Source organism: Gilliamella sp. Occ3-1 (genome assembly GCF_001690655.1).
GTDB classification, from domain to species: Bacteria; Pseudomonadota; Gammaproteobacteria; order Enterobacterales; family Orbaceae; genus Gilliamella; species Gilliamella apicola_P.
On record NZ_LZHQ01000028.1, the window covers coordinates 1 to 57,671 of the forward strand.

General features: G+C 34.9%; 52 protein-coding genes, 1 tRNA gene, 2 pseudogenes, 1 CRISPR repeat array and 1 riboswitch (1 of these 57 running past the window's edge). Of the genes and pseudogenes, 31 read left to right on the forward strand and 24 right to left on the reverse strand.

Annotated elements, in window-relative coordinates:
- Both A9G43_RS10765 and A9G43_RS08270 read right to left on the reverse strand, forming a co-directional pair.
- Positions 1-301 (reverse strand): annotated as a pseudogene (locus A9G43_RS10765) (transposase); the annotation flags it as partial.
- A gap of 116 nt (positions 302-417) precedes the next feature.
- Positions 418-627 (reverse strand): helix-turn-helix domain-containing protein, encoded by a 210-nt coding sequence (locus tag A9G43_RS08270; RefSeq protein WP_065608210.1) that lies wholly within the window; start codon positions 625-627, stop codon positions 418-420.
- Between the two features lie 152 nt (positions 628-779).
- Between A9G43_RS08270 and A9G43_RS08275 the strand changes: the two genes are divergently transcribed.
- From A9G43_RS08275 to A9G43_RS08310, 8 genes are all read left to right on the forward strand, one after another.
- Complete coding sequence (locus A9G43_RS08275; RefSeq protein ID WP_065608211.1) at positions 780-1,469, forward strand: LexA family transcriptional regulator; 690 nt, start codon at positions 780-782, stop codon at positions 1,467-1,469.
- Positions 1,470-1,748: 279 nt separating this feature from the next.
- Complete coding sequence (mnmA, locus tag A9G43_RS08280) at positions 1,749-2,867, forward strand: tRNA 2-thiouridine(34) synthase MnmA (RefSeq protein WP_065608409.1); 1,119 nt, start codon at positions 1,749-1,751, stop codon at positions 2,865-2,867.
- 1 nt (position 2,868) lies between these two features.
- Complete coding sequence (locus tag A9G43_RS08285) at positions 2,869-3,516, forward strand: lysogenization protein HflD (protein WP_081298088.1); 648 nt, start codon at positions 2,869-2,871, stop codon at positions 3,514-3,516.
- Between the two features lie 51 nt (positions 3,517-3,567).
- A complete protein-coding gene (gene purB, locus A9G43_RS08290; RefSeq protein ID WP_065608213.1) occupies positions 3,568-4,938 on the forward strand; it encodes an adenylosuccinate lyase in 1,371 nt (456 codons plus the stop codon).
- 135 nt (positions 4,939-5,073) lie between these two features.
- Positions 5,074-5,994: a hydroxymethylbilane synthase gene (gene hemC, locus A9G43_RS08295; RefSeq protein WP_065608215.1), complete on the forward strand. Its 921-nt coding sequence runs from the start codon at positions 5,074-5,076 to the stop codon at positions 5,992-5,994.
- Positions 5,991-6,734, forward strand: coding sequence for a uroporphyrinogen-III synthase (locus A9G43_RS08300; protein ID WP_065608216.1), 744 nt, complete (start codon positions 5,991-5,993; stop codon positions 6,732-6,734). Before hemC ends, A9G43_RS08300 begins: the two co-directional genes overlap by 4 nt.
- 100 nt (positions 6,735-6,834) lie before the next feature.
- Positions 6,835-8,313, forward strand: coding sequence for a uroporphyrinogen-III C-methyltransferase (locus A9G43_RS08305; protein WP_065608218.1), 1,479 nt, complete (start codon positions 6,835-6,837; stop codon positions 8,311-8,313).
- A gap of 10 nt (positions 8,314-8,323) precedes the next feature.
- On the forward strand, positions 8,324-9,223 hold the full coding sequence (locus tag A9G43_RS08310) for a heme biosynthesis HemY N-terminal domain-containing protein (RefSeq protein ID WP_065608220.1): 900 nt from the start codon (positions 8,324-8,326) through the stop codon (positions 9,221-9,223).
- Positions 9,224-9,348: 125 nt separating this feature from the next.
- On the opposite strand, the gene A9G43_RS08315 is transcribed toward A9G43_RS08310, so the two are convergent.
- Positions 9,349-9,672 carry an AzlD domain-containing protein gene (locus A9G43_RS08315; RefSeq protein ID WP_065608222.1) on the reverse strand — a complete coding sequence of 108 codons (324 nt, stop codon included), beginning with the start codon at positions 9,670-9,672 and terminating at the stop codon, positions 9,349-9,351.
- Positions 9,659-10,363: an AzlC family ABC transporter permease gene (locus A9G43_RS08320; protein ID WP_065608224.1), complete on the reverse strand. Its 705-nt coding sequence runs from the start codon at positions 10,361-10,363 to the stop codon at positions 9,659-9,661. The genes A9G43_RS08315 and A9G43_RS08320 overlap by 14 nt, the downstream gene beginning before the upstream one ends.
- Positions 10,364-10,591: 228 nt before the next feature.
- Here A9G43_RS08320 and gmk point away from each other — a divergent pair, with 228 nt between their 5' ends.
- Positions 10,592-11,215 carry a guanylate kinase gene (gene gmk / locus A9G43_RS08325; RefSeq protein WP_065608226.1) on the forward strand — a complete coding sequence of 208 codons (624 nt, stop codon included), beginning with the start codon at positions 10,592-10,594 and terminating at the stop codon, positions 11,213-11,215.
- Between the two features lie 58 nt (positions 11,216-11,273).
- Here gmk and gloA read toward each other — a convergent pair whose 3' ends face one another.
- Both gloA and A9G43_RS08335 read right to left on the reverse strand, forming a co-directional pair.
- The gene (gene gloA, locus A9G43_RS08330; protein ID WP_065608228.1) at positions 11,274-11,681 is read right to left on the reverse strand and encodes a lactoylglutathione lyase; all 408 of its coding nucleotides are present in this window, start codon (positions 11,679-11,681) and stop codon (positions 11,274-11,276) included.
- 209 nt (positions 11,682-11,890) lie between these two features.
- Positions 11,891-12,388, reverse strand: a complete 498-nt coding sequence (locus tag A9G43_RS08335) for a glycine zipper 2TM domain-containing protein (RefSeq protein ID WP_218058648.1) — start codon at positions 12,386-12,388, stop codon at positions 11,891-11,893.
- Between the two features lie 170 nt (positions 12,389-12,558).
- On the opposite strand from A9G43_RS08335, the gene A9G43_RS08340 reads away from it, so the two are divergent.
- From A9G43_RS08340 to yccS, 4 genes are all read left to right on the forward strand, one after another.
- Complete coding sequence (locus A9G43_RS08340; RefSeq protein WP_065608232.1) at positions 12,559-12,744, forward strand: hypothetical protein; 186 nt, start codon at positions 12,559-12,561, stop codon at positions 12,742-12,744.
- A 22-nt stretch (positions 12,745-12,766) separates the two neighbouring features.
- The gene (locus A9G43_RS08345) at positions 12,767-13,270 is read left to right on the forward strand and encodes a hypothetical protein (RefSeq protein WP_065608234.1); all 504 of its coding nucleotides are present in this window, start codon (positions 12,767-12,769) and stop codon (positions 13,268-13,270) included.
- 97 nt (positions 13,271-13,367) lie between these two features.
- On the forward strand, positions 13,368-15,005 hold the full coding sequence (pgm, locus tag A9G43_RS08350; protein ID WP_065608236.1) for a phosphoglucomutase (alpha-D-glucose-1,6-bisphosphate-dependent): 1,638 nt from the start codon (positions 13,368-13,370) through the stop codon (positions 15,003-15,005).
- A 309-nt stretch (positions 15,006-15,314) separates the two neighbouring features.
- On the forward strand, positions 15,315-17,456 hold the full coding sequence (gene yccS, locus A9G43_RS08355; RefSeq protein ID WP_065608238.1) for a YccS family putative transporter: 2,142 nt from the start codon (positions 15,315-15,317) through the stop codon (positions 17,454-17,456).
- A 93-nt stretch (positions 17,457-17,549) separates the two neighbouring features.
- On the opposite strand, the gene nfo is transcribed toward yccS, so the two are convergent.
- Positions 17,550-18,395, reverse strand: a complete 846-nt coding sequence (nfo, locus tag A9G43_RS08360; RefSeq protein WP_065608239.1) for a deoxyribonuclease IV — start codon at positions 18,393-18,395, stop codon at positions 17,550-17,552.
- A 42-nt stretch (positions 18,396-18,437) separates the two neighbouring features.
- Complete coding sequence (gene yejK / locus A9G43_RS08365) at positions 18,438-19,442, reverse strand: nucleoid-associated protein YejK (protein WP_065608241.1); 1,005 nt, start codon at positions 19,440-19,442, stop codon at positions 18,438-18,440.
- Between the two features lie 398 nt (positions 19,443-19,840).
- Here yejK and A9G43_RS08370 point away from each other — a divergent pair, with 398 nt between their 5' ends.
- Positions 19,841-21,220: an MATE family efflux transporter gene (locus tag A9G43_RS08370; protein WP_065608242.1), complete on the forward strand. Its 1,380-nt coding sequence runs from the start codon at positions 19,841-19,843 to the stop codon at positions 21,218-21,220.
- A 118-nt stretch (positions 21,221-21,338) separates the two neighbouring features.
- Here A9G43_RS08370 and A9G43_RS08375 read toward each other — a convergent pair whose 3' ends face one another.
- Positions 21,339-22,205 carry a YicC/YloC family endoribonuclease gene (locus tag A9G43_RS08375; protein WP_065608244.1) on the reverse strand — a complete coding sequence of 289 codons (867 nt, stop codon included), beginning with the start codon at positions 22,203-22,205 and terminating at the stop codon, positions 21,339-21,341.
- 161 nt (positions 22,206-22,366) lie between these two features.
- Here A9G43_RS08375 and rph point away from each other — a divergent pair, with 161 nt between their 5' ends.
- From rph to A9G43_RS08405, 8 genes are all read left to right on the forward strand, one after another.
- Entirely contained in the window at positions 22,367-23,083 is a 717-nt protein-coding gene (gene rph / locus A9G43_RS08380; RefSeq protein ID WP_065608246.1) for a ribonuclease PH, read from the forward strand.
- Positions 23,084-23,096: 13 nt separating this feature from the next.
- Complete coding sequence (gene pyrE, locus A9G43_RS08385) at positions 23,097-23,744, forward strand: orotate phosphoribosyltransferase (protein ID WP_034911631.1); 648 nt, start codon at positions 23,097-23,099, stop codon at positions 23,742-23,744.
- 312 nt (positions 23,745-24,056) lie between these two features.
- The gene (locus tag A9G43_RS08390) at positions 24,057-25,154 is read left to right on the forward strand and encodes a lactate oxidase (RefSeq protein ID WP_065608248.1); all 1,098 of its coding nucleotides are present in this window, start codon (positions 24,057-24,059) and stop codon (positions 25,152-25,154) included.
- An 861-nt stretch (positions 25,155-26,015) separates the two neighbouring features.
- The gene (locus tag A9G43_RS11045) at positions 26,016-26,177 is read left to right on the forward strand and encodes a hypothetical protein (protein ID WP_176701714.1); all 162 of its coding nucleotides are present in this window, start codon (positions 26,016-26,018) and stop codon (positions 26,175-26,177) included.
- A 92-nt stretch (positions 26,178-26,269) separates the two neighbouring features.
- Complete coding sequence (locus tag A9G43_RS11050) at positions 26,270-26,407, forward strand: hypothetical protein (protein WP_176701715.1); 138 nt, start codon at positions 26,270-26,272, stop codon at positions 26,405-26,407.
- A 219-nt stretch (positions 26,408-26,626) separates the two neighbouring features.
- A CRISPR array of direct repeats spans positions 26,627-27,134; the repeat unit is 28 nt; unit sequence TTTCTAAACTGCCTACACGGCAGTGAAC.
- A 384-nt stretch (positions 27,135-27,518) separates the two neighbouring features.
- Positions 27,519-29,060, forward strand: a complete 1,542-nt coding sequence (locus tag A9G43_RS08395) for a type I restriction-modification system subunit M (RefSeq protein ID WP_065608412.1) — start codon at positions 27,519-27,521, stop codon at positions 29,058-29,060.
- A complete protein-coding gene (locus A9G43_RS08400; RefSeq protein WP_065608250.1) occupies positions 29,057-30,196 on the forward strand; it encodes a restriction endonuclease subunit S in 1,140 nt (379 codons plus the stop codon). The genes A9G43_RS08395 and A9G43_RS08400 overlap by 4 nt, the downstream gene beginning before the upstream one ends.
- A gap of 68 nt (positions 30,197-30,264) precedes the next feature.
- A complete protein-coding gene (locus A9G43_RS08405; protein WP_065608252.1) occupies positions 30,265-33,366 on the forward strand; it encodes a type I restriction endonuclease subunit R in 3,102 nt (1,033 codons plus the stop codon).
- 85 nt (positions 33,367-33,451) lie between these two features.
- Here the strand turns inward: A9G43_RS08405 and A9G43_RS08410 are convergent, their stop codons facing one another.
- On the reverse strand, positions 33,452-34,156 hold the full coding sequence (locus tag A9G43_RS08410; protein ID WP_034911654.1) for a GntR family transcriptional regulator: 705 nt from the start codon (positions 34,154-34,156) through the stop codon (positions 33,452-33,454).
- 177 nt (positions 34,157-34,333) lie between these two features.
- Here A9G43_RS08410 and A9G43_RS08415 point away from each other — a divergent pair, with 177 nt between their 5' ends.
- Together A9G43_RS08415 and A9G43_RS08420 are read left to right on the forward strand one after the other, a co-directional pair.
- On the forward strand, positions 34,334-36,223 hold the full coding sequence (locus A9G43_RS08415) for a beta-glucoside-specific PTS transporter subunit IIABC (RefSeq protein ID WP_065608254.1): 1,890 nt from the start codon (positions 34,334-34,336) through the stop codon (positions 36,221-36,223).
- Between the two features lie 13 nt (positions 36,224-36,236).
- A complete protein-coding gene (locus tag A9G43_RS08420; protein ID WP_065608256.1) occupies positions 36,237-37,673 on the forward strand; it encodes a 6-phospho-beta-glucosidase in 1,437 nt (478 codons plus the stop codon).
- A gap of 78 nt (positions 37,674-37,751) precedes the next feature.
- On the opposite strand, the gene dinB is transcribed toward A9G43_RS08420, so the two are convergent.
- The 7 genes from dinB to rluD all read right to left on the reverse strand — a co-directional run bounded on the left by dinB (position 37,752) and on the right by rluD (position 46,394).
- Entirely contained in the window at positions 37,752-38,807 is a 1,056-nt protein-coding gene (gene dinB, locus A9G43_RS08425) for a DNA polymerase IV (RefSeq protein ID WP_065608413.1), read from the reverse strand.
- 83 nt (positions 38,808-38,890) lie between these two features.
- Positions 38,891-40,597: a phosphoethanolamine transferase CptA gene (cptA, locus tag A9G43_RS08430; protein WP_065608258.1), complete on the reverse strand. Its 1,707-nt coding sequence runs from the start codon at positions 40,595-40,597 to the stop codon at positions 38,891-38,893.
- A 117-nt stretch (positions 40,598-40,714) separates the two neighbouring features.
- Positions 40,715-41,425 carry a thiamine ABC transporter ATP-binding protein ThiQ gene (gene thiQ / locus A9G43_RS08435; protein ID WP_065608260.1) on the reverse strand — a complete coding sequence of 237 codons (711 nt, stop codon included), beginning with the start codon at positions 41,423-41,425 and terminating at the stop codon, positions 40,715-40,717.
- Entirely contained in the window at positions 41,403-42,980 is a 1,578-nt protein-coding gene (gene thiP / locus A9G43_RS08440; RefSeq protein WP_065608263.1) for a thiamine/thiamine pyrophosphate ABC transporter permease, read from the reverse strand. The genes thiQ and thiP overlap by 23 nt, the downstream gene beginning before the upstream one ends.
- Positions 42,981-42,994: 14 nt before the next feature.
- A complete protein-coding gene (gene thiB, locus A9G43_RS08445; protein ID WP_065608265.1) occupies positions 42,995-43,990 on the reverse strand; it encodes a thiamine ABC transporter substrate binding subunit in 996 nt (331 codons plus the stop codon).
- A gap of 40 nt (positions 43,991-44,030) precedes the next feature.
- Positions 44,031-44,138, reverse strand: a riboswitch (TPP riboswitch).
- 505 nt (positions 44,139-44,643) lie between these two features.
- On the reverse strand, positions 44,644-45,414 hold the full coding sequence (pgeF, locus tag A9G43_RS08450) for a peptidoglycan editing factor PgeF (protein ID WP_065608267.1): 771 nt from the start codon (positions 45,412-45,414) through the stop codon (positions 44,644-44,646).
- A gap of 5 nt (positions 45,415-45,419) precedes the next feature.
- Positions 45,420-46,394 carry a 23S rRNA pseudouridine(1911/1915/1917) synthase RluD gene (gene rluD, locus A9G43_RS08455; RefSeq protein WP_065608269.1) on the reverse strand — a complete coding sequence of 325 codons (975 nt, stop codon included), beginning with the start codon at positions 46,392-46,394 and terminating at the stop codon, positions 45,420-45,422.
- 92 nt (positions 46,395-46,486) lie between these two features.
- Here rluD and bamD point away from each other — a divergent pair.
- Positions 46,487-47,209, forward strand: a pseudogene (gene bamD, locus A9G43_RS08460) (outer membrane protein assembly factor BamD); the annotation flags it as partial.
- Between the two features lie 353 nt (positions 47,210-47,562).
- On the opposite strand, the gene A9G43_RS08465 reads toward bamD, so the two are convergent.
- From A9G43_RS08465 to dusA, 5 genes are all read right to left on the reverse strand, one after another.
- Positions 47,563-47,850, reverse strand: a complete 288-nt coding sequence (locus A9G43_RS08465) for a DDE-type integrase/transposase/recombinase (RefSeq protein WP_065608272.1) — start codon at positions 47,848-47,850, stop codon at positions 47,563-47,565.
- 693 nt (positions 47,851-48,543) lie between these two features.
- A tRNA-Arg gene (locus A9G43_RS08470) sits at positions 48,544-48,620 on the reverse strand.
- A gap of 157 nt (positions 48,621-48,777) precedes the next feature.
- Positions 48,778-49,011 carry a hypothetical protein gene (locus A9G43_RS08475; protein ID WP_065608274.1) on the reverse strand — a complete coding sequence of 78 codons (234 nt, stop codon included), beginning with the start codon at positions 49,009-49,011 and terminating at the stop codon, positions 48,778-48,780.
- A 38-nt stretch (positions 49,012-49,049) separates the two neighbouring features.
- Entirely contained in the window at positions 49,050-51,065 is a 2,016-nt protein-coding gene (gene rep, locus A9G43_RS08480) for a DNA helicase Rep (protein WP_065608277.1), read from the reverse strand.
- Positions 51,066-51,169: 104 nt separating this feature from the next.
- Complete coding sequence (gene dusA / locus A9G43_RS08485; RefSeq protein ID WP_081298096.1) at positions 51,170-52,096, reverse strand: tRNA dihydrouridine(20/20a) synthase DusA; 927 nt, start codon at positions 52,094-52,096, stop codon at positions 51,170-51,172.
- Between the two features lie 177 nt (positions 52,097-52,273).
- On the opposite strand from dusA, the gene A9G43_RS11400 reads away from it, so the two are divergent.
- Positions 52,274-52,426 (forward strand): DUF5362 family protein, encoded by a 153-nt coding sequence (locus A9G43_RS11400; protein ID WP_176701716.1) that lies wholly within the window; start codon positions 52,274-52,276, stop codon positions 52,424-52,426.
- 250 nt (positions 52,427-52,676) lie between these two features.
- Here A9G43_RS11400 and bamE read toward each other — a convergent pair whose 3' ends face one another.
- The gene (gene bamE / locus A9G43_RS08490) at positions 52,677-53,093 is read right to left on the reverse strand and encodes an outer membrane protein assembly factor BamE (protein WP_065608281.1); all 417 of its coding nucleotides are present in this window, start codon (positions 53,091-53,093) and stop codon (positions 52,677-52,679) included.
- Between the two features lie 208 nt (positions 53,094-53,301).
- Between bamE and A9G43_RS08495 the strand changes: the two genes are divergently transcribed.
- Positions 53,302-53,913 (forward strand): FKBP-type peptidyl-prolyl cis-trans isomerase, encoded by a 612-nt coding sequence (locus A9G43_RS08495; RefSeq protein WP_065608283.1) that lies wholly within the window; start codon positions 53,302-53,304, stop codon positions 53,911-53,913.
- 41 nt (positions 53,914-53,954) lie between these two features.
- Here A9G43_RS08495 and A9G43_RS08500 read toward each other — a convergent pair whose 3' ends face one another.
- Complete coding sequence (locus tag A9G43_RS08500) at positions 53,955-55,151, reverse strand: MFS transporter (protein ID WP_065608285.1); 1,197 nt, start codon at positions 55,149-55,151, stop codon at positions 53,955-53,957.
- A 134-nt stretch (positions 55,152-55,285) separates the two neighbouring features.
- Here A9G43_RS08500 and dapB point away from each other — a divergent pair, with 134 nt between their 5' ends.
- The 4 genes from dapB to tamA form a co-directional block, all read left to right on the forward strand.
- A complete protein-coding gene (gene dapB, locus A9G43_RS08505; RefSeq protein WP_065608287.1) occupies positions 55,286-56,107 on the forward strand; it encodes a 4-hydroxy-tetrahydrodipicolinate reductase in 822 nt (273 codons plus the stop codon).
- Between the two features lie 7 nt (positions 56,108-56,114).
- Positions 56,115-56,612: a tRNA adenosine(34) deaminase TadA gene (tadA, locus tag A9G43_RS08510; RefSeq protein WP_065608289.1), complete on the forward strand. Its 498-nt coding sequence runs from the start codon at positions 56,115-56,117 to the stop codon at positions 56,610-56,612.
- A 130-nt stretch (positions 56,613-56,742) separates the two neighbouring features.
- Positions 56,743-57,282 carry a hypoxanthine phosphoribosyltransferase gene (hpt, locus tag A9G43_RS08515; RefSeq protein ID WP_065608291.1) on the forward strand — a complete coding sequence of 180 codons (540 nt, stop codon included), beginning with the start codon at positions 56,743-56,745 and terminating at the stop codon, positions 57,280-57,282.
- 17 nt (positions 57,283-57,299) lie between these two features.
- Positions 57,300-57,671, forward strand: partial view of an autotransporter assembly complex protein TamA gene (tamA, locus tag A9G43_RS08520; protein ID WP_065608293.1) — the beginning only. 1,344 nt of this gene lie beyond the right edge of the window; the window shows 372 of its 1,716 coding nt (coding positions 1-372); the start codon lies at positions 57,300-57,302; the stop codon falls past the right edge of the window.

Genomic DNA, 57,671 nt, shown 5'->3' on the forward strand with positions numbered 1-57,671 from the left:
TTTCGGTTAATCCCATTCCCAGAAACCAGCGGTAAGCTAAATTGACCTGAATTTCCTGAATCAGACGACGTTCACTGGGGATACCGAAAAGATACCCCAATAACATGATTTTAAACAGTCTGACCGAATCTTCTGCTGGACGACCATTATTAGGGCAATAAAGTGGTGCTACCGCTTCTCGAATAAATTCAAAATCAATGACTTTAGCTATTTTACGAACAAGATGATTTTAAGGGACAAGCGCATCTAGCGAGATTTGTTCTATTTTTTCTGGTGTCGCTGGAGTTGGTTTTTTTAGCATAGAAGAATTCCTATTATAATCGACTCCTCTCTATTAGATCAAAGAACTCGCCAAAAAGCGAGCTCTTTGTCATCAATCTGAGACGCTTATTAGCGTCTTTTTTATTTTAATTTTTCCTAGTAACGAGAAGGCCAAATTTGCTCAACAGGTACCTGTAAATAATCAGAAATAATTCGTTCATACTTAGGACAATGTCGATATAGTGCGTTTCTTAAAGTGTCAGCCTGCAAACCGCTGGCTCTAGACAATGCCCTTAAATTTCCACCTCTAATTTTAATTTCACCTACTACTCTTGACGGTGCCCAGTCTTGATCTTGCTCTCTCATTATGAGATCCTCTATTAGTTAAATTTTTGCTATTGTAAAGATTATCGGTATTACAATATTTTAAAAGATAAGAATTTATATAGCAGAGAATAACACATAAAAAAACGAATTAAAATGATAAAAACAAAAAAACACGTGGAATAGAACAGAAAATGACTGAAAGCATAACAAAAAAACAAGATGAAAAAGAAAAAACACGAACCCTAACTGATACAGGAGTAATTAATTTTAGGAATAGATTAAGCCTAGTGTTAGAAGGTGTTTCGGGTAATGCCTTTGCTAAAAAAGTTGGCATGTCAGAGGCAGTAATACGAGATTACTTATCAGGTAAAACTTACCCATCACTAAATAGGTTAGCCACCATAGCCCAAAAATGTAATGTCCCCATTGAATGGCTAGTAACAGGAAAAGGAGAATGTCGATTGTTGTCAGAAACAGAAGTTCGAGGCTCAGTACATATTCCATTTCACCATTTAAACGATACGGTGAAATCTTACTCAAAAATCGAATCAATCCCCTTTGATATTACCTTAATAAAGCATCAAGGTTGCAACCACGAAGACTTAGTTGCTGTATGGGCTAAAGGTGATAGTATGGAGCCCACTATATCAAATCATGATATTCTTATTATTAATAAAGCGCATTGCAAACCGATCGATGGCTATTTATATGCTGTTGAATATGAAGATCAAATCAGTATTAAGCGCATTCAAAATCAAGGAGCCAATTTAGCATTACTTTGTGATAATCCTAAGTATCCAACCATTATTGGTGATAAACATGAACCCCAAGAATTTAAAATTATTGGGCATGTAGTTTACCTTTTAAAAGATCTTAACTAAACTTTCATTTAATCTTTATATTATTACAGCTTTATCAGTATTGGCTAATAAAGCTGTTTTAATCCTGTGAGTTTGCATTTTTTTCCACGAATGTTGAAACAAAAAAAATGTCAAAAAGTTTCAGTTAAACATGCCTCTTAGTAGAAAATTAATGTAAAGCTATTTTAAAAAATAAATCATTCTAACAATCGTTATCAGCATAACTTTATGCTTTTTTCGCTAGTTATGTTAAAATTAGCACAAAATTTTTTATTAATTTTACCTATTAATATAATCACTATGGCAAATATAAACACTCGAAAAAAAGTCGTTGTCGGTATGTCTGGCGGCGTTGATTCTTCTGTCTCAGCTTATTTATTACAACAACAAGGATACGATGTTGTTGGGTTATTTATGAAAAATTGGGAAGAGGATGACACAGAAAATTATTGCTCAGCCGCCGTTGACTTAGCCGATGCACAAGCAGTTTGTGACAAATTAAATATAAAATTACATACTATTAATTTTGCTGCCGAATATTGGGACAACGTATTTGAACATTTTTTATCTGAATACAAAGCAGGCCGAACGCCAAACCCAGACATTTTATGTAATAAAGAAATTAAATTTAAGGCTTTTTTAGAATATGCGGCCGAAGATCTTGGCGCAGACTTTATTGCCACAGGACATTACGTACGTAAACGTCGAACAGGTGATAAAGTAGAATTATTACGGGGGATCGACAATAACAAAGATCAAAGCTACTTTCTTTACACCCTTAGCGAAGCACAAGTAAGCCAAAGCTTATTTCCGGTTGGTGAACTCGAAAAACCAGAAGTGCGAAAAATTGCACAACAGCTTGGTTTAGCAACCGCAGCTAAAAAAGACTCAACAGGCATCTGCTTTATTGGTGAACGTAAATTTAGTGACTTTTTAGCACGATATTTACCCGCTCAAGCAGGTAACATTCGTACCGTTGATGGTGAAATTATCGGCCAGCATCAAGGTTTAATGTATCACACATTAGGGCAACGTAAAGGGCTTGGGATTGGGGGCTTAAAACAAGCTGATGACGCACCATGGTATGTTGTTGACAAAGATCTTACCAATAACGAATTGATTGTGGCACAAGGCCATGAGCATCCAGCACTCCTTTCTGAAGGATTAATTGCTCAACAACTTCATTGGGTTGATCGTAAAGTGGTAACAAAACCATTTAGCTGTACTGTAAAAACACGTTATCGTCAACAAGATATATCCTGTCGGGTAATACCATTAGCCGATGACAAAATTAAAGTCATATTTGATAATCCTGTTGTAGCTGTTACACCAGGTCAATCTGCTGTCTTTTATAGAGATGAAGTATGTCTTGGTGGTGGTATTATAGAAGAACGAATTACAAGCAGTAAGGAAGACTAACGTGAATAATAAATACTACCATATTGCTATTGCACTTGCTGGCACAGCGCAAAGTGCAATACTGGTGTCGCAGCTTGCTAGCACAGGCATTTGTAATCTTAAGCTTTATGAACAAACAATAAAAAGCTTGTTTAAAACCTCTCCAAAAACGACGAGCGATGTTTATGATGGTATTGAAAATATTAAAATAGGATTACAAACAGTAATACAACTATTATCATCAGGACAAAAAGAACAAGCCCAAATTATTCGTTACCTTTTTGGTACAATTGGCATTACAAGCAAATTATTAAAAAATAATGATGAATTAGATAAAATTGACCAACGATTAAAACGCATTTCAGGACTTTATCTAGACATAAATGATGAAACTATTAGTACTAATATTGATGATCTGTCCTATTCATTAGCCGGAATTTATTCTGATATCATCAGCCCAATATCAACAAAAATAAAAGTTGTTGGGAAAATCGAATTTTTACAAAACACATTGGTACAAGCAAAAGTAAGAACAGCCCTTTTGGGATGTGTTCGATCGGCTATTTTATGGTACCAAGTTGGTGGAAATCGTTTTCAGTTTCTTTTTTGCCGTAAACGCATTTGCAAAGCAGCACAAGAACTATTAGACCAAATTAATCGCGCAAACTAATTTGCACTTTATAATTGATATTTCAAATATTGTAACAACGGAGTAAAATCGATGGTATTATCTGCACTCACTGCTCTTTCACCTATTGACGGGCGTTATAGTGAAAAAACGACAGAGTTACGCACCATTTTTAGCGAATATGGTTTATTAAAATACCGCGTTCAGGTCGAAATTAGTTGGCTACAAAAATTAGCTTCACAAGCAGATATTTTAGAGGTTCCAACATTAAGTCAATCAGCTATTAATCATCTTAATCAAATTGTAGACCAATTTAGTGAGCAAGATGCAAATCGTATTAAAGAAATCGAAAAAACCACTAATCACGATGTTAAAGCTGTAGAATATTTTCTAAAAGAAAAAGTAAGCACTCATGAAGAATTACACGCTATCAATGAGTTTATCCATTTTGCCTGCACATCAGAAGACATTAACAACTTATCTTATGCATTAATGCTAAAAACAGCTCGAGAAACTGTCTTAGTGCCATATTGGAATAAACTCATTGATAAAATCACCTCACAAGCTATCGCTTATCATGATTTACCACTACTATCAAGAACACATGGTCAACCTGCTACTCCATCAACCATAGGTAAAGAGTTTGCTAATGTAGCTTACCGCTTAAAACGCCAATTACAACAACTAAAATCGGTTGAAATACTAGGTAAGATTAATGGCGCAACGGGAAATTATAATGCACATATGGTTGTTTATCCGCAAGTAAATTGGCATAAATTTAGTGAAGATTTTGTTAGCTCGCTAGGACTAAAATGGAATCCTTATACCACCCAAATTGAACCACATGACTATATTGCCGAATTCTTTGATTGTGTAGCACGTTTTAATACTATTATGATAGACTTTGATCGAGATATTTGGGGATATATTTCACTAAATCACTTTAAACAAAAAACTGTTGCTGGCGAGATCGGATCTTCAACTATGCCACACAAAGTTAATCCTATCGACTTCGAAAATTCAGAAGGCAACTTAGGGATTGCCAATGCAATTATGAACCATTTAAGTAGCAAATTACCTATTTCCCGCTGGCAGCGTGATTTAACCGATTCTACAGTGTTGCGTAATCTAGGTGTAGGTATTGGTTATGCCATTATAGCTTATCAATCAACCCTAAAAGGATTAAACAAACTCGAAGTCAACCAAGAGCACTTACTTGAAGAACTTAATCGCAACTGGGAAGTATTAGCCGAGCCAATTCAAACAGTAATGCGCCGTTATGGTATCGAAAAACCTTACGAAAAATTAAAAGAATTAACTCGAGGCAAGCGAGTTGATGCAAAAGGCATGCAAGAATTTATTGACTCATTAGATCTACCCGAAAGTGAAAAAACACGGTTAAAACAGTTAACACCAGCAAACTATATAGGTTATGCCGTTAGTTTTGTTGACAATTTAGAATAAAACTTAAATTCAAATAGCCTGATACAGGTCACACTATATCAGGCAATATTGACTCTATGGTGATCACATTAATCACACCAACGTACAAGTTACGCATTAAATATAAATCACCTAAACCAAAAATAGGGAAATGAATTGAACATTCGCATTGCAACTCGTAAAAGCCCATTAGCGTTATGGCAAGCAAATTTTGTTAAACAACAAATTTTAGCTCATCACCCAAATTTGACAGTGGAATTGATTCCCATGGTAACTAAAGGTGATGTATTGCTTGACAGCCCTTTATCGAAAATTGGCGGTAAAGGTCTTTTTGTAAAACAACTAGAACAAGCAATTTTAAATAACGAAGCAGATATTGCTGTCCATTCAATAAAAGACATCCCTGCTGAGTTTCCTGAAGGATTAACATTAGCCACAATTTGCAAGCGAGATGACATACGCGATAGCTTCATTTCAAATAAATATTCAAATATAGATGAGCTACCCAATGGTGCGATAATTGGTACATCAAGTTTACGACGTCAATGTCAATTACGAGCAAAATATCCCCATTTACAAATTAAAGATCTTCGTGGCAATGTAGGCACTCGTTTAGGTAAACTGGATAATAAACAATACGATGCCATCATACTAGCCTCAGCGGGTTTAAAACGTTTAGCACTACAAGACAGAATCAAACAATATATTGATACTGACTTAATTTTACCTGCTGTCGGACAAGGTGCTATTGGTATTGAAACCAGAGCAGATGACAAAAAAATATTAGAGATTCTTTCAGTGCTTGATGACAAACATAGCCGAGTTTGTATTGAAGCAGAAAGAGCAATGAATAAAGCTTTACAAGGTGGATGCCAAGTACCCATTGCTTGTTATAGCCAATTAAATAACAATATTTTGTCATTACAAGGGCTTGTTGGACGCATTGACGGTTCTAAAATAATCAAAGTGGCATTAGAAGGCAGTATAACTGAAGCCGAAAAGTTAGGACAAGAATTAGCAAAACGCTTATTAGATCAAGGTGCGAAAGCAATATTAAAGGAATTAAATGGCGGATGATTTATGTAACTAGGCCCTCTCTGGAGGGTGAAATCCTTACCCAACTATTTGCTCAAGCAAACTTGCCTGTACAACATCTCCCTTTTTTTACTATCTCACAAGGCAATGACCTACTAAATTTACAAGAACAACTGAATAAACTTTTACCTAACGATATTGTGATCGTTGTTTCACCACAAGTTACACACGTTATTAAAGCATATATTGACAATCTAATATTACCAACTAATGTTCGGTATTACGCAATAGGAAAAAAGTCAGCACAATTATTTAACCAGCTCACCACAACTAAAGTCAATTATCCAGAACAAGAAGACAGTGAAGGATTATTGATAAAACTACAGCAAGAATCTGTACAAAATCATACTGTTTTAATTTTATGCGGTAATTCAGGTCGGCAATTATTAGCTCAAACACTAACAAATCGAAAAGCCAAAGTAAAATCAATAACGTGTTACTGCCGTGAGCCAATCATCTATCCGCCAAAGATATTATCTAGTAATATTGAAAATCAAATCATCATTATTACTAGTCTAGAACACTTAATCCAACTTGAATTATATAGTAATCTTGAACATAAAATGCATGCTAATCTTATAGTAATAAGCCAACGAATTTTTGCAAAAGCGAAACAACTTAATTGGCAAAAAGTTCAACTAGTGAATAGTGCGAATAATCAAAAACTTTTTAACGCTGTAATGATAAATTATGCTATAACCGATAATATAAATAATTTGTGATACTTGCTTATTTAGACAATAATTAAAATTTATTTAAAACAATGTTAACTCTATGTCATAATGCCAACATAAATTTTTAAAAATTTAAATGAGGTTACTTATGCCACCAAGATATTACGGTGCCAATGCAACACTTTCAACAATAAGCACAACTTCATTTAGTCAAACAACGATAGCAACGGTTCAAAATGAAGCGAATAACACTATGAAAGAAGATAAAAAAAATCAAGCAAGTGCCCAATCCAATCCTACTGTAGAAGCTAAAACTCAACCTAAAAATAGCAATAACGGTAATACCAATACTACAAGCAAATCACCTGTTTCAAAACTATCAATAATTGCTATAGTATTGACCGTTTGCTTAGGTGGTTTAGGTTTTTATTATGGTCAACAGGAAATTAAAAACCAAAAAAAAACCATCTCAATATTACAAACACAATTGGCCAATTTAAAACAAACAACCAAGCAGAGTATAACAAACGATTTACAAAATAGTATTACCGATGCGGTTAATAAACAAAACCAGCAATTCAATTCATTAGAACAGCGTATTGATCGTAAACTGAGCGATCAACAACAGCTACAACAGCAATTAACGACTCAAATTAATGACTCACAAAAACTGACTGAACAAAGCTTGCAAAATATCAATGAGCGCTTAGCGGCAATGTCAACAAGCGATCACAATATTTGGTTAATTTCGCAAGCAAATTACTTAGTACATTTAGCTGGTCGCAAAATTTGGAATGACCAAGATTACACATCTGCACGATTACTACTAAAAAGTGCCGACGAAAGCCTAGCCCAAGCTAATGACCCTAGCCTACTACCAGCAAGACAGGCAATTAGTAAGGATATTAATTCACTTGCTCAAGTGAGCTTTACAGATACCGATGGCATTATAATAAATTTAATTGGTTTATCTGAATCGCTTACTGAATTACCTTTAGTGGGTAATTATAAAGACATCGATCTTGGCATGACCCAATATGCCGAAGATGCTACAAATTCAGCAGATACCAATGATGCTCAAATAGAAGACGCTAACGCAACAAACAATCCACAAACAAATATTAGCAATACAACTAATGGCACTAATAGTAATGTATCATCATCGGTTAACAATTGGTCTGCTAATTTATTAAGTAGCGCCAAAGCTTTTATGGATAAATTTATCACCATTGAAAAACTTGATGATAAAGATACCAACTTTAAAGCTTGCTTAGAACAAGCGAGCAAAGACGAAAAACAAATTGTCAAATGCCAAATATTAAAAGCACCACTGAGTTTAGAACAGTCACTTTACTTGCGCGAAAACATCCGATTCCGATTATTGATTGCAGCGCAAGCTGTACCGAGACACCAAGAACTTATTTATCAACGTGCGTTAAACGATACCGCAATTTGGATTAATGCATATTTTGATGGTAATGCACCAAGTGTTAAAGCATTTATTAATGAACTTGAGAATTTACAAAATCAATCAATCAGCAATCAAAATGTGCCTGAAAACCTAACTAGTATTGGCGAACTTGAAAAACTAATGCAAACCCGCGTTCGCTCAATGTTGACAAAATAGGAGAATAATAATGATAAAAATACTAATTATTTTCTTAGTGCTAGTGGGTGGATTCTTTTTAGGACCATTATTACAAGGACACCAAGGTTCAGCAGTATTTGAATTTGCCAAATATCGAGTCAGCATGTCGTTTAATTCATTTATGATCCTTGAATTAATTGGTCTACTGTGCCTTTATTTAATCTATTGTTTATTAAATAAAATTTTCAATTCTAAAACAGCATTAGGCAATTGGCTACGCTTAAAGTCACCAAAAAAATCGATAAAACGTATTGAACAAGCGCAAATGTTATTGCTTGAAGGTGATTATAAGCAAGCTGCTAAACTATTTATAAAAAGTGCCAAAGGTGCAAAAAATACTACTTTATCGTATTTACTTGCGGCACAAGCTCAAATTGATAATGATGAATTACTCCCTGCTAATCAGTCGCTAGAACAAGCTGCTAAAAGTTGCCAACCTAACGAATTATTTGCCTTTCAGCTAGTACAAATTAGATTGCAACTAAAAAACCACGAATACACAACTGCACGCATCACATTAAACCAGCTACTAAACGAAAAGCCTCGCAATGCTGAAGTACTTAGATTAGCAGAGCAACTTCATTATGAAATGGATGATTATCAAGCGATTATTGACCTATTGCCTGCAATGTACAAAGCTAAAGTGTACAGCGAGTCACAACTAGATCAATTTAAACAAGCAGCCTATATTGGTCGAATTAAGCAATTATCGACTAATAGTGATGCACAAACACTAGTAAGATGGTGGAATGAACAACCAAGAGCCATTTTAAATAATATGGCTTATCAAAAAGCGATGGTCAATTATCTAACTCAACTAGGACAAGACAGCGAAGCTGAAAAGATATTAAAATCGATGAGTAAACTTGAACAAAAAGAAAGAACATAAAAAAGAATATAACAAGAAAAACAGGGTAATTGCCCTGTTTTTGTTTGAACTCACAATAATGATTATCAACCAATTAGCCAGCCATTAACAATAATGATTAAAATTCAGTTATTGATTGATACAAATCAAATCATAAAATAGCGAATTAACGCCATAAAGCACATACCAGTAACCACAACACACATCAGATTCTTAGTCAAAAAGGCAACAATTACGGTTGGAATTGTCGCTAAGCAATATTCCATATTAAAATTTGGAAAATGTCCCTCCTTTGCCACAAATAAATTTTGCACAAATAGCGCTGTTAAAATACATAAAGGTACATATGACAAGAATTGAGTCACAACATTAGGTAACTGAAATTTGCGAACTAATATAAATGGAATCACTCTTGGCAACCAAGTTACTAACCCGCAACCTAAAATAATTAATAAACTATAAGTTGTCATGCTTTTTCTCCATTGCTATACCCATAAAACAACCGCCAAACGTACTGATTAAAATAGCCATTTCAGGTGACACAAAACGCATTAAGAAAATTAACAAAACAGTAACGGTTAACATGGCTAAAAGCCGATTTTTAAGACTTTTGCTATTATCGCTAATCAATTGCAAATAGAGCAAACCAATAAACATGGCGACTAGAGCATAATCTAGACCAAATTGTGTAGGATCAGGCAACCACTCTCCGATTAAAGCACCAATAAAACAAGACAGAATCCAAGTAATATAAGCCGTTAAATTAAGGCCATGCATCCAAGCAGCATTAACTGGCACTTTATTTGTAATCGCATTTATTGCCACAGCAAAACTCTCGTCGGTCAATAAGCTACCGATACCAATATTATTTAACAACGAAATTTTTCGAAAAGTGGGTGCGGTTGCCATACTCATCAAAAAATGACGTGAATTAACTAAAAAAACGGTAAAAATAATAGCCGAAATAGGTGTAGCTACTATCATTAATCCAGCAATAATAAACTGCGCAGCGCCTGCATAAACAATAATAGCCAGTAATGTAATTTCGAGTACCGATAAATTTGCCGATTTACCCACAACACCAGCAGCAATACCAATACCGATATACCCCAATAGTGTTGGGATACAAGCATAAACTCCATCTTTAAATGATAATGGCATAGATATTCCTTAATAATAACAATATGCTATAGATTAATATTGCCTATATTGCAAATACATATTAAAACTGACTATTTAAATCTATTTTGACTAAAAACCAAACACCAATTTAAATAACTTAATTTGCAATAAGCCACAATATATTGCCGAATTTTGCTATAATATCGCTTAACTAATATTGATGACAATCAAAATAACTTAATAACAATTAACGTGACAAATATATCTATGTATACGGGAACTCTATTTATCATTTCTGCACCAAGTGGTGCAGGCAAATCAAGCCTGATCCAAGCTTATCTAGCTCAAAAAAACCAACATCAAGCTAAAGTATCAATTTCGCATACTACGCGCGATCCCCGCCCAGGAGAAGAATATGGTGAACATTATTACTTTGTGGATCACAAACACTTTGAATCCTTAATTGATCAGCAAGCATTTGTCGAATATGCCAACGTATTTGACCACTATTACGGCACATCTAAAGCCGAAATAGAACAAAGCCTATCGCAAGGAATTAATGTTTTTCTAGATATTGATTGGCAAGGCGCAAGACAAGTACGCGAAAAAATGCCAAAAGCAAAAAGCATATTTATACTACCACCTTCGCTCAAAGAGCTTGAAAACCGCCTAGTTAAACGTGGGCAAGACGACAACCATGTGATTGCCAAAAGAATGCAAAAAGCCCGAGCTGAAATTTCGCATTATAACGAATATGATTATGTTATTATTAACGATGATTTTGACATCTCATTAAACGCCTTAAGTGCTATTATTACCACTGCCAGCCTTGAGCAATCAAAACAAGCTATTACCAATAAGCAATTATTAGTAGATTTGCTAGAGGAATAGTTCGAAATAAGATACAAAAAATATCGCCTAAAAACGGCGATATTTTTTATGGAATAAATTAATTACCTAACGCTTTATCAGCCTGATCGTTTTGAATCAACTCTAATTTATAGCCATCAGGATCTTCAACAAAAGCAATAATGGTTGAGCCACCTTTTACAGGCCCTGCTTCACGCGTTACCTTGCCTCCAGCTTGTTTGACGTCATTACACATTTTAGCAACATCATCAACACCAATAGCGATATGACCAAACGCCGAACCATGATCGTATTTATCAGTACCCCAATTATAAGTTAACTCAATAACTGAGCTGGTTGTTTCATCACCATAACCAACAAATGCTAGTGAATATTTATATTCAGTGTTTTCACTAGTTCTTAACACTCGCATTCCCATTACACGAGTATAAAAATCGATTGAACGCTGTAAATCGCCAACTCGAATCATAGTATGTAATATACGCATTACTTTGTTGTTCCTTATACGATTAATAATTTGTTTGAGCTTATATGTTAGCATTCAGACAGGCAAACTTCTGTGAAAGATTCATTGATTAGATAAAAAACAATAATTAATTTAATCAAGTTATTTGCTAAAATAATCCGCTCACCATTGAGATGAGCGAAAATTAATAATAAATAGTAACAACAATACACCCAAACTAAAATTAAGTATTATTTTCTAACAGCGTTACTATAACGTGGTGATGCATTAATCTGCTTACCATTAGTGACTAAACGAACAGGTTGACCAACATAGAAATCATTAACCGAACCTTTTTGTACAAGAACAATATTAGAGCCATTTTCTTGCTTAATTTCTAGCTCAACAGCACTGGCCTGACTAGTTTTATCTTGAATAGCATCGCCTAAAATCGCGCCACCAATTGCACCAGTTGCAACGGCTAACACACGACCTGTACCGTTACCAATAGTATTCCCTAAAACCCCACCTATAACAGCACCGCCTAAGCTACCTGCTACATTCTCGCTTTTACCATTTGACGCATTAGCTTGAATTTTAACAGAGCGTACTGAAACAACGGTACCATAACTTACTTGCTGAACTTGTTTTGCTTGATCTGCTGTATAGACATTGCCAGAATAAAGATCACTATTGCTACATCCTGATAGAATGGTAGCTAACACAGTTAATGTGACGATTTTTTTCATAATTTATTCCCCATATAATATATCGCATAAGCTTTTTATACACTATTTAGAATAGTATCATTTAAAAAAAACGACAACACCATTTTCATTATTTTATTAATAGTTGATACAATTTATGCTTAAGTTGAGTTATACTCAGCACAAAAATTTATCAAGCATCCAATAAATATATGAAACGGTTATTTTTTCAATTAATATTACCAGTTATGATAACAGCCTGTCATGATGCAAATCAAGCACCTAAAACAATCGATAATACTGTCTTTGAACAGTCATCGAATGATTGTTTTGATAACAAACCAGCTCATGATTCGCATTTAGGCAAAACTCCTGTTTTAGGATGTCCCGTGAAATAATTTAATAGGCACATGTAACATAATGAAAACTATCGAAATCGACGAAGAATTATACCAATTTCTTGCTGGTCAAACTAAACATATTGGTGAAGATGCATCGAGTATATTACGACGTTTATTGAATATAAGCCAGTCTACGTTGATAAAAAAACAGACTATTACACAAAAAGAGAATCATTATCCTCTTTTTAATGACTTATTAACTAGCGACGCTTTTACCAACGAAAAATCCATTATTAGTCGCTTTATATTACTGCTTAGTGCGCTATATAACTATAATCCAGCACTATTTGCCATTGCCGCAACATCCTTACATGGGAGCAAACGAAAATATTTAGCCAAAGATAAACAATTACTAGAAACATCAGGCAAAAACACTAAACCCCGCGAAATCATTGGCACACCTTATTGGGTTATCAGCAACACTAATACCGCTAGAAAATTATACATTATAGAATCAATAATGAGTGACATGGGCATATCCGAAACCATGATAAACCAAGTTACCAATGCTTTTTTACCTTAATGGGTTAAATAATAATAAAGTTAAAAACGTGATATTAACTTAACTGGCTCACGTTTTTAGTGATATAAAATATTACGTTATGAAAGAGGAGTAAAAAATGGCCAAGCAAACCCGCGCAGGAATGTTAGCTCAATCATCGGATCTTATCAACGTTGAAACACTACGCAATAATTATTACCAAATCCAACCTGATACGGATAATGCTAGCCAATTAGTCATTTTTGGTACATCAGGTCATCGCGGAAACTCAAACAAAGGCACATTTAATGAAGCACATATATTAGCCGTTGCTCAAGCGATTGCCGAATACCGTAAAGCTAATAACATTGCAGGCCCTTGCTTTATTGGTCAAGACACACATGCTTTATCAGAACTTGCCTTAAAATCAGTGCTTGAAGTTTTTGTCGCCAATGAGCAAACTGTGGTTATGGCTCGTGATTGGGGCTATACGCCAACGCCAGTCATTTCGCATGCCATTTTAACTTACAATCAAAATAAACAATCACAGCTATCAGACGGCATTGTTATCACTCCATCGCATAATCCACCAGAAGATGGAGGAATAAAATACAACTCAACCAATGGAGGACCTGCGGATACTGACATCACCAAACAAATTGAAAACCGCGCAAATGAATTACTAAAAAACAAACTCAATGGTGTAAAACGTGTCACCTTAGACAAGGCTCTAAATTCAAATTACATCCACACCAAAGAATACGAAACCGACTATATCAACGATCTTGAAAACATTTTAGATCTCTCCCTTATCAAATCATCATCGCTCAAAATCGGTGTTGACCCATTGGGTGGTGCTGGTATTACCTATTGGTCACGCATTGCCGAAAAGTATGGCATCAACCTTAATATTGTTAATAACAAAGTCGATCCAACTTTCAGCTTTATGCATCTAGATCATGACGAAGTTATTCGTATGGACTGCTCAAGCCGTTGGGCTATGGCTGGGTTATTAAAATTAAAAGACCAATTTGATTTAGCCTTTGGTAATGATACCGACTTTGATCGTCATGGCATTGTGACACCAAAAGGGCTAATGAACCCAAATGCCTACCTTTCAACCTGTGTTAATTACTTGTTCCAAAACCGTCCACAATGGCACAAAGATATTGCTATTGGTAAAACATTAGTCACAAGCTCAATGATCGACCGAGTTGCAAATAGCTTAAACAAACAGTACTTAGAATACCCAGTTGGTTTTAAATGGTATGCCGATGGGCTTTACAATGGTAAACTTGGATTTGCAGGCGAAGAAAGCGCAGGCGCATCGTTTTTAAGAACGAACGGTAAAGTATGGTCTACCGACAAAGATGGTATTATTTTATGTCTGCTTGCTGCCGAAATGACGGCTAAACTAGACAAAAATCCACAAGAACAGTACCAAGAACTTGAAGATAAATTTGGTATTTCTTATTATGGACGAATCCAAGCGCCAGCCTCGTTTAGTGAAAAACAAAAACTAGCCAAACTTGATGCCAGCCAACTAACCACCGACAACTTAGCAGGTGAAAAAATCACTCAATGTTTAACCACTGCACCAGCTAACAATGCTGCAATTGGTGGGCTTAAAGTAATAACCAAAAACGGCTGGTTTGCTGCTCGCCCATCAGGAACAGAAGATGCTTACAAAATTTATGCAGAAAGCTTTATAAGCAACGAACATTTAAATACACTCCAACAAGAAGCCCAAGAAATTGTGGCAAAAGCGATTAAATAAACAAGTAAAAGACCACAAAAACGGCGACCCCATGGTTGCTGTTTTTATACAAAACTTCTCCCTTCACCTCGCCAAGTATCCTTATTTACGTGCTAACTTCACTTAAATATTAGTACATTCTGACACCATAAAAAAGCAAACATATTAACCTTACAGTGTTATCGAAGCTTATTTTCCCATAAAAATTCTTTATATATTACATTGATTTTATTCTTAAAAAATAAACAACATTCTCAATCTCTTCCCCAAATTCATACAATATAGTATTCTAATAACCATCATTTGAACTCACACAAAATCCAATACACCGTGAACGCATTTATTTTGTCTTTACGTAAAGTCTTTTACAGCAGTAATCTTCTTTTTAGTCTTCGGATGTTAATTAGTTTAACTGGTTCGACTTTGGTTCCGTGGTATTTTGGGTATACTTCGCTAGTTATTCCCCTTACGCTTGGTGTAGTGGCAGCAGGTTTAACCGAGATCGATACACGTCTATTAAGCCGTTATATTAATTTAATTCTTACATTGATCTGTTTTGCTATTGCCACTTTTTCAGTTGAGTTGTTATTTGATTATCCTGCATCTTTTATTATTGGTTTGGTTTCTTCAACGTTTATTTTTACCATGCTTGGTTCGCTTGGGCAACGTTACGGTGTAATTGCATTTGGATCACTTTTGATGGCTGCCTATACCATGCTTGGGCATAATTTATTTACCGATAATTACACCTTGCCCTATTTTTTGCTGTTAGGTGCACTTTGGTATAATGTTGTTTCGTTAATTGAATCGATCATTCAACCCATTCGCACAACCCAACAATCGCTTTCGCAGTGTTTTATTGATTTAGCACAGTATCTTGATGCTAAGGCAGCGATGTTTGATCCAGATGAGTCTGACGGTTTTAAAAAACAAACTTTACAATTAAACAATAATAATAATCAACTCATTAATGCTTTTAATAATACAAAACGTTCACTATTTAATCGTTTAAAAAGCTATCGTGGGCAAGCTTATATTAGAAAGTTACTAAGCTATTATTTTGTCGCGCAAGATATTCATGAGCGAGCAAGTTCAGCGCATGGGCATTATCAAGCGCTTAGTGTGCATTTTAAACATAGTGATATTTTATTTAGATTTGCTCGTATTTTAAATTTGCAAGCGAAAGCTTGTGCGCAATTGGCAATGACAATTAAGTTAAATCAAACTTATCAGCATGATCCGCTGTTTTCGCGTTATTTTTCGTATCTTGAAGAAGCTATTAATCAATATAATGCTAGTCATAAAAGCGATATGCTGATGATTAAAGCGCTTAAGAGTTTACATCAAAATTTGCTTTCTATCGATCTGTTACTTGCTAATATTGATACCGAGCAACATTTGCCAAAAGCAGAAGAAGATAATCAGTTAATCGATGAAGAACTAACCAGTTTTTATACTATTTTTGCCAAGATTAGAAACAATTTAACCATAAAATCAGCACTATTTCGTCATGCAATTCGCATGTGTGTGGTATTTTTTGTTGGTTATATGGTGATTCATTTTTCTGATTTGCAACATGGATATTGGATTATTTTAACCAGTTTGTTTGTGTGCCAACCTAACTATTCAACTACAAAATATCGATTAAAATTACGCGTAATAGGTACCATTCTAGGGATTATTGTGGGTGTTCCGTTAACGTTTTTATTTCCAAGTGTTCCTGAGCAGTTGGTGTTGATTATTATCACCGGTTGGCTGTTTTTTCTATTTAAGAATTCACAATATGCTTATGCTACTGCGTTTATTACGTTATTGGTGTTTTTTAGTTTCAGTCTAATTGGCGAAAGTAGTATTGAAGTTGCGGTCGCGCGCATTATTGCGACGTTAATTGGTTGTTTTATTGCATGGTCTGCAGTGAGCTTTATTTGGCCTGACTGGAAGTTTAGAAATCTACCTAAATTAGTGGATCGTGTTTGCCATGACGATAGTCATTACTTAGCTTTAATAGGTCGTCAATATTTAACAGGCAAATCTAATGATGTAATGTATCGTTTAGCAAGGCATGCGGCGCATGATAGTAATGCGGATTTATCGTCATTAATTAGTTTAATGACTAAAGAGCCGCATATGAATCCAGTTGTTATCGATCAGGGATTTCGGTTGTTAACGCTTAATCATACGTTGATTAGTTATCTTTCGACTTTAGGTGCACACCGAGATAAACCTATTTCTAAACAGATGTTTGAATTATTTGATGATTTGTCGGTCTACATTATTAATCTTTTAAACGTTAAAAAGATCGACGGTGAATACCAAGCTATTAAAAAATCCGTTACCGATTATATCGAAACAATTTCGGCTGTTTCAATTGATGATGATAAAACGAATAATGATCTGTTAGTTATACAACAATTGGCTTTGATTTTGGATATTTTGCCGGAAATAATTGAACTTGCAGCGCAATTGGAATAATGAAACATGTTTAAACATTTATGCAATGTTTAACCTAGTTTGTGGGTAAACATTACCCACTTTGTTTATAGCCAAATAAAAAATATAATAATTTTATGCAGTTACCTGTTCATTTAACCAGTTTATTTCTTGCGTCCAGATATCGGGATCAATGGTTTCTAAGATAAGAGGAATTTCGTCCATTCTTGGGTCTTGCATGATATATTTAAATGCTACTTCACCAATATTGCCTTTGCCTAAACTGTGATGGCGATCGACATGGCTAGCAAATTCGCTTTTAGCATCGTTTAAGTGCATGCCTCGTAAGTATTGAAAACCGACTATTTTTTCGAACTCAGCAAAAGTTTCTTGGCAAGCTTGTTCGGTACGTAAATCGTAACCAGCGGCAAAAGCGTGGCAAGTGTCAATGCAAACTCCAACTCGGCTTTTGTCTTCGACTTGGTCAATGATTTGCGCAAGATGTTCAAATTTATAGCCTAAGTTAGAGCCTTGTCCTGCCGTATTTTCGATAACAGCAACCACATTTTGTGTTTTGTCGAGCGTAATGTTAATCGATTCGGCAATGCGTGCTAGGCATTCATCAACCGATATTTGTTTTAGATCGCTTCCGGGGTGAAAATTGAGTAATGTTAATCCTAATTGTTCACAACGTTGCATTTCGTCTAAAAAAGCAGTGCGTGATTTTTCAAGCTGTTCACTATCGGGGTGTCCTAAATTAATAAGGTAACTATCGTGTGGCAAAATTTGTTTGCTGGTAAAACCATATTTTTCGCAGCGTTTTTTAAAGCTGTCGATGGTGGCTGTTTCAATCGGTTTGGCGTACCATTGTCGTTGATTTTTGGTAAATAACGCAAATGCGGTTGCGCCAATTTGATAGGCATTTATCGGGGCGTTATCTACCCCACCTGCTGCACTTACATGTGCACCAATGTATTTCATTTTTTGTCCTAATAACGTTGTTAGTTTATGATTAGCGGATAATTAGTTCGAGCCGCTATTGCGTTGTAGCTGATCACGCAAATTAGGCGGAACACCTTTAATAACCAGTGAGTCAGTCTGTGGATCCCATTTTATACGTTCACCTAACAAATTTGAATCGAAACTTAAGGTTAATCCCCCACCGCTGCCCGAGAATTTTTTAAGTTGGCGCAATGCACTACGATCAACGGGGAATGAGTCTTCTAAATCGTATTCACTATTTTTGACAAATTCAATAAAGTTGTTATCGTCACTTATTGGTAGTTCGTTGGCTAGATTTTTTAGTTCAATTTCTTCACCAGCTTGTAATTGTGCTTGGCAGTAATTGTAGACGCTTTCACGTGCGTTGGTTTTGTCTTGTTTGTCAAATTGCATTTCTTGGCAGTAATCATCTACCGCTTTAACCAGTGTTTTGTTTTGTACTTTCGCATCTAATCCTTCATTAGCACCTAGGTAGTCCATAAAAAAGTCAGATACTTTTCGCCCTACTCGTCCTTTTAAAAAGGTTAAATATCGTTTTGAGTCGGCTTGGGTTTCCCATTCGGTCATGTCTATACGGGCAATAATATCGGCATGGTCAATGTCTAGATATTGCGTTTCGCTAATATCTAGGTCTTCATTAACTAACATACTTAAACAACTATTTAACACCGCAATAATTAAGTATTCAACCGCCAAATAACGATATTGGCAAAACACCACCGTTCCTCCTTCTGCAAAAGGATATTTGGCAAGTTCGTTGCGTAGTTGTTTGGTTGATTCTTGGCTGAAATGTAAGAAATCTTGATTGCCTAGTCGTAGTTCTTTTAGTGATTGTTCAAATAAGCTTTCGCTATTAAATAATCCATAGGCTTTGCTTTTGTTATTATAGATGCGGTTGATATCTTCAATTAGATTAACAACCGCTTGCTCATTGTCGAGCATTGAGTCACGAAGTTGTAGTTCAATTTCGGTGTCGCTTTTTCTAATTAATTTATGCAGTATGATCTTTTCTATTTGTACGCTCATTGGTGAGGTTCCTATTGGATCGCTATAATCATTAAGGACATTATTTTATCAAAGCGCTGAAAAAGTGCTATTAACAATTTGCCAGTCTGTTAAACTAGCACTGTTAAATTGCATAATATTTATACTTAAACGTATAGTTATCGGAAACTTTTTGACAAGTTTTAACTACACGTAAGTGCAGTCGCAATAGCAAGGTTTAGATAATCGCTATCAGTTATAATCATTAAAATTAAGAAATAAGTAAAATTCAAAAACTGAATTTATTATTTTGCTAATATACCTAACAAGCAATTTGGGGGTATCATTATCAATGTAAAATAATGATTATGTTTTTTATACTGAAACGTATAGTTACCTGAAACTTCTTTACAATATTTATCAACGGAAAATTAAAAGCAATGGCTCACTCTATTGATGTTTATAATGATTTTAAAAATAAAAAAATCAGTGCACTATTTTGGCAATATGCGCTGCCAGCAGTGATTGGAACGATTGTTAATACACTTTATAATATTATTGATGGCATTTTTATTGGCCATTGGATCGGACGCGAGGCGTTAAGTGCTGCTGGTCTTATTTTACCTGTGATGAATTTAGCAGCAGCAATTGGTATGTTAGTTGGAATCGGTTCGGCCAGTCGGATTTCAATTTTTTTAGGTCGTGGAGAAAACGACAAGGCCGAAAAAGTCGCTGGTACGTCGTTTATGCTAACTGCAGTACTGAGTGGTTTTACGCTGTCAATGCTGCTTATTTTTATTGATCCCGTGTTACGTTTTGTCGGTTCTAGCCCTGTTAACCATGTTTATGCTAGAGAGTTTTTAGAGATTTTTCTACCCGGTAGTATCTTTTTGACCCTCACTTTTAACTACAACAATATGATGCGTGCAAGTGGTTACCCTTTTAAGGCAATGGTCACTATGTTTGTTAGTGTGATTGCTAATATTATTTTAGCGCCAATTTTTATTATTGGTTTAGGCTGGGGGATGCGTGGAGCTGCAATGGCAACAACGTTGTCGATGATGATTAGCTTTGTGTTTGTTATGCAACATTTTTTAAATAAGAATAGTAATATTAAGCTTTATCGTCGTAATTTTAAGTTGGACTTTTCAATTGCAAAATCGGTTATATCAATCGGTTTATCGCCTTTTTCAATGCAAATGGCGGCATCAATCGTTGTAGTGTTTATTAACTGGCAACTTAATCGTTATGCTCCACTTGCTAATGTGTCGGGCGATGATTCAATTGCTGCTTTTTCTAATGCTAACCGGCTTATTACTTTAGTGATTATGATTGTCATTGGTATCAACCAAGGTATGCAACCTATTATTGGTTATAATTATGGTGCTAAAAATTATGATCGCGTTAAAAAGACTTTCTTTTATGCTGTTAAAGTGGCTACAGTGGTGACTTCGCTCGGTTTTGTGTTAGGATTTTTTATTCCAGATATGTTGGTGCGAGCTTTTAGTTCCGAGGAAGATTTAGTGCAACTTTCGGCTATTGCATTACGATTTACTACACTCTCGTTTATTTTTGTTGGCTTTCAAATGGTTACCACTAGCTTTTTCCAATGTATTGGTATGGCAAAAATTTCGATTTTTCTGAGCCTTTCAAGGCAAATTTTGATTTTGTTACCAGCACTTTATATTTTACCATTATTTTGGGGTTTTGATGGTGTTTGGGCTGCAGCCCCAACAGCCGATCTATTATCAACAGGTACAGCTTGCCTTGTGCTTTATTGGTATTTTAAATCACTCAAAGCAAGAAATTATTGTAATTAACACAGCTTTTAAACTGATCAATTAAATAAAAAGATAATGATAATTCCAATATAAATGCAAAGAAAATTACATTTATATTGGAAGAATGTACTAATAAGCAAGTGTTAACATAATAAAATTACTCAATATTTTGTACTTGCTCACGAATTTGTTCTATAAGGACTTTTAATTCAATCGCACTGGCGGTCACATCAGCATTAATTGATTTAGAGGCAATAGTGTTAGTTTCTCGATTAAACTCTTGCATCATAAAATCTAATCTACGACCTATCGCTTCGTTTTTCTTTAAGATCGAATAAGTTTCTTTAACATGTGTCATTAGACGATCAAGCTCTTCTGCAACATCAATTCGCTGGGCAACCATCACTATTTCTTGCTCTAGGCGAGAATGATCCAGTTCAATATTAGCTTCAGCCAATTTACTTTTTAAACGTTCTTTTTGCCATTCAAGTATTTGCGGCATCCAATTACGAATCTTATCCACTTCTACGGTAATGGCTTCTAAACGTTTAGCTATTAAATCACTAAGCGCTTTACCTTCACGTTCTCGAACAGCTTTAAACTCGTCGATAGCTGTATCAAGTAACGCTAGGATTTCTTGTGATATGCTGTCAAGATTTTGTTCTTTTGCCGACAATACGCCTGGCCAACGAAGTACATCAATCGGGTTAACTTGTCCTGATTGATGCTCTGTTTGAACCCAACTAGCGGCATTTAAAATTTGCTTAGCAAGATCTTTATTTAACGAAAGTTCTTGATTTTGCGCTGCAGGATCTAATTCAAAGCGTAAATTACATTCGACTTTACCACGAGTTAGACGATTACGGAGTCGTTCACGTATCATCGGTTCAAGTGAACGAAACTGTTCTGGTAGACGGATATAGGTTTCTAAATAACGTTGATTAACTGATCGGAGTTCCCATGAAGCGGTTCCCCAAGATTGATTTAACTCCTTTCTGGCATAGGCGGTCATACTGGAAATCATAATTGCTTCCTAAATTTGTAAAAAACTTGCTGGGCATTGTACCACATATTCTGTATAATATGCTCTTAGCTTAGGCTAAACATCAACCTTATCTTGTTGATGTCCCCCTAAATAATTAGCTCAAAAAAGATATTTTTTAATTGTAACATCTGGAGAATTGCATGCGCCCGTCAGGTCGATCTGCGGAACAAGTCCGCCCTATCAAAATAACCCGTCATTATACTAAGCATGCAGAAGGTTCTGTATTAGTTGAGTTTGGTGAAACTAAAGTACTTTGTAATGCCACTATTGATGAAGGTGTGCCACGTTTTTTAAAGGGTCAAAACCAAGGTTGGGTAACTGCTGAGTATGGAATGCTACCTCGTGCAACCCATTCACGAACTCAACGCGAAGCGGCTAAAGGTAAACAAACCGGTCGCACTATGGAGATTCAACGCCTTATTGCTCGTTCACTACGTGCAATGATCGACCTTAATTTATTAGGTGAATATACTATCACGTTAGATTGTGATGTTATTCAAGCAGATGGTGGCACTCGAACTGCGTCAATTACTGGTGCTTGTGTGGCACTAAATGATGCAATCAACAAAATGGTTGCAGATGGTAAAATTAAGCAAAATCCAATTAAATCATTAGTTGCTGCTGTTTCTGTCGGTATTGTCGATGGCCAAGCAGTGTGTGACTTAGAATACATAGAAGATTCAAACGCTGAAACCGATATGAATGTTGTTATGACTGACGATGGTCGTATGATTGAAGTGCAAGGCACTGCTGAAGGCGAACCTTTTAGTCATGACAAATTATTAAAACTGTTAGAGCTAGCAAAAAATGGCATCAAAACTATTATTGATGCACAAAAACAGGCCTTAAAAGATTAATTGGAGAGGATCGATGAAATCATATAAAAGTGAATTTATTGAATTTGCATTAAATAGGCAAGCATTAAAGTTTGGTGAATTCACCTTGAAATCGGGACGCAAAAGTCCCTATTTCTTTAATGCAGGACTATTTAATACAGGTAAAGATCTGGCTTTATTAGGTCGTTTTTATGCAGCCGCACTAATGGATGCTAATTTAGAATACGATGTCATTTTTGGTCCAGCTTATAAAGGTATCCCTATTGTTTCATCAACCGTTGTTGCACTATCTGAACATCATAATGTTGACATTCCTTACTGTTTTAACCGTAAAGAAGCAAAAGATCATGGTGAAGGCGGTAATTTAGTAGGTAGTTCGATCTATCAACAACGCGTTATGTTGGTCGATGATGTTATTACTGCCGGAACTGCTATTCGTGAATCGATGAAAATATTAGCAGATAACCAATCTAAACTTGCTGGCGTACTGATTTGTCTAGATCGCCAAGAAAAAGGTCGTGGTGAACTGTCAGCAATTCAAGAAATTAAACAAACTTATCATTGCAATGTAATTTCAATTATTACGCTTGATGATTTAATCCAGTACCTCTATAAAGATCCAGCTAGAAAAGATCAAGTAACGCAAGTTGAAACTTATCGGTCTGAATTTGGGATAAAATAAGCTATTAATATTTGAATATAAAATAGCAATATATAATTATTGGAAAACCTCGAATAATATCGAGGTTTATTTTTTTGTTTAGCAACAAATAAGCTTTTTATTGAGTCTCTTCACAGCAGGCTAAAAAAATCCAAATAACTGCATTACTATTTTCTTTATATCTCAGGCTGTGATCTGCACTTAAAAAAGTTTCTACAAAGATGAATATAAAAAGTGCTATTTTGTCAAAAATGATTTTTATTTAATTTTAAATAAAAAATAGCTGTGATATAACCTTACTGTTGTATTAACTTTCATAATTAGGAGCGAATCATGTCATACCATACAAGTAATGAAGAACACGCTATAGAGATCGTTAATATTGCTTCATTAGAAGCATTAGTTAAAGCAAGAATGCAAGCGGGTGCTTTCGGTTATATCCGCGGTGGTGCGGAAGACGAATGGACAATGCGAGAAAATACCTTATCGTTTAATCGAAAAAAAATTATTCCTCGAGTATTACAAGGTATTGATCGCGCAGATTTATCAACAAAATTGTGGGATATCTCATTAAAAACACCCATTATTCAAGCACCGTCAGCAGCCCAAGGATTGGCTCATGAACAAGGCGAAAAGGACACCGCTAAAGGCGTCGCTGCTGCGGGATCTATTTTCTGTATTAGTACTTATGCCAATACCTCTATTGAAGATGCCGCAAATGCCGCGCCCAATGTACCGTATTTTTTTCAACTCTATATGAGTAAAAATGATGATTTTAACCGTTTTATTATCGATAAAGCCGTTAAAGCAGGCGCAAAAGCAATCATTCTAACAGTTGATTCAACCTTAGGCGGTTATCGCGAAGAGGATATCGTTAATAAATTTCAATTTCCACTCCCTATGAAAAATCTCAGTGCTTACAGTCAATCAAACGGCAATGGCGATGGTTCAGGTAAAGGCATTAGCGAAATTTATGCCGCAGCAAAACAAGGTATCGTTCCTTCTGATATTCAAAAAATTAAAGCCATAGCAAATTTACCTGTTATTGTAAAAGGAATTCAATCACCTGAAGATGCATCAATTGCAATATCTGCCGGAGCTGATGCGATTTGGATATCAAATCATGGTGGGCGACAATTAGATGGCGCTCCCGCTTCATTTGAGGTATTGCCTAATATTGCAGCTACTGTTGCCAAACGTGTTCCAATCATTTTTGACAGCGGTGTACGGCGTGGTGAGCATGTATTTAAAGCATTGGCAAGTGGCGCTGATCTTGTTGCTATTGGACGCCCTATTCTTTATGGCCTGAATTTAGGTGGCGCTGAAGGAGTAAAATCAGTCTTTGATCATCTAAACAAAGAGCTGTCTATCACCATGCAATTAGCTGGCACAAAAACAATTGAAGATATTAAAAATACTCTATTAATTTAATGATAAAAGTCACTCACGTCGGTTACAGTAGTTAAAAAAACGACTGTAATGAATATTCATAAAACAAAATTATCGCCGTATCATCAACAAGTGCTATGGCGATAATACCCTAGAAAAAATAACCGCCATTGATTTGGCTAAACGTATTATGGTCAGTCATCCAACCATTGATAACACTCAAAAATCTAATTAAGCATTAACTAACATGATGCCCATTGCATATACAACACAAAAACAAGCAGCATAATTTTTTACTAAGTTGTATGCTCATTATAAAGTAGTTACACAACTGTCATGTTTTAGGCTATATTTTTGTAAAAAATATTCAGGATTCTATACCGTTTCGTGATGAATTAAAATTTAGAGTATCTTATTTGTTAAAACGTATGATAACCATTGTATTAATTAAAATTGACAAAATTTCCTATCCTCAAGCAAATAGAAAAAGCTCCAAAGCGATAGATATTTTACGAAAATTTGGCAGAAACAATAAATAATCAGTGGTTCAAAAGATTAAAAACGATTTATTCACTTTTATCATACAGTAAAACCGCATAAAGTGATTTTTAGCAAAACGCCTTATCGTTATTAGGAGATTATTTTAATCATAAGGTGTAAACAATGTAAATAATGCTTACAACTAAACCACGATATTAAATTAAATATTGCAAACCACAGAAAGAACGTGTAATTTTTGCACTCAATTTGGTTAAAACTATTGATAATTGAAATAAACTGGATCGGCTACACTAAATCATACAACTTTTTTAAGGGGTAAGGTTTAATAGAGTCACAAGGCAAGTGTATATTCAACGCCCTAAATATTGTGGTGGCACAGTGGTATTTAAGTGGGAACATATTATGCCCACTAACTTTGGCGAAACCGGCTCAGACATGGGGAGCACCAATATGGTTAACCTAATGACCTTTCATGGTTTTGAGGGGCATGTAAAACCCATGATTCATGTTGCTAAAATGCACCAACGGCATGGGTATATTTACTGCTTATTCCTGTATTTTTAATTTTATTACCGTTTTACACTATCGGCTACTTTATTTCAGAATGCCTGTACTGGCAACCGCGACGGCCAAAAGTTATACTCCAAGCTGGTAAAGTGGGCAAACCGATCCCTAAAGAAACCACCTTATCGGACTATCCCCCTAAGGTACAACGAGCCATATTAGATAACCGTTCAGAATGGGGTGTGCGTGACGAAAAAACAGAAAAGCTCGTTGATTATGGTAATTCTTAATATAAAAACCATTTTTTAAAACAATAAAAAAGGGGTAAATTAATGCAAATTCCCCCTTTGCAAACCTAAAAAAATACCGCATTTATATTTCCTCACTTAATTACAGCCAATTAGCTCAATCAACCGTACTTAAGCGGTGAAAAAACCAATATTATGTTGTTAAGAAATACTATTTAAACGACTGTGAACAATCATATTATACGCCTAGACTACTACCAATTTCTAAACTGCCTACACGGCAGTGAACAGTTATTAATGGAACGAGCTATTAACTTAGCATTTCTAAACTGCCTACACGGCAGTGAACTGCGTGCTATTGTTCCACGTATTTCCTCACGATTTCTAAACTGCCTACACGGCAGTGAACCACTTTTCGCGCCTCTTTTATAAATACCTTGATTTCTAAACTGCCTACACGGCAGTGAACGGGCGGTTCAAATGCATCTGCTTGCTTTAGGATTTCTAAACTGCCTACACGGCAGTGAACGGGCAGATATCAAGGATTTTATACTAAATGGATTTCTAAACTGCCTACACGGCAGTGAACCGCATGGATGATGGTTCGACAATCGCCCAATCTTTCTAAACTGCCTACACGGCAGTGAACACTAATAACACGAGATTTAAGAGATCTATATTTTTCTAAACTGCCTACACGGCAGTGAACATCTCCGTCTCATTTGAATTTAAGCACGTTAATTTCTAAACTGCCTACACGGCAGTGAACTAGAAGCTAATATACTATCAATATAGTATGTAAAAAGGCAAATAGGTATTTAGGTTTTAAAACCCTTTTTTTTGAGATAAATTTAATTTATTGATTTTATTGAATTTTAAAATATAGCTAAAAAAAGGGTTTTTGTTTTTAGATTTTGTTGCTTTGTTATTTTTTAATATTTTCCAGCCTTAAAGTTCAAAATACCCATTGGCTGAGTTTTTAATAAACGCCCCAGATGGAAAAATAACAACAAATCAGCTATGCTATAACACCTATAACAGGTAGCTATAAAATGACTAATATGAAAGTAAAAATCAGTTACTTTCTAATTAGGCAGCACCTATTTTTTATTTAGGAATTTTGAAAAATATGACATCTAATAACGCTAAATCAATTACCGAAACGCAACAACGCGATCAACTACAACGACAAATTTGGAAAATTGCCGACGAAGTCCGTGGTGCTGTCGATGGTTGGGATTTTAAACAGTATGTACTTGGTTCTTTGTTTTATCGCTTTATTAGTGAGAATTTTGCCAATTATATTGAAGGTGGCGATGAGAGTATCGATTACAGCACATTATCCGACGATGTCATTATCGATGAAATAAAAAAAGACGCAATAAAAACCAAAGGCTATTTTATTTATCCTAGCCAATTATTTTGTAAAATTGTAGCTGAAGCTAATACCAATCCAAGTTTAAATACTGACTTGGCAAATATTTTTAATGCGATTGAAAGCTCAGCCATTGGTTACCCTTCAGAAAGCGATATTAAAGGATTATTTGCCGATTTTGATACTACCAGTAACCGATTAGGTAATACAGTTGCCGATAAAAACAAACGGTTAGCGGCAGTACTTAATGGTGTAGCCGAACTGGATTTTGGTGATTTTGCAGACAATCAAATCGATCTGTTTGGCGATGCTTATGAGTATTTGATTTCTAATTATGCCTCGAATGCTGGTAAATCAGGAGGCGAGTTTTTTACGCCGCCGAATGTGTCCAAGCTGATCTCGCAATTAACCTTACATAATCAAAAAAAGGTCAATAAAATCTATGATCCAGCAGCAGGATCAGGCTCTTTATTATTACAAGCGAAAAAACAGTTTGACGAACATATTATTGAGGATGGGTTCTTCGGTCAAGAAATCAACCATACCACCTATAACCTTGCTCGAATGAATATGTTTTTACACAATATCAACTATGATAAATTTGAAATTGCTTTAGGGGACACGCTACTTAATCCAAAATTTGGCGACGAAAAGCTATTTGATGCAATCGTTTCTAATCCACCCTATTCAATTAAATGGATTGGTAGTGATGATCCAACCTTAATCAATGATGACCGATACGCACCTGCCGGTGTACTGGCACCAAAATCGAAAGCCGATTTTGCCTTTATTATGCATGCACTAAGTTACCTGTCCGAGTGTGGGCGAGCGGCAATTGTTACCTTTCCGGGGATATTTTATCGTAGTGGTGCGGAACAAAAAATTCGCAAATATTTGGTCGATAATGATTTTGTCGAAACTGTAATCTCGCTCGCACCAAACTTATTTTATGGTACATCGATTGCGGTTAATATTTTAGTGCTTGCCAAAAATAAGACCGTCAAAACAACACAATTTATTGATGCTAGTAAACTGTTTAAAAAAGAGACCAATAATAATGTGCTCACTGATGAACATATTCAACAAATTATGCAAGTATTTGCTAGCAAGCAAGATATCGAATATTTTGCCAAATCGGTTGATAATCAAACCATTGCCGACAATGACTATAATCTATCAGTCAGTTCGTATGTGGAAGCCGAAGATACCCGTGAAGTAATTGATATCAAACAATTAAATGCCAACATTGCCGAAACAGTAAAAAAAATAGACACACTTCGTGCTGATATAGATGAAATAATTAAAGAGATTGAAGCATGAGTAATATGATGATTGCAAAATTACTAAAAAATGTAGTGGTAACATGGAAACCGTTGAGTGAAGTTTGTGGATTAATAACAACAGGAAAACTCAATGCAAACGCTATGGATGAAAATGGAATTTACCCATTTTTTACATGTAACGAAAATCCCTATAAAATAAACAATTATGCTTTTGATATGGAGGCAATACTAATATCCGGGAATGGTTCAAAAGTTGGACATATTAATTATTTTAAAGGTAAATTTAATGCTTATCAAAGAACTTATATACTAAGTTCTTTCCATGAAAAAATAAAAGTTATGTTTTTATTTTATTATCTAAACTTTTCGTTTCGTGATTTTATTGTCATTAATTCAAAAAAAGGATCTGTGCCTTATATAACATTACCAATGCTTGAAAAATTTGAAATTCCCATTCCCCCTCTACACATTCAAACTGAAATAGTTCGTATTTTAGACACATTCACAGCTCTCACAGCAGAGCTCACAGCAGAGCTTACTGCACGGAAAAAACAATACAACTATTATCGAGATAAATTGTTGACCTTTAAAGATGATGAGGTTGAGTGGAAGGCTTTAGGGGAAGTCGCTCATTATTCAAACACTCGTATTAGCTTTGATAAGCTTAATGAAAAAAATTATGTAGGTGTTGATAATTTATTACAAAATCGAGCAGGAAAAACTGATTCAAACCATGTGCCTAAAGAAGGAAATTTTACAGAATATCTTACCAATGATATTTTGATTGGAAATATTCGTCCTTATTTAAAAAAAATTTGGCAAGCAGAATATTTTGGAGGAACTAATGGCGATGTTCTAGTCATTCGTCCCAAAAACGATCTATTATTTCACAGATATTTATACCATGTCTTAGCGAATGATAATTTTTTTGAATACAATATGCAACATGCCAAAGGCGCAAAAATGCCACGAGGAAATAAAGAAGCTATTCTTAAATATCACTTACCCATTCCCCCACTCAAGGAACAAGCTCGTATTGTCGAAATTTTAGACAAATTCGATACTCTAACAAATTCCATTACAGAGGGTTTACCGCGCGAGATTGCATTACGTCAAAAGCAATATGAGTATTATCGGAACTTGTTATTGGATTTTCCTAAGGCAGAACAATAAATAACAGACAAATTACAGCGAACTAAATAGTAGAATAAAATTACAATTTTAAACATTTGGAATAGACTATGACGACTTATACAAAACCCATCGCCGAAACCAATAGCTATATTATTTTAGATAACTACAACAAACTTGAAGAATCGGCTGCTTTTTATCAGACTGAAACGGATTTAGAAAATGAATTTATTCATGATTTAACTCGACAAGGCTATGAATATTTACCGAATTTAAATACGCATGAAAAGTTATTAGCCAATATTCGCGAGCAGTTGCAAACACTAAACAAAATGCAATTTACGGATGATGAATGGCAACGTTTTGTATTAGAGTATTTGGATAAACCCAATGAATCGATGATCGATAAAAGTCGCAAAATCCACCACGATCATATTTACGATTTTGTTTTTGATGATGGTCATATCCAAAATATCAAGCTGTTAGATAAAAAAGATGTCACCAATAATAAATTACAGGTTATCCATCAATTTCAGCAAACTGGCAATTATGCAAATCGTTATGATGTGACTATTTTAGTTAATGGCTTGCCGCTTGTTCAAGTTGAACTAAAAAAACGTGGTATTGCTATTCGTGAAGCCTTTAATCAAGTGCATCGCTATAGTAAAGAGAGCTTTAATCAAGACAATTCACTATTTAAATATTTACAACTGTTTGTTATTTCAAATGGCACCGATACGCGTTATTTTGCTAACACGACTAAACGTGACAAAAATAGCTTTGATTTTACAATGAATTGGGCTAATGTTAAAAACGAGCCGATAAAAGATCTAAAAGACTTTACCGCAACCTTTTTTGCCAGCCGAACGCTGTTAAATGTGTTATTGACTTATTCGGTGCTCGATGTGAATGACACATTGTTAATTATGCGCCCTTACCAGATCGCCGCCACCGAGCGTATATTATGGAAAATCATTAGCGCTTATCATGCCAAAAAGTGGAGTAGCTTACAAAGTGGTGGTTTTATTTGGCACACAACAGGTTCTGGCAAAACATTAACCAGTTTTAAAACGGCACGCCTTGCAACCGAATTAGAATTTATTGATAAAGTTTTTTTTGTGGTGGATCGTAAAGATCTGGATTATCAAACCATGAAAGAGTATCAAAAATTTTCAAAAGATAGTGTGAATGGTTCAAATAGTACCGCAGGGCTTAAGCGCAATATTGAGAAAACCGATAATAAAATTATTGTTACTACCATTCAAAAACTTAATAACTTGATCAAAAGCGACGATAACTTAGCGATCTATGATAAACACGTTGTATTTATTTTTGACGAAGCACACCGCTCCCAGTTTGGCGAAGCTCAAAAAAACTTAAAGCGTAAATTTAAAAAATATTACCAATTTGGTTTTACTGGTACGCCGATTATGCATACTAACGCAATCGGAACGCAAACTACAGCGGATGTTTTTGGTCGTGAACTGCACGCTTATGTATTAACCGATGCAATTCGTGACGAAAAGGTACTAAAATTTAAAGTTGACTATAATGATGTGCGTCCTAATTTTAAATCGATAGAGCAAGAACAAAATCTCGAAAAACTCAGCGCTGCTGAAAATAAAAAAGCATTGCTCCACCCAAACCGTATTGAGCAAATCACACAATATATTCTGAATAATTTTAAACAAAAAACCCACCGATTAATGGGCAAAAGTAAAGGGTTCAATGCCATGTTTGCAGTGAGTAGTGTCGATGCGGCTAAACTCTATTATGAATCATTCAAAAAATTACAAGAAGGTGCAAATCAGCCGTTAAAAATAGCCACGATATTTTCTTATTCTGCTAATGAAGAACAAGATGCACAAGGTAATTTTGCCGATGAAAGTTTTGAAATAGATGCCTTAAATCAGAGTGCTAAAGAGTTTTTAGCTTCTGCGATATCAGATTATAATCAGATGTTTAAAACTAACTTTGATGTCAGTAGCGATCAATTTCAAAACTATTATCGTGATTTGTCTTTAAAAGTAAAAAATCAAGAAGTCGATCTATTAATTGTCGTTGGTATGTTCCTTACTGGCTTTGATGCTCCAACACTTAATACCCTATTTGTCGACAAAAACCTGCGGTATCATGGGTTAATTCAAGCCTTTTCACGCACCAATCGTATCTATAATGCCACCAAAACCTTTGGTAATATTGTGGCGTTTCGTGATTTAGAACAAGCGACCATTGATGCAATAAAAACATTTGGTAAAAGTAATACTCATGAAGTAGTGTTAGAAAAAAGCTTTAAGGAATACATGGAAGGGTTTACTGATAAAGATTCAGGTAATTTTCACAATGGCTATCTAGCCATCGTTGCCGAGTTACAAGAAAAGTTCCCACGCCCTGATGAAATTATCAAAGAAAAAGATAAAAAAGAGTTTGTTAAATTATTTGGTGAGTACTTACGTGCTGACAATATATTACAAAATTATGATGAATTTGTTGCATTAAAGGATTTCCAACAATTAGATATGACAGATGCGCAAGCAGTTTTAGCGTTTAAAAATAAGCATTATGTGACTGATGAAGATCTGCAAAAAATGCAAGCCGTTAAACTACCGACTGACCGCACAATTCAAAATTATCGTTCAACTTATAATGATATTCGTGATTGGCTACGCCGAGAAAAAGAAGCCAATCAACAAGATCAGCAAAGATTTGACTGGGATGATGTGGTTTTCGAAATTGATCTATTAAAATCGCAAGAGATCAATTTGGATTATATTCTTGAGTTAATTTATGAACAAAATAAACAAGAAAAAACCAAACAGGACATTGTCGAAGATGCTAAGCGATTAATTCGATCAAGCTTAGAAAATCGAGCTAAAGAAGAGCTAGTTGTTGAGTTTATAAAACAAACTGATCTTGATGCTATTCCAGATAAAGCCTCGATTATTGATGCGTTTTTCTTGTATGCACAGCAAGAGTTACAGGTAGAGCTTAATTTCTTAATTGAAGAGGAAAATTTAAATGAAGCGGCAACAAAACGCTATATTGCATCATCATTAAAGCGAAAATATGCAACCGAAAACGGCACAGAGTTGAACGAGATTTTACCAAAAATGAGTCCGCTGAATCCCCAATATTTAATTAAAAAGAACCGAGTCTTTGAAAAGATCGCCGCATTGGTTGAAAAGTTTAAGGGTGTTGGTGGTGAAATTTAATTGTTAACAGTTAAATTTGCTAATAATTAAAGGAAGATGAATGATCGATTTCTTATTCATCTTCCTAATAATTCATCATTCAAACTTACTTTGAGTGATTTTGTATACAAAATCTTGCATTTTCGTAATGATAAATGATTTTTGAAAAATCAAAAGGTTCACCTGATGAGGTGTAAAATATTTCTTCAACACAAAGTGCAGGTTCGCCAGGTTGCAATCCTAAACATGGCGCCATTTTTTCATCAAGTTTTATTACCTGTAAATATTTATCAGAAAAACCAATATTAATATTATAATTTTCCTGAATGTAATTAAAAATTGAGTTTTCTACAATTTCTTTATTTAAATAACAAATTAACTTTTTACGGTAATATGACTGTTCTAGGCCATATAATTTATCTTCAACATAGCGCAATCTTTTAACAAAATAGACTTCTTCGTTATCATCGCATTGTAGATTTTCTTTAACTTTTGCACTGGGCTTGATGATATCAACATTAAGTACTGTCGAAGAACCATAAACATCTTCTAGATCGACAGTAAAACCATGACTTTGCAAAAAATTGAGATAGCCTCTTTTTTTACGTTCACGAACAAAAATACCACTACCTTGCACTTGATAAATAACGCCCTGCCGCTCAAGACAATTAAGCGCTTTAACAATTGTACTACGACTGACCTGATATTGATTAATTAACCCGTCAATATTAGCAAGCTGAGTGCCTTTGGACAGTTGTTTTTGATAAATCATCTGTTTGATTTTTTTTGCAACTTCTTGATATTTAACCATTTGTTTATGTTATTAATTTAATCAATAATTGAAGTAGTATTTTATACAGCTTATTTTTAGTTTTAAATTAAATAATATAAAAACTCGATCTAGATCACAAACAATATAATTGTTAATTAACAATTTTGAAATTGTCTATAAAATAATCTTACTGAATTGCTTTTAAGGAGTTTATGGATGTCATCAAAAATTAGAGATTATAACAAGCTAGCTGTTGATATTTTAAATGAGTTAGGTGGTGAGAAGAATATTGTTACCGTTTCTCGCTGTGCAACACGCCTTCGCCTTGTTACCCAACACACACCAGATCATGCAAAAGAAAACATTGCTAAATTGCCGGGTGTGATTACCGTTGTTGAAAAAGGCGGTCAAATCCAAGTGGTTATTGGTACACATGTTGATAAAGTCTATAACGCTTTTACTCAGCTAGTTAATACTGATAACAAAATTGAAGCAGGAAATGATAACAACATATTAAATCGCATCATTGCGACAATGTCGGCTGTATTCGCCCCGTTTGTCTATATTTTAGCCGCATCAGGAATTTTGCAAGGTATCTTGATTTTACTTAAATTAGCCTGCCCTGAGCTAGAAAAAACGGGGACTTTTGAGGTATTCAATTTCATCTCTTGGGCACCTTTTTTCTTTTTACCTATCTTTATTGCTATCACTGCTTCTCAGCATTTTCGTTGTAACTTATATATCGCTGTTGCTTGTTGTGCTGCGCTGTTATCACCGACATGGACAGAGTTTGCAAAACTAATTAGTGAAGGACAAGAAATTGATCTATTTGGTATTGCGCTATCACAAACCACTTATGCTTCAACCGTTTTACCACCACTCTTTTTAGTTTGGTTACTTTCTTATTTAGAACGATTTTTAGAGCCTAGACTGCATAGCATTATAAAACCCGTTTTATTGCCATTATTTAGTCTTGTCATTATGGTACCTTTAACATTACTTGTTGTTGGTCCATTAACCGCAAATGGTGCACAATACATTGCCAACGGCTATAATTGGTTTGTCAGTCTAGCACCTTCAATAGCTGGTGGGATTATTGGAGCCGTTTGGCAAGTCTTTGTTATTTTTGGTGTGCATTGGGGGATCACACCTGTTATTGTCGAAAACTTTAAGCAGTATGGTCAAGATTCTTTCCAAGCTTTCCAAACTATTGCCGTTATTGGTCAAGTCGGTGCAGCATTAGGTTTTTATTTAAAAACCAAAACGCAAGAGATGAAAGGCATTTCATTATCTGCTTTTATCACTGGCTTATTTGGTATAACCGAACCTGCTATTTATGGTGTTAACTTACGCTTTAAAAAACCATTTATTTATGGTTGTATTTCTGCATCTTGTGGTGGTATTGTGGCAGGATTTTTTGCTCCTCACTATGTTGCTTACGCTGGTTTACCAGGTCCACTAACTATCGTTAATGCAATTAGCCCAAATAATTCTGGTTCATTTATTGGCGTCTTGATTGGTGCACTTATTGCTCTTTTAGGACCAGTAGTTTTGCTCCAAATTTTGGGAACTGGCGAAACCATACAAGATACGGCTAATAGTCAAGAAAATATCAATATTGAAGATGATAATCCTAAGATTCTTCTTGATGAAGTTGACATCACAAGCCCGATGACAGGTCATGCTTTACCACTAAGCGAAGTGCCCGATCCTGCTTTTTCACAAAAACTCATGGGAGAAGGGATTGCAATTGAACCTACTGATAATCATGTTTATGCACCTTTTGATGGCGAAGTCACAGCCGTGTTTGAAAGTTCTAAACATGCTATTGGTTTAACATTAGATAACGGTGTTGAGTTATTAATTCATGTGGGGATTGATACCGTTAATTTAACTAATAATGAGTTTGAATATCACATTGAATTGAATCAAAAAGTGAAAAAAGGAGATTTGCTAATTAGCTTTAATCCTGATGCTATTAAACAAGCAGGTTATCCATTAATTACGCCAATTATTATTGTTAACACCGATCAATACCAATTAATTTCATTAACCGATAAAACTGACGTAACGATTAATGATATCATATTTAAAATTAAGCAATAACAAGGAATCAAAAATGACGAAAAAACCATTTTTATGGGGCGGTGCTTTAGCCGCTCACCAATTTGAAGGCGGTTGGAACGAAGGCGGTAAAGGCCCAAGTGTTGTTGATGTTATGACCGCAGGTGCTCATGGCGTTGCAAGACAAATCACTCAAGATATCGAAGCAGGTAAATTTTATCCAAATCATACTGCAATTGATTTTTATCATCATTATAAAGACGATATCAAGCTTTTTGCCGAATTAGGTCTTAAATGTCTACGCACCTCGATCGCGTGGACTCGAATTTTTCCAAAGGGTGATGAACTTGAACCAAATGAAGAAGGTCTTCGCTTTTATGATGATGTTTTTGATGAACTAATAGCTCACGGCATTGAACCAGTTATCACATTATCCCATTTTGAAATGCCTTTACATATTGCTCGTCATTATGGTGGTTTTAGAAACCGTAAGACAGTTGAATTTTTTGAGCGCTTTGCTACTGCATGTTTTGAACGTTATAAAAATAAAGTTAAATACTGGATGACATTTAACGAAATCAATAATCAAATGGATACTAGTAATCCTATCTTCTTTTGGACTAACTCTGGCGTACAAGTTAAACCTGATGAAAATCCGCAAGAAGTTCTGTACCAAGTTGCACATTATGAACTGTTAGCCAGTGCTAAAGCAGTAATAGCAGGTAAAAAAATTAATCCTGATTTTCAAATTGGTTGTATGGTATCGCATGTGCCAATTTATCCATATTCTTGTAATCCTGAAGATATGATGGCTTCAGAAATTGCCATGCATCAACGATTCTTCTTCCCTGATGTTCACGTTCGCGGCTACTATCCAGCTTATGCATTAAAAGAATTTGAGCGTGAAGGATATAAACTCGATATTACCGAAGAAGATTTAGGTTATTTGAAAAAAGGTACGGTTGATTACATTGGCTTTAGCTATTATATGTCTACTGTCGTTAAAGCTGATGCCAAAAATGATAATCGTGACAACATAGTTAACGGTGCACTACCTAATGCGGTTGAAAATCCTTATATAAAAAGCAGCGATTGGGGTTGGCCAATTGATCCTGAAGGTTTACGTTATACACTTAATCGTCTGTATGATCGATATCAATTACCGCTATTTATTGTCGAAAATGGTTTTGGTGCAATTGATGAACTCGAAAACGGTAATCAAATACACGATAAACCACGTATTGAATATTTAGGTGCTCATATCAAAGCCATGCAAACCGCTATAGATTATGATGGTGTTGATGTAATGGGTTACACTGCTTGGGGAATTATTGATGTTGTATCATTCACTACTGGCGAAATGAAAAAACGTTATGGCGTAATTTATGTTGACCGTGATAATGAAGGTAACGGTAGTATGAAACGCCATAAAAAAGACTCTTTTGAATGGTACAAAGAAGTCATTAGTACTAATGGTGCAAGTTTGAAATAATCATTATTAGCTAGCTATCATTTGTTATGAGGATGTTTGAAGGTTTTGCCTGCATCCTCATTTTTATGGTTAAAAGGGCTAAAACTGAAAAATCAACTGCTTTTCAACTTGCGGATCGATTAACGTTACATGAAAACCAATTAACCGAACTCCACGCCCATTACGCCGTTCTAACCAAACTTTATGCGCTTGCTCAATTAAATCAGTTTTATCCAATTTAGACCAAACATGTTCTTGTGTAGTTAGCTGAAAATCGTCAAACTTAAATTTTACGCCTTGCCGAGCAATCGATAAATCAGCACGAACTTTGCTTAACCGTTTTTCTATTTCATCAAATAATGGATCTAACTGCAATAAACACTCTTCCCAACTATGAATATCATCAGTTAAAGTACGCTCTACCCCTACCGATTTACGTTGCCTGTCATTACACACTTCACGATCATCAATACCTTGGCATCGCTCATATAGTATTCTTCCAAATTTACCGAATTGGGTAATTAATTTAGTTACATCATAATTAACAATATCATTGCATGTAAATAGCCCTAATTGGGCTAATTTTTTTTCCGTGACCTTACCCACACCTGGGATTTTTTTTAACGATAACTGCTCTATAAAACTATCAACGTTATCTGGTGTTATTACATATTGGCCATTAGGTTTATTCATATCAGAGGCTATTTTGGCAAGAAACTTAAGTGGAGCAACACCTGCCGATGCAGTTAACTCAAGTTCCTTGTAAATTGCCTGACGGATATCTTGAGCAATTAAAGTCGCTGAACCATAACAAAGTTTGCAATCAGTTACATCAAGGTAAGCTTCGTCGAGTGATAAAGCCTCAATAGATTCAGTATATCGTTTAAATATTTGGTGGATCTGTTTGGAGACTTCTTTATAAACTGCATGCCTACCCGCTATAATTTTCAGATTAGGACAAAGTTTTATAGCTTGAGCCATTGACATAGCGCTGTGTATACCATACTGACGAGCCAAATAATTGGCAGTCGCAACCACGCCACGTTTACGAGGATCTCCCCCTACCGCAATAGGCATATTGCGATAACGGGGATTGTCTCTCATTTCAACGGCGGCATAAAAACAATCCATATCGACATGAATAATTTTTCGCATAGCGGGCTTCACAATACTCAAAACATAGCTGTATAAATATACAATATTATACCTTAAATATCGGTGTAAACAACCTAAGTGAATTACTTAGTTAATTTATCAAAATCAATTAGGCCATTCTTGTCATAAGGATCGCCAATCCAACGAATCGATTCATGAAAATTAGGATTAACAATACTTTTTTCAGGAACATATAAGTTATAACTTAACCCAGCTAAATTAGACCAAGTATGAATCAAATCTTGTGTACTAAATTTTCGATCTACATAAGCTTGATAGTTATTAGGATGCGTTTCCACCCATGTTGGCGATTGCCAAAGCATAAATGGCACAGTATACATAGTTTTAGTTGGTGCCTTCTCGTTTCGCCCTAACACATTATGCGGTGTCGTTTGATAAACATCTTCACCATGATCTGAAAAATATAACATAAAACCATTTTCTTTACTGTTTTTGAAGATATTAAACAGTGTTGTTGTGACATAATCGTTATAACTTATTGCATTATCATAACTATTATATACATCTACTTTATCGTCTTCGAGAGGATATGGAATACTTTCCTTATCTTTAAAAAGTTCATACTTACCGTCTTTTGGATAGCGGAACTCGTATTTCATATGCGTACCAAGCAGATGGATAACAATAAATTTCTTTTCAGCGTTGTCAGCTAGCACTTTTTTGAAAGGCTCAAATACCGATTCATCATATTGTCTTGAACTTTGATTACGATCGTTATTCATATAAAACTGTTCATCGGCTTGTTTAGAAAACATAGTCAACATGGTATTACGCTTGGTCATGGTCTGCTGGTTAGTGATCCAAAATGTTTTATACCCTGCTTGCTTCATAAGATTTATTAATGAAGGAGTTTTAAGGTATAAATCGGGATGCCTTTCATCAGCAAAAGTTAACGCTTGTTGCAAAATTTCGATAGTATAAGGTCTTGATGAAACCACATCGTTAAATACAACAAAATCAGCATTATCTTTTTTAAACTGCTCAATTTGAGGTGTGGTATTTCGACCATAACCATAAATACTCATCCTATTACGTGTTGTTGACTCACCAATGACTAATACCAACGTCCTAGGCGTATTACCGTTAGCATCTTTTAAATTTTCAACAGGAGGTAAAATGTCTAGATGATTTAAAATATCTTCCATATTTTTAAGTTGAGATCGATAAGCTAAATAGCTATTAATAAGTTGCCATGGCACAGTTGTTTCCATACGCGTTAGTAAATGAGTTCCGGCTTTTTCAATAGATGATTTTTTTATTGTCACACTAATAAACACAGGCATTATGGCATAAATAGCTATTAATAGTGATACAATCCATTTAGTAGAAGTTTTAATATAAACAGGTCTGACTTTACTCCAGAAATAAATACCCACTAAACTATAAATAATCAATACCACAACTAATTTAATACTAAAATACTGCTGAACAAATTCGCTCGATTCACTATAATTTGATTCTGCCATAACAAAAAATACACTTTGCGAAAATTCTTGTCGATAAATCACAAAATAACCGACTGAAACCAAAGACAAACAGCCGATAATAAGACCAAATATAGTCGCAATCTTTCTTGTATAATTAGGAAAAATCAAAACAGGAATAAGCCAAATCAAACTATAGATAATTGAATCGCGAAGTCCAATTGCATTAGAATGCCGCCGAAAGAAAAATATTAATTGTAATGCACTAGAAAAATAAGTAAAAAATAAAATATTAAAGATAAGTGCTGACCAGCTAAATTTATTGGTTGCTTTTATGTTTAGCATAAATATTTAATTTGCTTTGTTATTGATCATAAAATGCAATATATGCTTGGTAGATTAATAAAACCTTAAGCTTTAAATATCTAAATTTAAATATATAAATTATTAAATGCTAACCTCTTACTTCTTGGAGATATTTAAACCCAATATCTTTGCAATGTGATTACTTTCGGGGTGGTTTAATTGGTTTGGTAAACCATAAAAAACGATCTGCCCATTATCCACCACCAAACAACGAGAAAAATAACTAAGCGAATCATTAAGATTGTGTGAGACCATCATTAATGTCAAATCGAGCTCATCGCAAATTTGATCAACTAATGCTAACATCTCAAAGCGTAATGCTTGATCGAGAGCTGAAAATGGCTCATCTAACAATAAAATAGGTCGACGTTGAATTAAACAACGAGCTAACGCAACACGTTGACTCTGACCACCTGAAAGGTGTTCAGGATAACGATTATTAAAACCAGTTAAACCAACTTTAGCTAACATATCATCTATTGTTTGGCGCTCCGATATATTTAATTTTAAACAAGGCTTTATACCTAAAGCAATATTTTGTTCAACATTTAAATGATCAAATAAATTATTATGTTGGAATAAAATTGAAACGGGCCGCTTTCCTGGTTGAGTGTGAGTCATATTTTGATGATTAAGTAAAATTTGCCCAGAATTTGGTGAAATAAACCCAGCAATCAAGCTTAACAATGAGCTTTTACCTGCACCACTTGGCCCAACAATAACCACCTTTTCTTTTGCAGTAATTTTGATATCAAAATGCATTTTAAAATTATCATATTGATAATTAATTTGATTCAGTTCGATCATAATCTATCACAACCAGTAAGCTAAAAGATAATATTAACAATAATGCAGCCGTTACGGCACTTTCATGATAATGATAATACGATATTTGCTCATATAAATAATAAGGTAACGTTGTGACTGACTGTCCACCAAATAACGCAATAATACCAAAATCACCCAATGATAATATTGCTGAAAAAGCAAAACTTTGGATAATTAACTTTTTTAGTGCTTTATATTCAATTAAATAAAAATGCCAAAAACCAGTAATATTAAGTGACTGACTTAATTGCCAATAACGTGATGTAACATCATACATTGGTAGAGCAAGGTTTTTTAATATAAATGGCAGTGCCATTAAACTGTTACAAAGCATCGTCAAAGCACAAACAAAGACTGAACTATAAGCGTACGGAAATAACAGTAAAAACAGACCTGACGCTAACACCATGCTTGGAATAATTAAAATCAGCGATCCAACTAACATTAACCGATTACTCCAATTTATTTGCTGATTAATCAATAATCGGCTATTTGTATAAAGTAACAATAAAGCTAGTAGCATTGCAATGCCGGCTGATCCAAAAGCAATTAATAACGAAAACATAACTGCACGTTGAAAGGCTACCGAAAAAAATGACCACTGAAAAAAATAAATACCTTTTATTAATATAGTTATGATAGGTAGCAAAATAAATAATCCACCAATAACAATAATAACAATACTCGACAAAACTAAGCCAAACGAAGCAGATAAACGATAATTTTGTTTAATATAGTGTCTGTTAAATTTATAGTTATAATTAAACTTTTGCATTAAACCCATAAAAAAAGTACAACAAACCAGCTGTAAACACGCTAAAAACACCGCTTGTATCAGATCAAATTCACGGATAGATTGATAAATAGCAACTTCAAGTGTGGTATATTTAGGTCCTCCACCAAGCGCTAACACAATAGCAAAGCTAGAAAAACAAAGCATAAAGGTGAGCGACGCCATAGACATCAATTGTCGGCGTAATAGTGGCCATTCTACCAATTTAAAGTAAGTAAAACTCGAAAAATTCAATTGAGCTGCTAATTGCTTGTGTTCGACAGGAACGCTATTTAAGATTTGATAAAATAAGCAACAAGCATAAGGGAAATTAAGAAATACATGTGCCAGTAAAATACCTTTTAAACCATAAATGGATATCACAAAAGGCAAACCCAAATAATCACAAAACAACGCCAATAAACCATGTTGCCCATAAACAGATAATAATCCCGTTACCACAACCAACGTAGGAAAAATAAAGGTGATAGGCATAATGCGTAGTAATACATTTTTACCCCAAAAATTGACCATCGATAAGGCTTTTGCCATCAATATTGCCAATAAAACAGATAGAAATGTTGATAACGTTGCTTGAAATATTGTTATCCAAATAACATGTAATAAATAACTATCAAAATAAACAGTTAAATTGTTAGATTCAAAGGCAACTAAACCAAGCGCAAATAGCGCTGTGCCTAATACAACTAAAATCAAACTTGCAGCACTAATGCCAGGAATTAAAGTTTTTAATTTCAACATTATATTGAATAAAATTATTTGCTAACAGTAGATTTCCATTCACGTACCCACATCTTTTGATTTTTTTCAACTTGCTTAGCATCAAACTCAAGTGCTTTATTGACTGGTTTAATTTGCTGAAAAGCTTCAGGTAACGTTATATTAATAATGGGATACATGAAATTTTTTTCAGCAAATTGGCGTTGTACATCAGGCGTTAATAGATATTGTAAAAAAGCACGTGCCAATTCTGGATGCTGACTATACTTAGTAATACCCGCAACTTCGACTTGGCGATAATGCCCCTCGTCAAAAATAGCGGCAGCATAACGATGATCATTATCATTCATAATATGTGCAACTGGCGAAGTGCTATAACTAAGCACAAAATCAGCTTCTTTTTTTAAAAATAAACCATAAGCTTCGCTCCAACCTTTAGTCACTGTCACAGTATTATTCGCTATTTTTTGCCATGCAGATGCGGCATCATTGCCATATATATTTTTCATCCAAAATAATAAACCTAACCCGGGGGTACTGGTTCGTGGGTCTTGATAGATAATTTTCCAGTTAGCTTTATTATCAACTAGCTCATGCATGCTACGTGGTGGATTACTGATTTTTTGTTGATCATAAATAAAAGCGAAATAACCAAAATTATAAGGCATAAAATCACTATCCCACCAGTCGGTATTTAAATTATCTGGTTTAGTGATTTGATGAGGTATAACTATTTTGGCTTGTTTGGCCTGTTCCAAAAGATTATTGTCTAATCCTAAGATCACATCGGCATTAGTTCTATTACCTTCAAGGCGCATTCGATTTAATATCGCCACTCCATCACCTAATGCAACAATCTCAATTTCACAGTTACACAGTGCTTCAAATCCCTTTTCAATTTCTTTTCCCGGTCCCCATTCTGAAACAAAGGAATTATAGCTATAAACAGTTAGGCTTGGTTTTACGTTGGCAGCATTTGCCATAAAAGGTACCAATAATACCAAAGATAATAACAATTTTTTACAAAACATTTTGCCTCCAAAATAGCAAATAAAAGACAAAAGGTTTGAGCAAGTGAAATAACTCAAATCCCTCCGCTGGTATGATCCAGTTCAGGTTCGGCGGGTTATGTTATTCTATTTAACATTCTCAGCTCTTCAGGCACCCCGTTGAGAACATAGATTAGTGTAGAGGTAAGCATGAGGCTTGTAAACAACAAAAGTGATATAAATTTAATAAGACTCAAAAAACACATTAATTTATCAAGTTGATTTTAAATGATTTTTATTTTATTCTTGCAACCAAAAATTATTTCACTATTCTAAATGCTCAAAAACAAATCAATATAAACACCACCAAATCCATCTATAAATTAATTTCAATACTTATTTACAGAAATATTTGAGCATCAAATAAATGACAATAATAATCCTTGAACGTCATAAAATATGGTGTTTTTTTATAAAAAATCTCAGGTAGGACATAATTTTATTTAAGTTTCATTTTTAATTTTTTTCAATAAAATTAGATAATTAACATGATTTTTGTTATTTTATGAAATTTACCCCAATACAGTATTGGCTTATAAGCTAATATGCTATAAATCTAGCCTAATATAGACATCTTACTTTCCCTATAAAGTGCTTTTAATTTCTTATTCATCTTATTAATTTTAAAAAATAAATCACTCGAACCAGATCATTGATGCCATTCTGCCAGTTTTATTTTCACGCCTATAAGAAAAAAATTTATCCTGTTCGATATAAGTACAATAATCACCACCAAAAATTTGCGTTACTCCTACTGCTTGTAAGCGTTGTTTGGCAATTAGATATAAGTCGGCTAGGTATTTTTGTTCAGTCGGGTTGATCAATTTAAATGCTTCTTGTGCTTTTGGATCAACTTTTTCAAATTGTTGTTTGACTTCAATACCTACCTCAAATTTTTTGACACTAATGGCTGGTCCCATCCACGCGATGATTTTTGATGGCGAGCTTGAGAATTTTTTGATCGTTTCTTCTAATATACCATTACATAATCCCCGCCAACCGGCATGGGCAGCTGCAACTTCGTCGCCTTTTGCTGTGCAAAAAAGCACCGGCATGCAATCTGCGGTTAGTACTACGCTAACTTGCTTAGGTTGATTGGTATATGATGCATCAGCTTCAAAAGTTTGATAAGGAACGATGTTACCTGTTGGGGGTTGTAAAGCAATTTGTGATATATCAAGCACTGTTGTGCTGTGAGTTTGCGTTAACCAATACGGTTCGCTTGGTATTTGTTCGGCTTGAATAATTCTTCGTAGGTTTTCAGCAATATGCTCGGAATTATCACCGGTTCGATTTCCCATATTTAAACTTGCAAATGGCGCTAAACTGACGCCACCAGTCCGTGTTGTAGTAAAAGCATGAATTTTTTTTGGGGCTGTCCAATATGGGTAAATCGGTTTAATCATATTTGTCACCAATCTAGTTCGTCTCTGTGCCACTCGGTATCTTCTTGTAAAGATTTAATTAATTTTTGCATATCTTCAGGAATAGGCGCATGCCATTCCATTTGTTCACCTGTTATAGGATGATATAAGCGCAACATGGTAGCGTGTAATGCTTGGCGATTAAAATCGCGTAAGGTTTGAATAAAAGATTCACTAGCTCCCTTAGGTGGTCTTGGTCTTCCACCATAGAGTGGGTCACCAATTAGTGGGTGAGCAATGTGTGCCATGTGCACACGGATTTGATGTGTTCGCCCTGTTTCTAAACGTAACCGCAAACGAGTATGTAAGCGATATTTTTCCATCACTCTGTAATGCGTAACCGCTGGTTTACCCGTTGGGAATACAGCCATATGAGTACGTTTGGTTGGATGACGGGTGATAGGCTGATCAACTGTCCCTCCTGCGGTAATAATCCCCATAACTACAGCTTCATATTCGCGTGTAATTTCGCGTAGTTGAAGTGATTCGACCAAGTGTGTTTGCGCCATAATGGTTTTAGCTACAACCATTAGCCCTGTTGTATCTTTATCTAGGCGATGCACAATACCTGCGCGTGGCACGCATGCTATATCGGGATAATAATGCAATAATGCATTTAATACCGTACCATCAGGATTACCTGCTCCTGGATGCACAACTAAATCACGAGGTTTATTGATCACTAAAATATCACTATCCTCGTAAACAATATCAAGCTTTATATCTTCGGGTTGATGATAAATTTCTTGTTCAATTTCGGCATTAATAGTTATTATTTCACCACCGAGTACTTTTTCTTTAGGTTTATTAACGATGACGTTGTTGACAGCAACTTTATTATTAGTAATCCAATCTTTTATCCTTGAGCGTGAATAATCAGGAAAAAGCTCAGATAATGCTTGATCTAAACGCATTCCTAGTTGACTTTGTTCGATTTCGGTTGATAATATTAACTCATTCATATGTAATTTATCTATTTTAAGCTGTTATGTTTTAGAGTATTATATACCAATCATCGCCTTTAATGTTTAATTATATTTGGATCAAAAACTGAATGAAATTGCGTTTACACTCTTTGTTAGCTATTGCTCTAAGTGGCATGCTAATTGGTTGTACTTCTTCCAAGCCCGATGTTGAGCGTTTACCTGAAATTGAACTTCATAACAAAGCGAAGTCAGAGCTTGAAAATGGTAATATTAAATCCAGTATTACTATATTAGAGGCTTTGGACAAGAATTATCCATTTGGTCCGTATTCCCAACAAGTCCAACTTGATTTGATTTATGCTTACTATAAATCAGCCGATTTACCGTTAGCAATTGCGTCAATTGACCGCTTTTTGAAATTAAATCCAACGCATCCTAATATTGATTGGGTTATTTATATGCGAGGTATTTCAAATATGGCGCAAGACGACAATATGCTCCAAGGCTGGTTTAATGTTGATCGTTCAGATCGCGATCCGGATTACGCTTCTGCTGCGTTTAAGGACTTTACTTATTTACTGTCAAGCTTCCCAAATAGTCAATATGCAGCCGATGCGCAAAGACGCCTTGTATTTTTGAAAAATAGATTAGCTCGCTACCAGTTAAAAGTTGCGCAGTTCTATACAAAACGCGGTGCTTATATAGCAGTCATTAATCGTGTGACGCAAATGCTGGTTATGTTCCCAGATACCGATTCAACTAAAGAAGCGTTACTTTTGATGCATAATGCTTATAATGAATTAGGCTTAGTTGATGAAGCCCAAAAAGTTGATCAGCTGATTCAAGCGAATCTTGAAAACATGCCTAAAGAAGAGCAACGTTCATTTTTATCACACTTTACCACTGTTTTTAATGGCGGTTAAGCTGTTTTATAATTAAGATTCTACCTTTTGTAGTTTACCTACCTTTAATTGCTATTTAATCAAACTTAAATAGCAATTAATTTAAGTTATTGTAACCCTTTTTAGCTTAAACTTTTAAAGTTTAGTCTTTTATCTGAAACATTCTATTTATAACACCTCATAACACAAAAAAACTCCATTAGTCATTAAATAATATGACGCCTATTGAAAATAAAATACTAAGTAGTGTAATTCGTTACGTGAGTTGTGTACTAACTGTGAGGTATTTACAATAAGAATTTTTAATTGATACGATAATTATTAAACATTTTAACAAATAGATGTTCACTTGTACTTTGATATTCACGTCCGTTATCGGAATAAATACATGTAGTGATATACGGACATTGGGCTAATATATCATTTTGCAGAAACTGTGCTACGCTAAATTGGGATTTATCAGAGTAAATACCTGCATAGAGCTCACGTGAAAAATCATCAATGTCGACAAAATAAATATTCTCTGGTTTGTTGTTTTGTTTAATTTTTAAGTAAAGGTAAACGCTTGGTATGAACGTGTAGCATTTCATCCGGATAGGCCTACAGCTTATGAATTAAAACAAAGTATTGACCACAAAGGTAACTTTTAAGATAATGGTATAAATACCCATAGTAAGTACATAACTCACCATGGGTATTTACAAAACTGAGAACTTGTTAAATTAAATTTTCTGTAAAAAATATTCAGCATCCTATACCGTTTAGTGGCTAATTAAGAATTAATAGTATCTATTTGTTAAGAAGACTTCAATGTGATAGGTACGATTAAATCGTTCGATATAACCTTTCGCCAGTTGGATATAATCAACTTGTTATACCATGTGATTTGTTCAATGAGTAACTTTATTATTAAATGATAAAGCTGTTAAGCTATAAAAAACAAAGGTTCATAAAACAGCAACTACGTTTTTGTAAGTGCGAATAATAACCCTTTAAAAGATATTGATCGAGGAGTCTTTAATTGCACCAAGAAAATTTGTAAAACTGATAATTCCCATTTTCACAATTTAAGGTACACACGAGCAAGCAGGCATATCCAAATTTTTACACAGCAAGAATTGGGTGGTTGGGAATCCTTGGAGATGGTAAAAAATACGCTCATATGAACGATGAACATTTAAGTCATTTTTCAAATGCGGGCACAATTTGGTCACAAAATAGAAATAAATATCATCAAGCTTTGAATTTGCCAACTATAAGTGATTGATTATTTTAGAATTTAATGGCGTCCCCTACAGGATTCGAACCTGTGACCTACGGCTTAGAAGGCCGTTGCTCTATCCAGCTGAGCTAAGGAGACTTAGATAGGATTTTTTGTTTAGACGCTGTGTATTATATAAAGCTATTTCGATCCGTCAATGATTTTTAATGGTTTATTACATTGGATTGATAAAATATCATCAATTTAATTTCTTATTAGTTTAATTTTGGTTATGAATGTATATCTTATCCTTAATTTAATTTGCATCACAATGTAGATATTTTTTAATTACTTTTATTCTATTATCTATTAATAACTTTATTGATGCCGAGCGTGATTTATCACGCTCGGCATCACCTAGGTAATGTTTTTTCGCTTCAAATTTTTTGGTTAATTGATAAAGTCGCATGCGTTCGGAGTTATAATCTAGATCTGTAGCATTCACAAAACAACTAGTTAAAATTAATATGACACTTATTATTAACTTCATCGTTTGTTATTCATTATTTTATACTAGTCAAAATTTGATTACTTAGCCTTGGCAATTTGCGCTTTTAGCATGGCTAGTCTACTTTGCCCTTGTTGCATTTTTTTTTCAGGTGATAATTCGTTACGCTGATCTTGCCATTCTAAGTCATCTTGCGGTAGTTCTAATAAAAATCGACTCGGTTCAACTTGAAGTGTTTCGCCAAATTGTTTACGTTGTCGGCTAAAAGAGAAAGTCAGTTCTCGTTGCGCCCGAGTAATACCAACATAAGCTAAACGGCGCTCTTCTTCAATGTTATCTTCATCAATACTGGTTTGATGAGGTAATAAACCTTCGGACATGCCAATCAAGTAGACATAAGGAAACTCTAATCCTTTAGATGCATGTAGTGTCATAAGTTGTACTTGGTCGAGTTCTTCTTCGGACTCGTTACGTTCTAACATATCACGCAAAGTAAATCTCGCGACAGCTTGTTCAAGTGTCATTGCTTCATCAATATCATCACCTTGCAACATATCATTTAACCAACTGACCAATTGTTCTACATTGCGCATGCGCATTTGCCCAGATTTTGGAGATGATGAGGTTTCATAAATCCAGCTCTCATAATGAATCCCGTGTAAAAGTTCATAAATTGCTTCCATGGGTTCAGTATGAGATTTTTGAATAAGGGTATCAAACCAATGTATGAATTCTTGTAATGACTCCATACGTTTACCTGAAAGCAATTGGGTCAACCCCATATCATGGCTTGCTTGATATAAACTAACACCTCGATGATTAGCCCATTCGCCAAGTTTTTGAATAGTTGCTGGACCAATTTCTCGTTTTGGTGTGTTGATAATACGAATAAACGCATTATCATCATCTGGATTAGTTAATAATCGCAAATATGCTATTAGGTCTTTAATTTCAATTCGAGCAAAAAATGATGTACCGCCAGAGATTCGATACGGTATCCGATATTGCATAAGTATCTTTTCAATTAGTCGAGCCTGATGATTGCCACGATATAAGATAGCGTATTGACCATATTGGCTGTTATGTGCAAAGCGATGACCAATAAGGTAATTGATGACTTTTTCGGCTTCATGCTCTTCGCTATCGGCTGAAATAACTTTTAATGTTTCACCATAACCCATTTCTGAGAAAAGTTTCTTTTCAAGGATATGTGGATTATTTTCGATTAAGATATTCGCCACTTTTAAAATTCGACCCGATGATCGGTAATTTTGTTCTAATTTGATCACTTCTAAATTAGGAAAATCTTGGTTAAGTAATACTAAATTTTGTGGTCGTGCACCACGCCAAGAGTAAATAGACTGATCATCATCACCAACAACAGTAAATTTAGCTCGGTTACCAACCAATAATTTGATAAATTCGTACTGACTTGTGTTTGTGTCTTGATATTCATCAACCAACAAATAACGAACTTTGTTTTGCCATTTTTCGCGAACTTCTTCGTTGGTTTTTAATAATAGTGTGGGCAATAATATAAGATCATCAAAATCTAATATACTGCAAGCTTTTAATTGTTTTTCATACAATTGATAACAGTGAGCAAATAGTTTCTCTTTATTCGTCTGCGCTCTTGCCATCGCAATAGTTGAATCAACAAGATCATTTTTCCAATTTGAGATTGTTGAACGTAATTGATTAATCAGATCCTTATCATCTTCTAACCATTGATGAGTTAGTTCCTTGAGTAGCGCTATTTGATCATGATCATCAAATAGAGAGAAGTTAGATTTAATTCCCAGATGAGTATACTCTCGGCGAATAATATCCAACCCTAGCGTATGGAATGTTGATATTTTAAGCCCTCTTGCTTCTTGTTTACTAAGTGCTTGGGCTATACGTTCTTTCATTTCGCGTGCGGCTTTATTCGTAAAGGTAACCGCAACAATATGGCGTGGTAAATATTCTTTAACACGAATTAAATAGGAAATTTTGTTAATGATAACCCGAGTTTTGCCAGAACCTGCCCCAGCTAAAACAAGGCACGGTCCTGAAACATATTCAACGGCTTTTTGTTGACTTGAATTTAAACGCACAGAATAAAACCATTAGGAAAAATATGAGCTAGTATATAACGATATACTAGCAGCGCGCAATTAGCGTCATTATTGAGCAAATATAATTGCTATTTTGTTAAATATTATTTGATGAATGTTAAAGCCTGTTCAACAACCTCGACCCCTGCCCCTTTTTTATGCGCATTTTCGCTAAGATAACGCCGCCATTGCCTTGCTCCTTTACGTCCATTAAATATACCTAAAGTATGCCGCATAATATGGTTAAGTTGCGCACCTTGCATTAGCTGTTGTTGGATATAAGGGTAAAGTGCTTGAATAGCAGATAGAGGATCAATGACGGGAGCATTTGTGCCAAAAATTTGTGTATCAATTTCAGTAAGTAACAGTGGATTTTGATATGCCTCTCGCCCAACCATCACACCATCAACATGCTGTAAATGGCATTTTATTTCATCAATTGTTTTTATGCCACCATTGATGGCTATAGTTAAATTGGGATAATCTTGTTTCAATTTATAAACACGTTCATAGTCAAGCGATGGAACCTCACGATTTTCCTTTGGGCTTAATCCTGATAACCATGCTTTGCGCGCATGTACAATAAATGTTTTGGTGTAAGGCATTACCTTTTCAATAAATTGACACAAAAAAGTATAGCTATCGCAATCATCAATACCAATTCTTGTTTTTACCGTGACAGGAATATCAACTTGATCTTGCATCTGAGCGATACAATCGGCAATCAAATTTGGATTTCCCATTAAACAAGCACCAAACATACCATTTTGTACGCGATCTGATGGACATCCCACATTTAAGTTGATTTCGTCATAACCACGTTCTTGCGCTAATTTTGCACATTGCGCTAATGCGTTAGGATCGCTACCGCCTAGTTGCAAGCTAAGTGGATGCTCTTCATTGTTGAAAGCTAAATAATCACCTTTCCCAAATAAAATTGCACCTGTAGTTACCATTTCGGTATATAGCAATGCTTTTTTTGTTAAAATTCGATGAAAATAACGGCAATGTTTATCTGTCCAATCTAACATTGGGGCAATAGAAAAACGATTTAAACTTGAACTATTATGCAAAAAATCACCTCGACATTAATTAAAAATATTATCCTATTTGACACTTTCAAATAGAATAATAATATAAGGAATAAAAACGGATAAAAATAAGACAAATACCATTTTATTCAAACACCTGAATTATTAAAGAAACATATGCGTTTTATTGCTACTATGCAACAAATTTTTGGTGTTATTTTTATAATTGCAGGCGCTTTTACATGTCTGGGGATAATCACTGCTATTATTGGCATTCCACAAATTATTGCTGGTCTCAAGATTTTTAAATCGGTAAGTGCATTTAGTTGAGCTGCAAATCTTCATAAAGAAGAATATATTGTTGCTATTGAAAATCTACATGGCGATTGAAAATATTTTCTAATTACATTTATCGCTTAATTCTATTTGTTATTTTATACATTGCAATTATTATTTCAATTTTTGCCTCTTACAATGGTAATGGCTACCAATAACAATTATCATTTTAATATTTTTTCTTATAAATGGGCAAATATAACTAAAAACTCATCTCTCTACGAGTTTCTTAGTTATATTTTGGTTAAGATTCAGAATTATCATCATCAGATTTAGTATCAATTGGGTCTGATATACCTTGTTTATTCATCTCTGCTAATGATTTAGAACCAGCTAGCTCTGAGACTTTGATATCCTTTACAATGCCCATTTCATCAAAATAAACAGCATACGTTCTTTGGCTTACAGTGCCATGCTGAGGTTGTTGGCGGAAAACATAATACCAAACGCTATCACCAAAAATGGAAGTTAGCATTGGTGATCCCATAATAAATACGACCTGTTCTTTATTTTGACCAACTTGTAATAGATCAATAGCATCTTGCGTCACATAATTACCTTGATTAATATCGGGTCGATATACCCAACGTTCAACAACTGAACAACCTGTTAATAAAACACTCGTTATAATTGCAAAGGCGATAGATTTACGAAACAGCATCTAACTTTATCCATAAAAAAATAATGATATATATATTATCGCTGATATTTTTCATAAGTGCTAGCCAAATTAATAAATTCTTCCACAGTTAGATAATGATTCTGTTATCAGCAATTCCTAATATGAATTATCACTTGAATTTTATTCTTGTATCAACCAACTTAATACTGTCATAATAGACACTATTTTTAAATATCAAAGGTACAAAATGAAACTAGAAACAATAGATCAAAAAGCAAGTTATGCTATCGGTTTGCAAATAGGACAACAACTAAAAGAATCTGGCTTAAATAATTTAGAAATCAACGCATTAAAACTAGCAATGGAAGATGTTTTAGCTGGTAATCAACCGGCTCTACCTTTGCAAGAATTACATGAAGCATTGCGCCATGTGCATGAACAAGCGACCAAAGAAAAGGTCAAACAAGCAGAAAAAATTGCTCAAGCAGGTAAAGATTTTCTAGCAGAAAACATCAAAAAAGATAGCATTAAATCGACTGAATCAGGTTTACAATACGAAATCATCAAACAAGGTGATGGCGCTTTACCAAAAGCAACCGATCATGTGCAAGTTCATTATACAGGGCAACTAATTAATGGTACCGTATTTGATAGTTCTGTTGAACGTGGGCAACCTGCTGAATTTCCAGTCAATGGCGTAATTCAAGGCTGGGTTGAAGCGTTACAACTTATGCCTGAAGGTTCAAAATGGCGTTTATATATTCCTCAAGAATTAGCCTATGGTGCTCAAGGTGCTGGCGCATCAATTCCGCCATACAGTGCATTAATTTTTGATGTTGAATTACTAAAAGTTTTATAAACAAGAGTGGACGCTACTTGGCGTCCATTTGTTTTGAACTATTATCGTTTAGGAAGACGATAAGCACTAAATGCCGCCAGTAATAATAAAATACTCGCCGTACCAAACGCAACTAAATGAGTGTGTAAGTGATCGTAAGCCCATCCACCTAACCATGAACCCATCATCGCACCAATTTGATGCCCCAAATAGGTCAATCCAGAAAGTAATCCCACAATTTTTACACCATAAATATCTGCTGTAATAGCGCCAGACATTGACAAAGCGCCAGCCCAAACCAAACCACCTACTGCTGCAATAGTAAAAAGCTGCCATTTAGTTGATGCTAAAACAAGAGTAATAAAACCTAAGCCTCGTATTAAATAGACCATCATCAAAATGTTTTTTCGTTGTACTATATCAGATAGATAACCCAAAACTAAGGTACTAAAAATAGCGACTAAACCAATCAAACCAATACCATTAGAACTGGTGATAGGATCAAAACCATGATCGATAAGCATTGGGACACCATGTGTTCCTAATAAATTCATACTGAAGCCACAAGTAAAAAGCCCAAAACTCAGTTGCCAAAATGGACGTGTTTTTAACACATCTATAAGTTTGATACTAAACTCTATTTTTTGATTGATAACAGGCTCTATACTAGAATTTTCGATCTCAGATTGATTATCTTCCATAATAAACAAAGCAATAGGCAAGGCGATAATCATAAAAATCACAGCAAACGAAATTAGCGTTGTTTGCCATCCATAAATAGGAATGAAGAATGCAAAAACAGGTAACATCACTGCAATACCTGCCATACTTCCTGTTGATAAAATAAATAAGGCCAATCCTCTGCGTTTAATAAACCAACGCGCTATAATGGGCGTAAAGCTAACTGACCCCACAAAAGAAGTACCAAAAGATAATGCAATACCGAAAGATAGTAAAAAGCTCCAATAATCAGTTGAGTTAGCTGACCAAACTGTCGAGATAATAATAATGATCGCGCCTAATATTAGGACAAAACGAGTGCTATATTTACCCACTAAATATCCGGCTATTGGCATTGCGATACCTGAAAAAAGCATACCTATAGCAATAATTCCAGAAAGGACGCTACGGCTAAAACCGATATCATTTGCAATGGGAAGAAAAAAGACCCCCATACTCATTCTCAACCCACTGGAAAGTAAAGTAAGAAAAGAAGCTGCAATAACGATATTCCAACCAAAATACCACGGAGATCGCATAATAACTCCTGATTATTTTTTATAGAAAACGGATCAAAAATTGTAGCATTAGAGTTTAACTTATGTGTATAAGTTCTTTATTTTCCGTTATAATATTTATTTATCTACATTTACAAAAAGTTAAGGAAAGTTATATGTCAACAAACATGATTCGTATCGCGATCACTGGCGCGGGTGGCAAAATGGGACAGCAACTTATCCAAGCTGTTTCGCAAATCGAAGGGGTTACCTTAGGCGCAGCATTTGAACGAGCAGGTTCATCACTAATTGGTAGTGATGCTGGTGAACTAGCTAGAATTGGTATTTGTGGCATTAAAGTCACCGATAATCTAGAACAAGCTAAAGATCAATTTGACGTAATGATCGATTTTACGCGACCTGAAGGCACCCTTAAACACTTAGCCTTTTGTGTTGAAAATAAAAAAATGATAATCATTGGCACAACTGGTTTTGATGATGTAGGTAAACAAGCTATTGCTGATGCAGCTAAAAACATTGCCGTTGTATTTGCCGCAAACTTCAGTGTCGGTGTTAACTTAGTGCTGAAATTATTGGAAAAAGCCACCAAAATTATGGGCGGTTATACTGATATCGAAATTATTGAAGCACATCACCGTCACAAGGTTGATGCACCGTCTGGTACAGCATTAGCTATGGGTGAAGCAATTGCAGATGCACTTGATTGCAACTTAAAAGATCGTGCAGTTTACTGTCGTGAAGGTCATACAGGGGAAAGACCACAAGGTGCTATCGGCTTTGCCACTATCCGAGCAGGTGACATAGTAGGAGAACATACCGCTATCTTTGCCGATATTGGCGAGCGCGTTGAAATTAGTCATAAAGCATCTAGCCGCATGACATTTGCTAATGGTGCTATTCGAGCCGCATTATGGCTTGCCAAACAGCCAGTTGGATTATACGATATGCGTGATGTTTTAAATCTCAATAATTTGTAATTCCAAAATGTTAGATGAAATCTGGATGCGTCGTGCATTAATGCTTGCTAAACGTGCTGAAGTTACTGGCGAAATTCCTGTCGGGGCGGTGATTGTTGATGAAAATAATCAAATTATTGGCGAAGGTTTTAATCAGCCCATCAGTAAACATAATCCTACCGCGCATGCCGAAATGATTGCTATTGAACAAGCAGGTAAATATTTGAATAACTATCGATTGATTAATACAACTCTGTATACCACTCTTGAGCCTTGCATTATGTGTGCTGGAGCCATTATACATAGTCGTATTAAACGCGTAGTATATGGTGCAAAAGATTACAAAACTGGCGCAGCAGGTTCTTTTATTGATATTCTTGCTTGCCAAGGTATCAACCATTATGCAGAAGTAACTGGCGGAGTGTTAACTAACGAGTGTAGTACCGCTTTGAGCAACTTTTTTAAAAAACGTCGCTTACAAAAAAAATTGGTCAAGAATGGCTGTCAAAAAGTTTCAAGTGACTAGGCGTTTAAGTATAAAATACTATAGCCTATTCCCATATTACTTTAATAAAAAATTAGTTTTCTTATTCTTTTTATAAAGGAAAATTGTTAGAATCTAATTTGATTTTTGAAAGTTAATTTGAGCATTATTAATGAAAAAACACACATTAGAAATGATGATATCTGCTGATGATATCCAAAAACGTGTAATTAAACTAGGTCAACAAATAAGCCAAGATTATCAACATAGCCAAAATGAATTAATCTTAGTTGGACTTTTACGTGGCTCCTTTATTTTTATGGCCGATTTAAGCCGAGCAATTACCGTCGGGCACGAGGTTGATTTTATGACAGCGTCAAGCTATGGTAATGCTGTTATTAGTAACCGCGACGTTAAAATATTAAAAGACTTAGATGAAGATATCCGTGATAAAGATGTATTGATTATCGAAGATATTATAGATACTGGTAATACACTTAGCAAAGTTTTGGATATTTTAAAATTACGTCATCCACGCAGTATTGAAATTTGTACGCTATTAGACAAACCCTCTCGCCGTGAAGTAAACGTTCCAGTTAAATATATCGGATTTTCAATTCCTGACGAATTTGTTGTGGGTTATGGTATTGACTATGCTCAGCACTACCGCCACTTACCTTATATAGGGCATGTAACATTACTTGATTCTTAATATTATGCGAGGTATATGTGTCTCGATTCTCCTGTTCATTAGGTTTACTTTTAGTTATAACAGCTACGTCAAGTTATGCTGACATGAAGTTAGCCATTAAGGGATTAAAAGGCGATCTTGCTGATAATATTGAGGCACGTACTTCATTAATTACACCTGACAAAATTAGTGATACTCCGAATTTTAAACGTTATTTCGAAAGTGAAGCAAAAAAAGCATTACGCGCATTAGGTTACTACTCTCCTAGCTTTGAATATAACGCACAAAACCCGAAGGTTCTTGTTGTTAATATATCACCTGGCGAACCCATATTAGTTGATCAGCTTAATGTTAATATTACTGGTGATGGGTTGCAAGATCCTGATTTTCAATATTTACTTAAAAATAAC

Bases quoted from the DNA above. Each gene is read 5' to 3' on its own strand.
- A9G43_RS08410 (WP_034911654.1), bottom strand. From the start codon at position 34,156: ATGGTTAAATATCAAGAAGTTGCAAAAAAAATCAAACAGATGATTTAT.
- A9G43_RS08420 (WP_065608256.1), top strand. From the start codon at position 36,237: ATGACGAAAAAACCATTTTTATGGGGCGGTGCTTTAGCCGCTCACCAA.
- mnmA (WP_065608409.1), top strand. From the start codon at position 1,749: ATGGCAAATATAAACACTCGAAAAAAAGTCGTTGTCGGTATGTCTGGC.
- A9G43_RS08275 (WP_065608211.1), top strand. From the start codon at position 780: ATGACTGAAAGCATAACAAAAAAACAAGATGAAAAAGAAAAAACACGA.
- A9G43_RS08495 (WP_065608283.1), top strand. From the start codon at position 53,302: ATGAAACTAGAAACAATAGATCAAAAAGCAAGTTATGCTATCGGTTTG.
- A9G43_RS08375 (WP_065608244.1), bottom strand. From the start codon at position 22,205: ATGATTTCCAGTATGACCGCCTATGCCAGAAAGGAGTTAAATCAATCT.
- tadA (WP_065608289.1), top strand. From the start codon at position 56,115: ATGTTAGATGAAATCTGGATGCGTCGTGCATTAATGCTTGCTAAACGT.
- rluD (WP_065608269.1), bottom strand. From the start codon at position 46,394: ATGAATGAGTTAATATTATCAACCGAAATCGAACAAAGTCAACTAGGA.
- dapB (WP_065608287.1), top strand. From the start codon at position 55,286: ATGTCAACAAACATGATTCGTATCGCGATCACTGGCGCGGGTGGCAAA.
- A9G43_RS08390 (WP_065608248.1), top strand. From the start codon at position 24,057: ATGTCATACCATACAAGTAATGAAGAACACGCTATAGAGATCGTTAAT.
- A9G43_RS08340 (WP_065608232.1), top strand. From the start codon at position 12,559: ATGAAACGGTTATTTTTTCAATTAATATTACCAGTTATGATAACAGCC.
- A9G43_RS08320 (WP_065608224.1), bottom strand. From the start codon at position 10,363: ATGCCATTATCATTTAAAGATGGAGTTTATGCTTGTATCCCAACACTA.
- hpt (WP_065608291.1), top strand. From the start codon at position 56,743: ATGAAAAAACACACATTAGAAATGATGATATCTGCTGATGATATCCAA.
- dusA (WP_081298096.1), bottom strand. From the start codon at position 52,096: ATGTTAGATTGGACAGATAAACATTGCCGTTATTTTCATCGAATTTTA.
- pgeF (WP_065608267.1), bottom strand. From the start codon at position 45,414: ATGATTAAACCGATTTACCCATATTGGACAGCCCCAAAAAAAATTCAT.
- A9G43_RS08270 (WP_065608210.1), bottom strand. From the start codon at position 627: ATGAGAGAGCAAGATCAAGACTGGGCACCGTCAAGAGTAGTAGGTGAA.
- gloA (WP_065608228.1), bottom strand. From the start codon at position 11,681: ATGCGTATATTACATACTATGATTCGAGTTGGCGATTTACAGCGTTCA.
- yejK (WP_065608241.1), bottom strand. From the start codon at position 19,442: ATGAGCGTACAAATAGAAAAGATCATACTGCATAAATTAATTAGAAAA.
- A9G43_RS11400 (WP_176701716.1), top strand. From the start codon at position 52,274: ATGCGTTTTATTGCTACTATGCAACAAATTTTTGGTGTTATTTTTATA.
- A9G43_RS08405 (WP_065608252.1), top strand. From the start codon at position 30,265: ATGACGACTTATACAAAACCCATCGCCGAAACCAATAGCTATATTATT.
- purB (WP_065608213.1), top strand. From the start codon at position 3,568: ATGGTATTATCTGCACTCACTGCTCTTTCACCTATTGACGGGCGTTAT.
- pyrE (WP_034911631.1), top strand. From the start codon at position 23,097: ATGAAATCATATAAAAGTGAATTTATTGAATTTGCATTAAATAGGCAA.
- rph (WP_065608246.1), top strand. From the start codon at position 22,367: ATGCGCCCGTCAGGTCGATCTGCGGAACAAGTCCGCCCTATCAAAATA.
- A9G43_RS08310 (WP_065608220.1), top strand. From the start codon at position 8,324: ATGATAAAAATACTAATTATTTTCTTAGTGCTAGTGGGTGGATTCTTT.
- A9G43_RS08400 (WP_065608250.1), top strand. From the start codon at position 29,057: ATGAGTAATATGATGATTGCAAAATTACTAAAAAATGTAGTGGTAACA.
- A9G43_RS08370 (WP_065608242.1), top strand. From the start codon at position 19,841: ATGGCTCACTCTATTGATGTTTATAATGATTTTAAAAATAAAAAAATC.
- A9G43_RS08345 (WP_065608234.1), top strand. From the start codon at position 12,767: ATGAAAACTATCGAAATCGACGAAGAATTATACCAATTTCTTGCTGGT.
- A9G43_RS08500 (WP_065608285.1), bottom strand. From the start codon at position 55,151: ATGCGATCTCCGTGGTATTTTGGTTGGAATATCGTTATTGCAGCTTCT.
- A9G43_RS08335 (WP_218058648.1), bottom strand. From the start codon at position 12,388: ATGAAAAAAATCGTCACATTAACTGTGTTAGCTACCATTCTATCAGGA.
- A9G43_RS08300 (WP_065608216.1), top strand. From the start codon at position 5,991: ATGATTTATGTAACTAGGCCCTCTCTGGAGGGTGAAATCCTTACCCAA.
- gmk (WP_065608226.1), top strand. From the start codon at position 10,592: ATGTATACGGGAACTCTATTTATCATTTCTGCACCAAGTGGTGCAGGC.
- pgm (WP_065608236.1), top strand. From the start codon at position 13,368: ATGGCCAAGCAAACCCGCGCAGGAATGTTAGCTCAATCATCGGATCTT.
- dinB (WP_065608413.1), bottom strand. From the start codon at position 38,807: ATGCGAAAAATTATTCATGTCGATATGGATTGTTTTTATGCCGCCGTT.
- nfo (WP_065608239.1), bottom strand. From the start codon at position 18,395: ATGAAATACATTGGTGCACATGTAAGTGCAGCAGGTGGGGTAGATAAC.
- thiP (WP_065608263.1), bottom strand. From the start codon at position 42,980: ATGTTGAAATTAAAAACTTTAATTCCTGGCATTAGTGCTGCAAGTTTG.
- cptA (WP_065608258.1), bottom strand. From the start codon at position 40,597: ATGCTAAACATAAAAGCAACCAATAAATTTAGCTGGTCAGCACTTATC.
- A9G43_RS08465 (WP_065608272.1), bottom strand. From the start codon at position 47,850: ATGAAATGCTACACGTTCATACCAAGCGTTTACCTTTACTTAAAAATT.
- A9G43_RS08305 (WP_065608218.1), top strand. From the start codon at position 6,835: ATGCCACCAAGATATTACGGTGCCAATGCAACACTTTCAACAATAAGC.
- A9G43_RS08315 (WP_065608222.1), bottom strand. From the start codon at position 9,672: ATGACAACTTATAGTTTATTAATTATTTTAGGTTGCGGGTTAGTAACT.
- thiQ (WP_065608260.1), bottom strand. From the start codon at position 41,425: ATGATCGAACTGAATCAAATTAATTATCAATATGATAATTTTAAAATG.
- A9G43_RS08415 (WP_065608254.1), top strand. From the start codon at position 34,334: ATGTCATCAAAAATTAGAGATTATAACAAGCTAGCTGTTGATATTTTA.
- A9G43_RS11045 (WP_176701714.1), top strand. From the start codon at position 26,016: ATGCCCACTAACTTTGGCGAAACCGGCTCAGACATGGGGAGCACCAAT.
- A9G43_RS08475 (WP_065608274.1), bottom strand. From the start codon at position 49,011: ATGAAGTTAATAATAAGTGTCATATTAATTTTAACTAGTTGTTTTGTG.
- bamE (WP_065608281.1), bottom strand. From the start codon at position 53,093: ATGCTGTTTCGTAAATCTATCGCCTTTGCAATTATAACGAGTGTTTTA.
- thiB (WP_065608265.1), bottom strand. From the start codon at position 43,990: ATGTTTTGTAAAAAATTGTTATTATCTTTGGTATTATTGGTACCTTTT.